The sequence below is a fragment of the Exiguobacterium sp. S22-S28 genome, from assembly GCF_043359615.1.
GTDB lineage: Bacteria > Bacillota > Bacilli > Exiguobacteriales > Exiguobacteriaceae > Exiguobacterium_A.
The window spans coordinates 1-57671 of the sequence record NZ_JBHFFC010000036.1 but is presented as its reverse complement, the minus strand read 5'-3'; the positions used below and the strand labels follow the sequence as shown (position 1 = coordinate 57671).

The 57671-nt window shown below is 46.0% G+C and carries 33 protein-coding genes, 1 pseudogene and 2 riboswitches (1 of these 36 running past the window's edge); of the genes and pseudogenes, 9 read left to right on the top strand and 25 right to left on the bottom strand.

The features are described from left to right. The 5 genes in view from pelG to ACHA8N_RS17195 are tightly spaced (each overlapping or abutting the next) and all read right to left on the bottom strand, a layout consistent with a single transcriptional unit that may run on beyond the window. Positions 1 to 70, bottom strand: partial view of an exopolysaccharide Pel transporter PelG gene (gene pelG / locus ACHA8N_RS17215; RefSeq protein ID WP_393966453.1) — the 5' portion only. The gene continues 1391 nt to the left of window position 1, outside the view; only the first 70 of its 1461 coding nucleotides appear in the window; its start codon is at positions 68 to 70; the stop codon falls past the left edge of the window. Further along, on the bottom strand, positions 51 to 1469 hold the full coding sequence (gene pelF / locus ACHA8N_RS17210) for a GT4 family glycosyltransferase PelF (protein ID WP_393966452.1): 1419 nt from the start codon (positions 1467 to 1469) through the stop codon (positions 51 to 53). The genes pelG and pelF overlap by 20 nt, the downstream gene beginning before the upstream one ends. After that, positions 1466 to 3304: a DUF2194 domain-containing protein gene (locus ACHA8N_RS17205; RefSeq protein WP_393966451.1), complete on the bottom strand. Its 1839-nt coding sequence runs from the start codon at positions 3302 to 3304 to the stop codon at positions 1466 to 1468. The genes pelF and ACHA8N_RS17205 overlap by 4 nt, the downstream gene beginning before the upstream one ends. Beyond that, entirely contained in the window at positions 3301 to 4212 is a 912-nt protein-coding gene (locus ACHA8N_RS17200; RefSeq protein ID WP_393966450.1) for a tetratricopeptide repeat protein, read from the bottom strand. Before ACHA8N_RS17200 ends, ACHA8N_RS17205 begins: the two co-directional genes overlap by 4 nt. Further along, positions 4212 to 5435 (bottom strand): hypothetical protein, encoded by a 1224-nt coding sequence (locus ACHA8N_RS17195; RefSeq protein WP_393966449.1) that lies wholly within the window; start codon positions 5433 to 5435, stop codon positions 4212 to 4214. The genes ACHA8N_RS17200 and ACHA8N_RS17195 overlap by 1 nt, the downstream gene beginning before the upstream one ends. Before the next feature lie 67 nt (positions 5436 to 5502). Further along, positions 5503 to 5587, top strand: a riboswitch (cyclic di-GMP riboswitch). Between the two features lie 106 nt (positions 5588 to 5693). Here ACHA8N_RS17195 and ACHA8N_RS17190 point away from each other — a divergent pair. Together ACHA8N_RS17190 and ACHA8N_RS17185 are read left to right on the top strand one after the other, a co-directional pair. Next, positions 5694 to 6485 (top strand): glycoside hydrolase family 191 protein, encoded by a 792-nt coding sequence (locus ACHA8N_RS17190; protein WP_393966448.1) that lies wholly within the window; start codon positions 5694 to 5696, stop codon positions 6483 to 6485. Between the two features lie 229 nt (positions 6486 to 6714). Then, positions 6715 to 7764, top strand: coding sequence for a GGDEF domain-containing protein (locus ACHA8N_RS17185; protein ID WP_393966447.1), 1050 nt, complete (start codon positions 6715 to 6717; stop codon positions 7762 to 7764). 134 nt (positions 7765 to 7898) lie between these two features. Here the strand turns inward: ACHA8N_RS17185 and ACHA8N_RS17180 are convergent, their stop codons facing one another. The 10 genes from ACHA8N_RS17180 to ACHA8N_RS17135 all read right to left on the bottom strand — a co-directional run bounded on the left by ACHA8N_RS17180 (position 7899) and on the right by ACHA8N_RS17135 (position 28291). Beyond that, the gene (locus tag ACHA8N_RS17180; protein ID WP_393966446.1) at positions 7899 to 9116 is read right to left on the bottom strand and encodes a J domain-containing protein; all 1218 of its coding nucleotides are present in this window, start codon (positions 9114 to 9116) and stop codon (positions 7899 to 7901) included. Positions 9117 to 9145: 29 nt separating this feature from the next. Then, positions 9146 to 10891 (bottom strand): zinc ribbon domain-containing protein, encoded by a 1746-nt coding sequence (locus tag ACHA8N_RS17175; RefSeq protein ID WP_393966445.1) that lies wholly within the window; start codon positions 10889 to 10891, stop codon positions 9146 to 9148. Further along, positions 10888 to 11310: a zinc ribbon domain-containing protein gene (locus ACHA8N_RS17170; protein ID WP_393966444.1), complete on the bottom strand. Its 423-nt coding sequence runs from the start codon at positions 11308 to 11310 to the stop codon at positions 10888 to 10890. The genes ACHA8N_RS17175 and ACHA8N_RS17170 overlap by 4 nt, the downstream gene beginning before the upstream one ends. A 16-nt stretch (positions 11311 to 11326) precedes the next feature. Continuing rightward, positions 11327 to 12697: a TcaA 3rd/4th domain-containing protein gene (locus ACHA8N_RS17165; protein ID WP_393966443.1), complete on the bottom strand. Its 1371-nt coding sequence runs from the start codon at positions 12695 to 12697 to the stop codon at positions 11327 to 11329. A 273-nt stretch (positions 12698 to 12970) separates the two neighbouring features. After that, positions 12971 to 14383, bottom strand: coding sequence for a hexose-6-phosphate:phosphate antiporter (gene uhpT / locus ACHA8N_RS17160; protein ID WP_393966442.1), 1413 nt, complete (start codon positions 14381 to 14383; stop codon positions 12971 to 12973). Positions 14384 to 14416: 33 nt separating this feature from the next. Then, positions 14417 to 15412, bottom strand: a complete 996-nt coding sequence (locus ACHA8N_RS17155; protein WP_393966441.1) for an ABC transporter substrate-binding protein — start codon at positions 15410 to 15412, stop codon at positions 14417 to 14419. Continuing rightward, positions 15412 to 16188, bottom strand: coding sequence for a DUF3919 family protein (locus ACHA8N_RS17150; RefSeq protein ID WP_393966440.1), 777 nt, complete (start codon positions 16186 to 16188; stop codon positions 15412 to 15414). Before ACHA8N_RS17150 ends, ACHA8N_RS17155 begins: the two co-directional genes overlap by 1 nt. A 91-nt stretch (positions 16189 to 16279) precedes the next feature. Next, positions 16280 to 17674, bottom strand: a complete 1395-nt coding sequence (locus ACHA8N_RS17145; RefSeq protein ID WP_393966439.1) for a sensor histidine kinase — start codon at positions 17672 to 17674, stop codon at positions 16280 to 16282. Further along, positions 17671 to 18342: a response regulator transcription factor gene (locus ACHA8N_RS17140; protein WP_393966438.1), complete on the bottom strand. Its 672-nt coding sequence runs from the start codon at positions 18340 to 18342 to the stop codon at positions 17671 to 17673. The genes ACHA8N_RS17145 and ACHA8N_RS17140 overlap by 4 nt, the downstream gene beginning before the upstream one ends. A 247-nt stretch (positions 18343 to 18589) precedes the next feature. Continuing rightward, a complete protein-coding gene (locus ACHA8N_RS17135; RefSeq protein WP_393966437.1) occupies positions 18590 to 28291 on the bottom strand; it encodes an SdrD B-like domain-containing protein in 9702 nt (3233 codons plus the stop codon). 546 nt (positions 28292 to 28837) lie between these two features. Between ACHA8N_RS17135 and ACHA8N_RS17130 the strand changes: the two genes are divergently transcribed. Together ACHA8N_RS17130 and ACHA8N_RS17125 are read left to right on the top strand one after the other, a co-directional pair. Continuing rightward, entirely contained in the window at positions 28838 to 29272 is a 435-nt protein-coding gene (locus ACHA8N_RS17130; protein ID WP_147510301.1) for a sigma factor, read from the top strand. Continuing rightward, positions 29269 to 30108, top strand: a complete 840-nt coding sequence (locus ACHA8N_RS17125) for a tyrosine-type recombinase/integrase (RefSeq protein ID WP_393966436.1) — start codon at positions 29269 to 29271, stop codon at positions 30106 to 30108. The genes ACHA8N_RS17130 and ACHA8N_RS17125 overlap by 4 nt, the downstream gene beginning before the upstream one ends. Here ACHA8N_RS17125 and ACHA8N_RS17120 read toward each other — a convergent pair. Further along, a complete protein-coding gene (locus ACHA8N_RS17120) occupies positions 30086 to 30904 on the bottom strand; it encodes a tyrosine-type recombinase/integrase (RefSeq protein WP_393966435.1) in 819 nt (272 codons plus the stop codon). The two genes, ACHA8N_RS17125 and ACHA8N_RS17120, sit on opposite strands and share 23 nt — an antisense overlap. A 77-nt stretch (positions 30905 to 30981) precedes the next feature. After that, positions 30982 to 31743: a tyrosine-protein phosphatase gene (locus ACHA8N_RS17115; protein WP_393966434.1), complete on the bottom strand. Its 762-nt coding sequence runs from the start codon at positions 31741 to 31743 to the stop codon at positions 30982 to 30984. 111 nt (positions 31744 to 31854) lie between these two features. On the opposite strand from ACHA8N_RS17115, the gene ACHA8N_RS17110 reads away from it, so the two are divergent. The 3 genes from ACHA8N_RS17110 (at position 31855) to ACHA8N_RS17100 (ending at position 37387) form a co-directional block, all read left to right on the top strand. Further along, positions 31855 to 32979: a hypothetical protein gene (locus tag ACHA8N_RS17110; RefSeq protein ID WP_393966433.1), complete on the top strand. Its 1125-nt coding sequence runs from the start codon at positions 31855 to 31857 to the stop codon at positions 32977 to 32979. 398 nt (positions 32980 to 33377) lie between these two features. Continuing rightward, positions 33378 to 36287: an immunoglobulin-like domain-containing protein gene (locus ACHA8N_RS17105; protein ID WP_393966432.1), complete on the top strand. Its 2910-nt coding sequence runs from the start codon at positions 33378 to 33380 to the stop codon at positions 36285 to 36287. Between the two features lie 215 nt (positions 36288 to 36502). Further along, positions 36503 to 37387, top strand: a complete 885-nt coding sequence (locus tag ACHA8N_RS17100; RefSeq protein WP_393966431.1) for a hypothetical protein — start codon at positions 36503 to 36505, stop codon at positions 37385 to 37387. A gap of 1239 nt (positions 37388 to 38626) precedes the next feature. Here ACHA8N_RS17100 and ACHA8N_RS17095 read toward each other — a convergent pair. The 8 genes from ACHA8N_RS17095 to ACHA8N_RS17060 all read right to left on the bottom strand — a co-directional run bounded on the left by ACHA8N_RS17095 (position 38627) and on the right by ACHA8N_RS17060 (position 56780). Next, positions 38627 to 43312 carry a right-handed parallel beta-helix repeat-containing protein gene (locus ACHA8N_RS17095; RefSeq protein WP_393966430.1) on the bottom strand — a complete coding sequence of 1562 codons (4686 nt, stop codon included), beginning with the start codon at positions 43310 to 43312 and terminating at the stop codon, positions 38627 to 38629. Between the two features lie 716 nt (positions 43313 to 44028). After that, on the bottom strand, positions 44029 to 49659 hold the full coding sequence (locus ACHA8N_RS17090) for a SpaA isopeptide-forming pilin-related protein (RefSeq protein ID WP_393966429.1): 5631 nt from the start codon (positions 49657 to 49659) through the stop codon (positions 44029 to 44031). 109 nt (positions 49660 to 49768) lie between these two features. Beyond that, the gene (locus ACHA8N_RS17085) at positions 49769 to 50539 is read right to left on the bottom strand and encodes a transglutaminase-like domain-containing protein (RefSeq protein ID WP_393966428.1); all 771 of its coding nucleotides are present in this window, start codon (positions 50537 to 50539) and stop codon (positions 49769 to 49771) included. Between the two features lie 12 nt (positions 50540 to 50551). Continuing rightward, a riboswitch (cyclic di-GMP riboswitch) is annotated at positions 50552 to 50628 on the bottom strand. 411 nt (positions 50629 to 51039) lie between these two features. Next, complete coding sequence (gene galU / locus ACHA8N_RS17080; RefSeq protein ID WP_393966427.1) at positions 51040 to 51906, bottom strand: UTP--glucose-1-phosphate uridylyltransferase GalU; 867 nt, start codon at positions 51904 to 51906, stop codon at positions 51040 to 51042. Between the two features lie 34 nt (positions 51907 to 51940). Then, complete coding sequence (locus ACHA8N_RS17075) at positions 51941 to 53437, bottom strand: glycosyltransferase (RefSeq protein ID WP_393966426.1); 1497 nt, start codon at positions 53435 to 53437, stop codon at positions 51941 to 51943. A gap of 315 nt (positions 53438 to 53752) precedes the next feature. After that, on the bottom strand, positions 53753 to 54835 hold the full coding sequence (locus ACHA8N_RS17070; protein ID WP_393966425.1) for an acyltransferase: 1083 nt from the start codon (positions 54833 to 54835) through the stop codon (positions 53753 to 53755). Between the two features lie 246 nt (positions 54836 to 55081). Next, a protein-coding gene (locus ACHA8N_RS17065) for an IS3 family transposase (protein ID WP_393966424.1) occupies positions 55082 to 56409 on the bottom strand; the annotation gives its coding sequence in 2 pieces (ribosomal slippage) (positions 55082 to 56040 and positions 56040 to 56409; 1329 coding nt in all). A gap of 188 nt (positions 56410 to 56597) precedes the next feature. Further along, the gene (locus ACHA8N_RS17060) at positions 56598 to 56780 is read right to left on the bottom strand and encodes a hypothetical protein (RefSeq protein WP_393966423.1); all 183 of its coding nucleotides are present in this window, start codon (positions 56778 to 56780) and stop codon (positions 56598 to 56600) included. 26 nt (positions 56781 to 56806) lie between these two features. Here ACHA8N_RS17060 and ACHA8N_RS17055 point away from each other — a divergent pair. Beyond that, positions 56807 to 56890 (top strand): annotated as a pseudogene (locus ACHA8N_RS17055) (transposase); the annotation flags it as partial. 553 nt (positions 56891 to 57443) lie between these two features. Further along, on the top strand, positions 57444 to 57671 hold a 228-nt coding region (locus ACHA8N_RS17050; protein WP_393966422.1), incomplete at its 3' end, for a DDE-type integrase/transposase/recombinase.

The following is a 57671-nucleotide window of genomic DNA, read 5'->3' as shown; positions in this document are numbered from 1 at the left end:
AGGCCTTCAAACGGGAGGAAAAATAATCTTCTTGAAATAACTTTTGTAGTTTAAATCCGATGCCCGCCATAAGTCAGACTCCTTTCTTCATACAACGCCCGATACTCCGAAATGAAGCGGTTTGTCTGGTAATAGGACAAGGCGCGCTGACGACCGTTGTCGCCGAGTTTTTTAGCTTCGTCCCGCTGGTTGTACATCCAGGCACACCGATCCGCAATCCGCCGTGGGTTGACGGGCGGCACGACGAATCCAGCCGGTCCGTACGGGTCATCTGCCCGACCATTGATCAGTTCGGAGCAGGCGCCGACGTCGGTTACAATCCATGGAACACCGGCCGCCATACCTTCCAGTACAGCAAGCGGCTGACCTTCTGAGATACTCGTCAACAGGCAGACGTCGAATCGTGGTAAATACGCACGGATATCGACTTTCCCGACGAGAAACACTTCTTTTTCCAATCCGAATTGCTGAATCAACGTCGTGCATTCTTCCGCATATTCTTCGTCCTCTTCGAGTGGTCCCATGATGGTGAGTTCAAATGGAATCCGCATCTCCTGCAGAATCTTAGCCGCATGGATCATCGTCTTGATGTCCTTGATCGGCACGACGCGGACGATGGCACCGATCCGGAGAACATCACCCGGTTCTGTTCTTTCTAACGCGCCCAGTCCCGTTGCATCGATCCCATTTGGAATGATTCGCAGCTTCTCAGGACGTGCCCCGAGCTCTTCCTGCAGTTCACTGTTTCGATCAAACAGCGTGATGACATCATGAGCTCCCCGGTACGCTTCGCGCGACAAATGGTGGAAAAAGCGGATCCAGTAAGAACGGTATTCGACTGGAATCCATGTCGCTTGCAACAGTTCTTCCTCGCGTTCCCGCGAATAGATCCCGTGTTCGGTCAATAAGAACGGAATGTCCTGACGTTGCCGCATCGCCGTCGCGACCAGTCCCGCATACCCCGTCGAGGCAGAATGGACCAGATCTACTTGTGGCATCTCGGCCTGCAGTAATTCAAGAACCGGCGAGTACATGCTGCGCCACATCCATAAATAGTCGATGAACGAACCGGTCTGTTGTTCTTCCCGGTAACTTTTTTTAACGAGTTCAAAAAAGAGCCGGCTCGAGAAAAAGTGTTCTGACGTCCCGACCGCCTGTTCAAAAATCGGAAAGACGGGTGTCTCGACTTCCTGGAACCGCATCCACTCCTGAATCAATGTTTCCTGCTCTTTGGATAACTCTTGTTTCGGTGCAGGTCGATCGTACTTTTGATTTAACGCCAAGTTCGTGACGCCCGTGACATTTGCCGGAAGCTTATATTTGTAGTCTTTTTCCGTCAGTGGTCCGGGTGTGATCGTGACGAGTTCAAATTGATGGTCTGACATTTGTTCAATCAGCATGTGAGCCCAGCTCGCTACGCCCCCGCTGACATACGGATAACTTCCTTCAAGGACTAAACCGATTTTCATAAGAGGGCCTCCTTGATCGGCAGACTGACACGTGCCTGCTTCAATTCGACTTCATACAACGTGCCGCTTTTTCCAAATGCCCGAACCGTTCCGTACGGGAAGTCACCGGTTTCGAGTTTTCCCTGTTGGACACGAACCAGCATTTTCGAAGGTGTCAGCATATTCTGACCGTTGATCTCAATCGTATCTTTCGTGTAGCTGACGTCAATCTCTGATTTCTGATACAGCACGTACTTTTGATACGCTTCGTATTGCGTCATGCTGTCGAGGAACGGATACGTTTGACGGACGGTCTTGAACATCGTTTCAAGTGATTTTTCCATCGTCGGCCAGCCTTTTCCTTTTGAACGGTTCTCGTCGAGCACATCATCCGGGTGGAGGAAGTGAGAGACGATGCCGAAGTTCGCGACAGCATCGGCAAGAACAAAGGCGTCTTCTTTTGATTCATTGTAGCCGCTTGAAATCCGCGGGAAGTTATAAAGATTTTGATGCGCCGGATCGGGTCCGAACTCCTGAATGTAACTTCCTTTTGAAGCATCACCCATGTAGAGGGAAGCGACGATCAAACCATCCGGGAACGATTCGTTTAAAATCGACAAGCCCGACTTGCTGATGATGTTCGAAGGCGGGACGTAACTGCGGATTTTCTCTTTCGGGAAGAAATAATCATGAGCCGCAATCGCACGTTTGATCGCACTCTTGACTTCTTTTTCGTCCTTCCACTTCATATAACCGAGATCCGGGCTCATCGTTTCGTCCGCCATGATCAGCGGCTGGTGATTAAATCCGTGGAGTCCGATTTCTCCGCCGGCTTTCAATAAGCCGCGTCCGAAATTCAGCATCGGGAACCGTAAGTTTTCAATCAGTTGTTCTGTCGAATCTTCTGTCGTGTCTTTATAACTGCCGATCAAAAATCCGGTGTAGATGACATCCTGTTCTTCTCCGACACGTTTCATATCCCGCCACCAGACGTCCTCGAAGAAATCTTTGATCGTCATGTCATAGTTTTTTTGAATGGCCGAACTCGAAGCTTCCGGAACCGGTGCCGGGAAGTCATCCAAGTGGGCGACTTTAACGCCGACCTGTTGGCTGACGAACGACGGGAACATGAGTGACAGCGATTGGAGCAGCATACCGCGGGAGCTTTCATCGAGTAAAGATGCCGTATTCCAAAACAGAACATTTCCTTTTCCGTACGGGGTGGTCCATAAAATCGGATGCTTTCCGGCTGTGATTTTGACATCGGCTGTCTTTTTCAACTGGACATCGATGATACTGTGAACAAACAGGTTCGACGATGTTGATAAGTCAATGTATCCCGGGAAAAGCTCTTCTTCGAACTTCAATCCTTTTACATTATCGATGAATGAGCCGAATTTCTCGACGCCAACCAAGTCCGCCCATTTTTGATCGGCGAAGCGACCGGCGATGTATAACTTACCGCCTTGATCGACAAAGTCACGAATTTTTTCATACGGCCAGTCCGCCGTATGTTCACCTGCCAGAATCAACACGGTGCGTTCCGACGGTTTGATGGTGGATAAGGCCTTTGTTGAGACATTCTCATAAGGAATCTTCGCATATTTCAAGGCATAGGAAACGTTTTGGATCGCACCTTTGGATAGCACGCTGTCATCTTGATGAATGTAGACGCGCATCTGCTCTCCCATCAGTTTTTCCCCGCTTCCCTGTTCGGTCTTAAATTCCTTGGTTGCCGTTTTTTCTGTCGGAATCAGACGATGTCCGTAATCCAGACGCAAAAACTGAACGACACCGATCGCAGCCAGTAAAATGGCAAACAGCACGATGAGGTATCCGTATATGTTTTTTTTCATTGTGCTCCCCCTTCCAGCCGTTCCAAAATAAATCGTTTTTCTTCCGGAATCTTTTCTTCCGGCACATGTGCCCGTAATTGATGCAGGATCGGTCGAATTTCACTCCAATCCCCTTGTGTGAAGTGGTACTCGATCAACGTCAAATAGCCGTCCGGTAACTCCGGATACTGTTCGATAAACGATGAAAAGTGCCGGACAGCGCGTGGCACGTCGCCTTCACGCAGTGCCAGCCTGCCGGATGTCTGCAAATATTCCGGGTCGGCTGAATACAGGACACTCATTTGTTCAAGTCCCCCCGCCAAGCGCAGGTTCAGCCGTTTTTTTCCTCCGTCATCCAGCAATCCGCTTTCTAAAAACGTCTCACATGCCGCGATGAACTGGTAATACGTTTCGACATGGAATGGATCCAGTTGTTCTTCCTTTTGCCGGACGGCTGCTTCGTACCGGTCAAATAAGGTATTTCGAACCGTCGCCGCATAGTGGACTGTTTCGGAATCGGTATGATCAAGCCCAACTTGAATGTACTTTCCGGCATCCGTCAAAGTCGTTGTCGTCAAGTGAACGATCGACTGTTTTCGTTTCGCCGCATCCATCTCCATTGCTTCTGCGATCGGAATCATCTCCATGCTTTCCGTAGCTTGTTGTTGAACGCCTTCTAAATTGATGACATTAAATTGTACATAATCATCATAATCAAGCAGTGTCTGGGACGATGCGTAACGTCGTGCAAGCAAAAGAGCGACGACACTGAATAGTTCACCAATCAATGGAAGAAAGACGCTGATTAGACAGATAAACGTCAATACACCTTTCTGTTCATCCGACAGACGAAGACGAAGCACACGGTAAATCAAATAGACGACAATCAGGTGAATGAGAAAAAATAAGGCGATGAGAACCGAGCTCATTACGAAATTCCTCCTTTACGAAGAAAGACGTCCCGGATCCGTTCTTTAAACCGTTGCGCGTATTCTTCCGGTGTTCCGGGTAATAAGAAGTGAAGCGTACGTGTTTCCTCATCAAATCCAATCAAATCGATTTCCCGCATCGATTGACGGAGGATCAATTCCATCTCGATCAGAGATAATGGGACATCAGCGACCGGCATCTGGATCATACTGTACGGCTGACCGTAATGTTGCAGACGATATTCCTGATATTGAATCTTCTCATTAAAGTGATGCAACTGATAGATATGCGTTCCTTCGATCAATTCATGACGTGTTTCGTTCCATTCCATCAACATCGCTTTTTCAATCCGTGAGCCGGTCCAGTCTAAAATCAATTGCATGACGTTCATCTCGTATGTCGTCAAACGGTTAAAGTCAATTTCCTGCACGACCAGCACTTCTTGGATTTTTCCATCGTATTGGATCGGAGCGATCAACAGCGGCACATCAAATTCATCTGCTGTCCGGATGGCAATGGCTTTTTGTTTGAACATGCGTTGATAGATGTTACTTTCCGGATCAATGAACAACGTCTGCGGCAATTTTTCCTTGTCGCCGAACCGGACGTGAAGACGTAATGTCCGGCGTGAAGCATCGACATGGTAGATCGCGAGATGCTTGGCTTTGAACGATTGCTCAAAGGTACTGACGAGTTTGTCCCGTACGATATCGGCGACGGACTGATCCAAGTCCGTACCGATTTTATAGATTTTCGTTAACGTATGGTTCGAATCCAGTAATTTTTTTTGCATCGTGTCCTGCGCAAGACGCAGAGCTTCGAGCGTCTCAAGCAAACGTGTATTTTCCTCCGTGACCTCTTCCTGACGGAGTCGAAGCGACAGATAACGTTCTTGGAACGAGGTGCTGAACATACCAGCTGTGACGGCAACGAGGAAGTGGAAGACGATCCACATCAACTCTTGTTGGTCGTACAGAAAAAGAAGAATATCGGATCCCTCGACAGCTAAAAATAATAGATGATAGCCGAGCGTGAAAAGGAAGCTGACAAAGGAACCGAGCAGTCCGTAGCGAAGAGAAAAGAGTAAAATATAAAAAATCAGCGGGTCAATTATCCATTTTGAGATAGAAAGACTAAACATATAGTCAAGTAGACCGATAATAAGAATACTAACGATCATTTCTATCCATTTTATCGAGTTTCGATGTTGGGTATAAATCATGTTTCATCACTCCTTTTAGATTAGGTAAAGCGGATTCGTGAATGCATCGGAAGTAACTACAACTAAATATCGAGAAGGGCAAACTTACTGAAAGGTAAGGGCGCAAAGACATGGGTCGTCGATCTTCGGATACCGATCGCCAGTCTGCAATGCCGCAGCCGCTCTCTGATAATTAATCAGGAGGCTATTAACATGGGTATTATCTCACTTAAACAGGTGACGTCTTTTTTGTGCATTCTTTTATTAGGAGTGTTATTGATGACACCACTTACTGGCAAAGCGCAACAGAACAATCCGCTCGACGCTGCAAAGACGTATAAAGTGTATTATGATGCACCGTCCGCAGCTAAAATCAAGAAAATGCAACAATACGATGTCATGATCATCGAGCCTGTTTTTTACACACCGGCACAAATCAAGGAAATCAAAAAGAACGGTACGAAGGTGTACGGCTACATCAACACGATGGAAGCAGACAACTGGAACGTCGACTTAATGAACAAACTGAAAGAATCAGACTTTTTCCATCGTGATGGTCAACGAATCCACTATGCAGAATGGGATTCGTATTTGACAGACATCACATCGGCACACTACCAAACGGTCTTGATGCAGGAAATCGAAAAGCAAATCGTCGTGAAGGGTTTGGATGGTGTTTTCCTTGATACAGTAGGAAACATTGATAACGAACACTCAGGGCAACCTCAGATTCTGGAACAACAGCAAGTCGGCATGACGAAATTCCTCAAATCCGTTAAAGTAAAACATCCTGCACTTTCATTGATTCAAAACTGGGGATTTGGAACGTTGAAATACCATACCTATCCATACGTGGATGGCATCATGTGGGAAAATTTCAACTACTCAAGCGTCGCCAATGATCAATGGTCAAAAGACCGGATGACTGACCTTCAAAAATTAAGTCAAACACAAGATATCAAGACATTGACGATTTCTTCGGTGCAAGGCGCTAAAAGTGCTGCATATGCACAAAAAAATGGGTTCCTTCATTTGAAATCAAACGCTGATCTTGATTACAATAAATTTTAACCTGCTTGTAACATAATTGCATATTTCCACATTAAATTCCATTATTTCTGAGTATGAAATGAATAAACTTTAAAAAGAGCACAGGTTTTCCTGAGAAGTTCAGGAGATCCTGTGCTTTTCTGATTTCCCATAAAACTAGTAGGTCAAATACCGATATACAATATTTGACACATTAACAATTTAACTATATATTTTAGGAAAGAATTTATATAGATTGGATGACAACATTATGTTCTATACATCATTTATGATTTTCTGCACCGTTTTCACATCCATCTACGTGCTCACGAAAATATATTACGGGAGCACCTGTCAGTCGAATACGTCGCGTGATGTCGGACTCGGGATTTTATTTGGCGGAATCAGTGTTCTTTTACTGGATTACGGAACGAGTGCACTTCAACCGCTTGCTTATATGCCATTTGTTTTACTCGTATTCGTTGGAGCACGTGTTCCGACCTATATCGCCGTCTCTTTTGTGTCGGCGTATTTAATTGCGGTCGCACATCCCCTGTCATTTCTTCCATTGATTGCTGTGCTTTTATATGATTTGTTTCAAGTACGGGGACGGATTCAGCACTCCCTCCTCGCCCATGTCCTGACGTTAAACGGGTTCGGTCTGCTGATCCTGCTGACGATGGCGCGGTACGTGGATGGAAGTATGCGGACGTCACTCACCGATTCACTTCAACAGATGCTCCTGCCGGTTCTATTCACGACGCTCTCTTTTCTCTACTTGATGAGCGAGCGGCAAGGTCGTCTCGTCCGACTGAACGCCTATCAGCACTTGGCAGAACGCGACACATTGACCGGTCTGCCGAATCGGTATGCTTGGGAACTTCAGGCGGAACGCATGGCGAAACAGGCGAGCGTCTATCATCTGCTGACACTGGACCTCGATCAGTTCAAACAAGTCAACGACCGGTACGGTCATTTAAACGGCGATGCCGTGCTCGAACAATTTTCGATGATTCTCGAACAGAATACCCGTCAGGCGGACATCGTCGCCCGGATGGGAGGCGAAGAGTTCTCCGTCCTTCTGACGGACCTGCCGACTGAACAGGTGTGGCAAATTGCCGAGCGGATTCGCTCTGAAGTGGAACAGCATACGTTCCGTCTGCTCGACGGCTCTTCGATCCATGTCACGACATCGATTGGTCTGTCGTCCGGAAAACAGGATATTCCTGTCCAACACTCGATGGAGTTGTCGGATAAAGCCTTGTATCAGGCAAAACGGTCCGGTCGCAATCTTGTCCGGATCGCAAGTCATCTGTTGTAACACGAAAAATGTCCTTTCACTTCTTTAGCCAGAGGTGAAAGGACATTTTTATTGTGCAATCGGATTATGTCTACTCGACCATCCGTTTTTGAATGACATTGACAAGTTACACTTCAAGTAAGACCGATTTCCTATCAATACGTAGTCGTATCTCCTTTAGTGAAGCGAGTCAGCTTTTTCGCGCCTGTAATGAACCATTGTTCCTGATCCAAATCGTATTTCAGATAGTACGTGAACGGAATATCTTCGCCCGGATCCTCTTCGACCAATGAGTCGTCCTCATCGCGATAATACGAGCCGTTATAATAAGACAGGGCTTCGACACTCGCCGTCAAATCCGTCGCCACTTCACTGACACGGAGGGAAGCCGGGGAATATTCAAGCGAGTCGAAATCGCCTTCCCAGTAAATCCCCTTTTTGTCGAGATTCGCGTAGTATGCTTTTTGTTTCGCTAGATAGTCAGCATTCGTGTACAGACTAAATGCGGAGACGTCTTTGTTCTCGTACGCTGTTTCCCACTGCATCGCATGTTGTTCAATCGTACGCAAGATATCGTCTTTGACCGACTCTTGAACTGTCATCCCGCGTCCTTCTGCTGAATCAGACACGACGGATCGTTCACTGACGAACCAGTCGCCTCCCGACTTGACGAGACTGAGCTTCCAGACGATCGTACTGCCGTCCGGACGCTCGTGAAGATACGGTTGGTACGAGCGGGACGAATACTCGACCGTCGCCGTCACCGTCGCCGTATCGCCTTTGATAGCGATATCACTTTCCGGAATGTCAGCCATCGTCAGTCCCCCGTCAAAAATGTATCCGCCTGTGTTCAGATCGTTTAAGCTCGACTGGAAGTTCTCGTTGTAACGATTGGTACTGACAGACAGACCTTTTACCGTTTTTTGAGTCAACGCATCTTCGAGTTCCCGGAAAAAGATTCCTGCGATGTCGCGTACGGCTTCGTAGTCGGCTTCTGAGACATCCACTTTTTTAGGAGCATCAGAAGAATCTGCCTTTTTCTTCGGTTCTTCCACTTTCGTCTCTTCCCCGATGACAAAGGACGTACTTTTTTTCGTCTCTTTTACGGCTTTTGTCGCCGGCTCATCTTGACTCCAGTAGTAATATCCGCCGCCTCCGGCTCCGAGAAGAACAAGCAACAAGACGAGTCCGACACCACGTTTATTCCGCTTTTGTTTTTGCTTTTTCTCATATTTGATGACGACATATGCCCGTTCAATCTCGGTCCGTTCTTCCGAATCTTCCGGATGTGCGGCGAGTTTGTCGGCATAGGCCTGTTCCAGTTCTTTTACGCTCGATGTTCGTGATATGCCTAACCGTTCATATGGATCCATTCCTGTACCTCCTGCGATTGTTTTTTCACTCACCGGTTCGTTCCTTTAAACGACCGGAAAAAGTATCCGGCAAGTGCACCTGCAAACGGGAAGACGAACAGCAGGAAGATGTTAAAGAACGTCAAAGCGGATACCGAAATCCCGATCATAACTTCCTCATCCCACGTCACGTTTAATGCCGTTTGTGTAAAGTAAGCAAACAACAGGCTGCAGGCAGCAAACGCTCCCGCATAGACAGTGGTTTCGCGAATCGTATGAATCCAGCGGAACGAAATGATTCCATGAAACAGGAACATGACGAGTAAGAAAACGATACCGAAAGGCGCGACACTCGTCTGCGTCATCTCTTCCAAATCATCATAAGAAGCAAGATCCGCGAGTTGCGCCATCCGGACGAAGACGCCGATGTCGAGCGTTTCATCGAATTGCTCGATTTTCGGACTAAGATTCGGCGCCCGTCCTTCTTCGATTTGATTCTCCATTACACCGCCAACTACATCCAGATTGGATGCTTCCATCGCACCGGCGATCGAGTCCTGCACATCGCTTAAACGGTCTTCTCCATACAAGGCGGTTCCGATTTTATATTGTTGTGTCAAAACGGTCATCGTCATGTCGACTTGTCCCGCCTGTGATAACGCATAAAATGGTGAGGCACCGCTCATCAGGAGAACACTCGCCGGGTTATCGAGGGATACACCGGCAAAGCGGCTTTGATTCGCTTCGTCCGATTGATTGATATATGCAATCTGCCCGACTGTACTGATTAACAGAGCGATCACGTAGACGCTGACCATCGCCAAGGCACCAATCCGTGCAACCCGTCCGTATCCTGCCGATCCTTTTTGGAACAGCCACAGGAATAACAATGTGCCGGCTCCTGAAAGAAGGAAGGTCTGTATCATGCCTTTAACTAAATGAAGGTCAAAGATTCCAAAATCCGTCGCAATGAGTCCGATGAACAGTGTCAGGACCGCGAGTGTCACAGCGAAGGCAAGCGCCCGTTCAATCCGTTCGTTCCACGACAAGGCTTTCCCGCCGGTCACGCCTCCACGCTCGAGCAACCAGGCACTGCCGATGAGTAACAACAGACCCGGCAGTGATAAAAAGCCGTGTCCTGAAGAAAGATGAAAGTCGAGATGTGTTGCTGCATTTTGAATTTCTCCAAAATACCTTGAGTCCCCGCCTGTAATTTCAGAAGCGAGCTTCGCTTTCAAATCATCGTTCGACGTCAGTCCGACACCCGACAGGACAAGGTAGGCGATGAAGAACAGTAAACCGAATGTACTGTAATCGGCTCCGATTTGACGCTGAGCTTCCTCAAGCGATTCAAAAAGTGGATTACCGTCCGCAAGACCAAGACCGACGAATAACAGGACGAATAACGCCGCTAAAAACATCAAAGCGGTCGTCACGCCGACCAGAAGGTTCGGATTTCGAAACGAAAGATCATGTCCCGATAACAATTGGCGTCCTGTTTGTTTCCAGGAACCCTGATTTCCCCAGTCCGGTGTTTTAAATTTCTTTCGGAGGTCGTCCATTCCGGGCAACCGGTCGGCAATCGAACCTTCTGACGTCGCCGCGACGAGGCGGGAATGTCCGCAGTTCGGACAATACGAGGCCTGTTTATTCAGCTGTTCACCGCAGCCGACACAAAAGGCTGCGGCTTGTTCAAAACGGACCGGTCGGACTTGCTGATCAAGCACCGTCCCGTCCACCGTACAATATTGTTCATGTGGTGCATGCTCACGTCCGCAGGTAGAACAATACTTCATAGACGCGACCTCATTTCAGAGCCGCAGCACGTACAAAACGCCTGTTCCGGCCGTTGCGGTGTATGACATGTCGCACAGGGCGTCTTCATTTCATCCGTTTCACGCGGTACGGACGTTCCGCATTTCCCGCAAAATTTCGCTCCCGGCTCGAGCGGTGTCCGGCAAGACGCACATTGTTTTTGTGCGGCTTCGACTTCCATCTCGTTGATGCGTGAGAGCGCGCCGTAGATCAGGATATCCTGCTCGAGTACCGATTCGATTTCCGGACGATGTCCTTCATTCCGCAGTTTCATATAATGCCGCTCTCCCATTTCATACAGGAGACGTCCCTTTTCCCGTCGTGCCTGTTCTGCTTGATCGAGTAGCTCGCGTGTGCTTAATCCTTGAAAACGTGTTTTGACCGTTTGCCATTCTGTCATCATATAACCCCCACTATCATTTAATGTTGACTGCCTGTTGAATCCGGAACGATTCACTCATTTCACTGTACGTAAAGAGATAACGGAAGACAGACTTCGATGTCGATGCCCCCGTGAACTCACTGCCGTCGGTCGCAAGTTCTCCGCGGATGTACGTCGTCGCTAAAATCTCGATCCCGGTCTCCCCTCCGTAGTCGACGAACGTCGCCGAAGTACGGTCGACCGATGTGTTCAAGACTTCGCCGTACCAGCTCTTGCCGCTCCGGCTCCAGGACTGATAGTTCTTCTCCTGTTTTGCCAGATACGCCGCGTCATCGACGAGTGTGAAGGACGAAGTATCCTGTGATTCCGCTGCCTCGACCCAGTCGGAAGCATGCTCATCAACGGCACTTTCGATTTGATCGATTGTCGCAGCCGACGGTTCAAACGTAAAGGCAGCTGTTTTCGTATCGGGTTTGACGAGAACTTCTTTTGAAGTCTCTTCGCCCCACGGGAACATGTTTGTTAACGAGAGGACCGTTCCTTTTTTCGGGACGGGACCGTACGTCTTCAAGTCGGATACCGTTTCTCCGGTCGATTCGCCGTCTGCGATCAATTCACCATCCGGGTATGTCTGATCCAATTTGACGGCTTTTCCTTTTAATTCGATTTCGAACGTCCGGTCATCAGCATCGAGAATCAACGGATTGATGGTGACTTCGTCCGCATCTTTTCCGTATTCCCCGTCATACTCGACTTTTGCGTCTGTCAATCCCGGATACATCCCGTCAATCAGGATCCCGTCATCCGATGCCTTGCTCGTCTCGGTTCCGATTGGATTCAACAACGTGACTTTTGTTCCTTCGAAGTTACTGACGACTTCTGTTTTGACGCCGGATAAACGAAGACGGTAGTCCTCGAAGATTCCGTATTGGCGTCCTGATTGGACGACTTGTGCGGGTACAAGGCTTTTGTTTTTCGATTGAATCGATGCACCGGCTAATAATAAATAATCCATGAGGGCTTCTTCTTGTTTCGGTGCCTCTTTCAATGCTTTCAAAAAACGTTCCGCCTGTTTCGAATCCACCAATTGGTCATTGAATTCGAGATGTCCGGCTAATTCCGTCGCGTCATTCGTCCGGATTGCTTCCCGGATGTCTTTCATCTTCGCTTCCAGCGTAAAGAACTGTGTAGCAAGACCGTAATAGGCACCTCCGGCTAATAACAGTACAATCAGTGCCAAAAGGAGTCCTTTTCTAGTTTTTGTTCCCTTTTCTTTCGTGACGACTCCGCGTAACGGTTCCCGTTCTACCGGCGGATCCGGTTGAAACGATGCGAGTGCGTTTCCACAACTCGGACAAAATTTTAATCCTTTACGGGCAGCATCAGCACAGTGTTCACATCCCATATGTCAGCCTCCTTCTCAAAGTAAAATCAGAATTTTTACAGTAAAAAATATCCATAGAAAATATTAGCACGATAATGTTTCTTTTACCATTTATATTTTGAACACTGAAAAATGGAGCTGACTCAAAAAGGAACCACTCTTCCTTTAACACGCTTTTTCCTGCAAAAGTCGTGTGAAACGAGTGGTTCCTCTTGAACGAAACGAGGGTGGCAGAAGTACAATCTGCCACCCTCGTCTTTGTAGAGATTGACTTTCGAGTCAGCCCCATGATTTTCAAGAACTTAATTTTTCCTTTGTCTGTTTTTCGAGCAACCCGAGCCGGCGAATCTTTTTCTCCTCGACGACTGCGACAATCGCAAGCGCGATGACACCGAAGATGAGAGCGGCGTTAAAGACGATGAACGTATCACTCCACCCGTGAAGGGTCAGAGAGCCGATCGTCAGCCCGTTTGTTTCAGGATCCGCGATTTTTGCGAGACCTACTTTTGCGATCGAGTCGCCAAACAGGTATCCGAATGTGCCGACCATCCCGTTTGTGACCGTCGTCGCCTGCTTCGGTGCAAAGCTGATGACGGATACACCAATCAGCAACTGTGGACCGTAAATCAATGCACCGAGTGCAAATAATGAAGCATAGATCATCGTTTCACTCGTACCATACCGGTATCCGAGAACGGCGACTGCCGTCAGAAGCAGACAAATCGTCGCGACGAGCACCCGGCGTCCTTTGAGTAAATCGGAAACATATCCCCAAATCATACTGCCGCAAAGTGCCCCGATTTCAAAGAAGAAGATCGTATTGACGGCACTTTCCGTACTGAAGTGAAGATGCTCCGTCACGTACAACGGTGCCCAGTTGTCGATTCCGATCCGGACGATGTAAACGAAGACGTTCGCGATGCACAATGTCCAAATCCACGGATTCGAAATGACATAGGTTCTGAAGACTTGCCACTTCGTCATTTTTTCAGCTGCCAGGTTTTCCGGTTCAATCGGTTCATCAAAAATTTCCTCACTTCGATTCCATCCGAGCTCTTCCGGATCATCCTTTCCGATGAAGAGTCCGACAATCCCGATGACCAATGCGATCACTGCCGGGAAAATGAACATCCCGACGACACTGCCGTTAAAGAAGACGTTCGCTCCCCAAAGCGCCAAGCCTCCGGCAATCGCACCGCCGATGTTATGCGAGACGTTCCAAAAACCAAGGTACCGTCCGCGTTTCTCAAACGGTGTCCAGCGTGCAATCGTCGAATAGGACGAAGGTCCCCCGACCGATTGGAAGAATCCGCTCATCCCCCATAAGACCATCAAGAGACCGACGGGACTTCCTCCGGCACTCATCAACATCCCCATGGCTGTCACGATCAAAGAAGATAAAATCAATAAGAACGAGATGACGCGTTTCGTGTTTTTCCCGTCGACGAAATAGCCGAGTAATGTCTTACCGATTCCGTACGTGATCGAAAACGCGAATCCGATATACCCGAGTTCCGTCGTCGTGAAGCCGAGTTCTTCTTTTAGAAGCGGTTGTGCCGCTTTAAAGTTATTGCGAATCAGATACATCGCCATGTAAGAAAAGAAGACGACTAAAAATGCTTTTAAAAATTGCTGTAACCATTGTTTGCGCTGGACCTCAATCGGTATTCCGGCATTTGGTAGTTTTTTGATGCTGAAGAACCCCATGTGTTTTCCCCCGTTTTGGTTCGATTCTTCGCATCATTTGTCATAGAGTCGGTTAAACCGCTGGAGATAGTCCTTATAATCAGAAACGATGTCTTGCCCGACACTTCGTTTGATCGGTTTGACTTGCGAGACGGCATAGGTCGGTGTTCCAAACGAGACTTTTCGCAAGATATCCTGTCCGTCACTCGATAAGACATACCGCATGAAGTCGTTCGACACGTTTTGTTGATTTCGATTTTTAAGCTTTGAAATCGCATTAATCGAATACGTATCGAGCGGAATGCTTTTAATCGGATAAGATTTTTCGCGGAGTGACTGCTGATCGCCGATGAAGTTGACCCCGAGCATCGCTTCGCCGCTCGCGACATACGAGACAGGCGCAAATCCGTTTGCCGTAAACAGACGGGTCTGACGAATCAGCCGCCGGAGCATATCGTCCCCCGATGCTCCGTACTTTTCGAAAACGGCCTGTAAAATCGTTGCTCCGGTCCCCGAATGGTTCGGATCAGGCAAAATCAGTTCATCGCGATATAAGTCATTCGTCAAATCAGCCAGTGTCACCGGATACGGCACCTGTTGACCGATGCGCTCTTTCCACAACACTGTGTTGACGACAATCGCGAGACGCTCGACCTCATAACCAATCCAGTAGCGGTCCGGATCCTGTAACCCGTCTTCTTGCGAAAGCTTGGCGGGAAACGGTGTCGATAAATGCCGTTTCTTTAATGTCTGATGGGCATCCCATGTTCCGCCGATGACGAGATCCGCCCGTGGATGATCGGCCTCTTCCGTCACACGCCGCACCAATTCTTCCGTTGACAGGCGGACGAATTCATACGTACATCCTTTCGTCTCACAATAGGACGATAACAGCGCACGACCGATATCTTCCTTTGCTGCGACGTAAGCCGTCAAATGCGGTGTCGTCTGCCGTGCCATCGTCCCCTGTTTCGTTTCTTGATTATTTCGGACAATTCCGATACTCATGATACAAATGATACTCAGCAAGAAGATCATCCGTTTGTTCATCAACGCTCTGCCTCCTTCGACTTTACAGAAAGCATGCCTTTGAGATAAAAGGTATTTCCGTTATCATCGTCCATGTACTGCACACTAAACAATGTGTCATGAATGGTCAGGTTCATCAATTGATCCCGTTTTCCCGATTCTTGTCCGAAACGGGCGATCTGGAGCACACGCCGCGTGTCGCTGTCATCGAGAATGCGTCCGACTTCCTCATAATCCGTCATCGGTTCCGCTTTTTCGATTTGGCGTTGCAACGTCCGTTGCTCCTCCCGCGTCAACTCACGCGAACGTCCCGCTTCAAACAGTGTCACTTTTTCAGCTTGACCGAGTTGCTTGGCCAACTGTCCCGGCGTATGATACGCATTCAAGAGACGGGCTTTTAACATCGCCGTCTGACTGACCGGTTGCGTCGCTACACAACGTCCGTTCAGTGTCATGTGTTCTCCGAGAGTAAAGGACCACGTCGTCCCGTTCAAGAACCGGAGTGTTCCCGTAAAAGTCGTTTGACCTGCCGGGCAATCCCGTTTTGCCGTCGTCTTCATTTGCTTCAAAAGACGGGTGATCCGTTCGACTTCACTTCCGTCCTCGATTCGTTGTTCGCCCCAGGAACGGTGTGTTACGACCAGTTCTGTCGGAATCGAACTGTCCGATTGATTCCGGATGTCTGTTTCGTCTTCGATGACATGGAGTCGACCGAAGACGGTCTGCTGAAGTAAAAGAAGACCGAGGGCAAATAAGATCCCCATCAACAGGAGGTACGTCAACGTTGAAGCTTTCATGGTTCATCTCCTTGCTTGATTATCAGATTACAGGGGAATTGTTTCGTAAATCCGACCCAAATGTTTCATAAATGTATCTTTTTGTAAGCGATTACAAAGAAGCGATCTGATTCGCTAAACGAAAACGAAGCTGAATCCGTGTCCCTGTCTCATCACTCTCGATTAGGAAATCACCGGCTTGCTCCCGCATCAGTTGACGGCACAGCAACAGACCAAATCCGTTCCCATTTGCGGTCTGTAACGTCTGTGCACCTGTCGTGAATTCTTCGAGAACGAGCGGATCAACACCGATGCCGTCATCTTCAATCCGTAAACACATCTGCTTTTCTTCACTGACGGCTGAAATCGTCAGCACCATGGCATCACTATATTTGACGGCATTCTCGAGAACATTCAACAGCACCTGTTTCGTTTGATTCGGTTGACCAAGGACGAAGACATGCGGGAGATCGGTCTGTACGGTAACCCCGTGCTGATCGAGACGAAGCTGCATGATGAACAGTGTGTCACGAACAAGTTCATCTAAAGAAAACATGGCAAATCCCGCTTGGACCTCCAGTCGTTTTTGTTTCGTCTGTTCTAAATTATTTGACACGAGACGCAACAGACGCCGGCTTTCGCGTTCAATGTAGTGATAACACCGTGCGGCTTCCTCGGCTTCGAGCTTCGGAATCAACTCGACGTACCCCATGATGGCTGCCATCGGTGTCCGCAACTCGTGTGTGATGTGATCGATAAACGTTTGTTGCTCCCCGCGTTCCTGCTCCAGCTGACGGATATTATGCTGGACGGCGTCGGCGAGTGCCGTGAAATCCCCTGCCAGCCTCGTTAATTCCTCATAGGGATAGTCCGGCAACCGATTGGCATACTGTCCTTGCGTCAACGCGTGGGACACTTTTCGTAAATCCTCAATCGGTTCGATGATGCTGCGCGACATACGTCGTGCCGTCATAACGGCAACGATCAGAAGAAGCACGAAAACCGTCGCGAACACATAGGTCAGTTGCCGGAGCAACTCGCTTTCCGCCTTGAGATCGACTAAAAAACGAATCGAGCCGATGACGGTCTCTCCTTCATACACCGGGCTCGAAAAAAACAGGACCGGTGACGCTGTTTCCTTTAAAAACAAGTAACTGCTTTTTCCTAGTACGGCCTGATCGATGTCACTCGCGAGAAGAGGCAACTGGTCGCGCTCCGAATCGGCCAACAACTCGGCCTGCGGTCCGAACAGCTGGATCCGGGCATCAAACCGGGTCGCTAAGTAGGAGGCGACGGGTACCGCCGTCTCGGCAAACGAATCACCCGGTTCGTTTGCTTGGTATGCCATCGTATAGAGTTGCGCTTCCCGACTCAATTTTTTCGTCGAATCGACGGCATTGGCGTATAAGCTGGATTGAACGAACCCATAGATAATCAAAAATAAGACGAGTAACGCCGGAACGAGCAGGAGGACAAAATTTTCGGTAATGACGGTCCGCAGCTTCATGCGTCAATCCACTTATAGCCTGCGCCGTACACTGTCTTCAGACGGTCGCCTTGCCGTCCTAATTTTTTCCGCAAACGCTGCACCATGATGTCGACGGCACGGGTTTGGCCTGAAAAATCAAACCCCCAGACTTGTTCGAGTAACTCCTCGCGCTCAAACACTCGGTTCGGATGTTCAAGGAATAATACGAGCAAGGCATATTCCCGGTGTGTCAACGGTAAAGGGATGCCTTCAAGGGAAATCGTCCGGGCGTTTGCATCAATCATCAAAAAAGGATCCTCGACGAGTACGGGTGCCGGTCTGCTCTGCACGACGCGTTTCAATAGATTTTTGACGCGCAGGACAAGTTCCGTTCCGTTAAACGGTTTCGTCATATAATCGTCTGCCCCGAGCTGCAAACCGATAATCTTATCGTTCATCTGATCGCGCGCGGTCAGCATCAAAATCGGTAACTCCGGATGCACGGCCCGCAGTTGCGGAATCAGGTCAAATCCCGTCGTATCCGGCAACATCAAATCGAGGATCACGAGGTCAAAAGGATGTTCCGTCTGTAACTGTAAGGCTTCCTTTCCATCCTGCGCCGTCTTCACGGTATACTGCTCGATTTCAAGTTGTAACCGGACGAGGTTGCGGATGCTTTCCTCATCATCGATAACTAAAATGTTCATGACATCCCCTTCTTTCTGCGTACTATATCGTTTCTTAGCTTAGCATGGGATCGCTTTCTTTTAAATTTGAACGTATGTGTCCTGTCTTCCATCGCTCAGTTGGAATTAACAAAGCAGGTGATTTCAAATCCTTTTTTGACAAAACAAACAGGAGACGGATGTAAAATCCGCCTCCCATTTGTTCAGATTAGAAAAATCATCTGTAATCGTTTTTAAATCGTACCTTCATCCATTTTTTTCGATTGAATCATTTTACTTCTTTCGCTTTTCGATTGCGATACATCAGCAATCCACCTAAAAGAATCAAAATAACTCCAATCCATTGCCATGGAAGTGGTGGAGCTTCACCTGACTGCGGTAATCCACCGTTGCCGTTTGTTTTATCCGACTGTCCTGAATTTCCATTGGTAGTATCAGGAGATGAAGGGGTGTTATCTGTTTTTGGATCATCTGGCGAAGTGTACCCTTCGTCGAGTTCATCTGTAATTGGTTTGCCTGTATTCGGATCGATCGGTGTATCCGTGTCCGGTTTGACTGGAATGACACCTCCATCGTCAGGATCAGGCGTTACAGGTGGATTCTCTTTGTCAGGATAGAGTCCTGCCCAGATGTCTAAATTGTCCTGATTTTCTCGGATCGTGATTGTTACGGTTGTTCCATCCGGTTTGGTATCTGACCCAACTTTCGGATCAACATTTGGCTTTGTAAAGACATAACCATCCGGCAATTCAAACTCGACTTGATAGTCACCCGGCTGTAACCCATCAAACAGGTAATTCCCTTTTGAATCCGTCAGAATGGTTTCGACCTTTACTCGTTTCCCGTTCAAGTAGCGATATAGGGTCACTTCGACATTCTTCATGACCGGTTCGCCTTCGTCATATAGACCATTTTTATTTAGGTCGAGCCAAACTCGTTTTCCGATACTGCCAAGGAATTTAGGTTTTAACTGAAGACCTGCATCGATTGATAGATCAGTCGAAACGGTATCTCCTTTTTTACCTAATGTTACTGTTTTCGAAAGTCCTTCTTGATTGATATTTGAATCTTTCGTTTCATCTTCTCCTGTGAATGGAGAGACGATGTCATACTTTTTCATATCATATTTCACTTGCACGATATATTTCCCTTCAGGTAAACCTGTGAAGAGATACTTACCAGATGCATCTGTTTTTGTTTCGAACAAGAGAATTTTTCCGGTCTCATCAAACAAGAAGACCGTTACTCCTGCAAGTGGTAGATCTGCTGGTGACTGGACAGCATTCTCATCCACGTCAACCCACACGCGATCACCAATACTACCGAATGATTTCCCGTTTCCAGTGCCATCAGGAACAAATCCGGCATCAATCGTCATGGGTTGGTCACCACTCATCAGCGTGATGTTCGGTGTCTCCCCTTTAGAGTTAACGTCTGAATCCGTCTCTTCCGGACCACGGTTAGGTTGCGTGAATTGGAAGCCGTCTTTTTCTTCGAAGACGAGTCGGTATTCACCTGGTACAAGTTGATCAAAACGATAGTTTCCATTCGCATCTGTCACAAGAGTCTTAATGAGATCGGTACCACGATAGAGAGAAACCTTAACGTTTGCAAGCCCTTGTTCCCCTTTATCTTGTATCCCATTTTTATTGAGATCAATAAATACGCGATCTCCAATCGATGCCAGTGCATAATATCCACCATCTGCATCTTCACGTATCTGTCCCACTTCAAGCGAAAGTTTCTCCATCAAACCAGACGAGTTAACGTTTGAATCCTTTGTCGTATCTCCTACTTGAAGAAGTGTTTGAACCAATCCTTTTGGTGTTTCTACCTTCACTTGATATTCCCCTGCCGGAAGATGCTCAAAGCGATAGTTACCGTTCATATCGGTTAGAACCGGTAACACCGTTGAACCGTCCGCCCGTTTCACTTCTTTTCCATTCTTGTCCAGAAGCTCGACTCGTACGTTTGAGATTCCTTTTTCACTGTCGTCTTGCTTACCATTTGCATTCGCATCCAGCCAGATCCGGTCTCCCAGTGCGCCAGCCAGATAACCGGCATCGATATTACGAACAGCAGCGCCGCTTGGAAGATAAATGAGTGTAGATTGTCCCTTTCCAAGATTACTCGAGGACGGTTCGAAATCAGAGTCTCGTTGATCATCATTCCCCCGGTCGCGATCTTCAGTTAAGCGATACGATGGATGATTGATTTCTACTCGATAACTCATACCAGGCATTAAACCGCTAAAGAGGTATGAACCATCTTTTCCTGTTTCCTGTGTTTGGATCGGTGTTGTCGACGTTCCAATAAAGAGTTGAACTACTGCATTCGGAAGAAGGAACTCGGACTGTTGTCGCACACCATCTCGGTTGAGATCTATCCATGCAAGTCCGCCGATGCTTGCTAGCGAATAGAATCCAATATCATGATTTGGTGAGTCCGTACCAGCACCAACTGCGAATGTCTCTGTCGTATAGGTTCCATTGACGAGCACCGCATCCGAATCCCGGGCATCTTCACCGATATTCGGTCGTGTCACGAGATATCCTTTCGTATCCGGGAAACGGACTTCATAGTTGCCTGTTGGTAACTCGGTAAAACGATATGTTCCATCAGATTCAGTTGTTTTCGATCCAACTTTTGTACCATCTCGATAAAGTTCGACCGTTACATTCGCAAGACGTGGATCTGAAACCTCGCGAACACCGTCTGCATTTTGGTCCACCGTCGCTATTCCTGAGACGGTCGAACCGATGAACGCAGCATCAATATTTTGTTTCGTTTCGGCAGATTGTAGTCTTACGTTCACTTGACTGGTAAACGTATTGGTTTGTGGAATAAAGTCTGCATTTCTGGTCGTATCGACAATAGTGACATCTTGATACGCTAAGAAGTCATCACGTGACGTCTTAAGCGTATAGTCACCCGGGAACAAGTCCATAAATGTATAACGGCCGTCTGCTCCTACTTTAACAGGCAGAACATCTTTTCCATTAACATCTTTCACTGCATTTCCGGCTGCATCAACCAGTACGACAGTCGTATCCTGAAGGAGACGTTCTCCACTTTGTCTTGTTCCGTCTTTCGGGAAACCGTCTAGCCAAATAACACCTGTGACAGAAGCAGGGCGGAACAATCCTGCATCTAGATGAAGATTTGTCGACTTCTCTAAATCATCCACCTGAAGGAGGACTGAATCTGTCACTCCGCCTGATACATTTGAGTCTAAATCATTGGCACCGATGAAACGTTTTGTTTCGAAATAGCCTGTTGTATCAACTGTGACACGGTACTCACCATTCGATAAATGTCGGAACACATACTTTCCGTTCGCATCGGTCTGTTGTTCTGAAACTTTTTTGAACACACCATTTTCCTTTTGTTCCAGCGTAACAAGTCGATTCGCAATACCAGGTTCATTAACATCTTGAACACCATCGTAATCCAGATCTTCAAAAACAAAGTCTCCGATTGTGCCGCTGAGTACGCCGGCATCAATCGTCAAGTCACTCGCATTTTCACCAAGTCTTACTGTGACTTGACCTACTAACGGATCAGAAGAAGGTACGACGTCTGAATCTTTCGTATCATCTTCTCCTGCATTTCGTGTTGTGAAGCGGTACTCACTCGGCAGCATAAATTCTAGCTTGTAGTCACCACCAGGTAAGTTCTCAAACAAATATTGACCGTTCTCATTTGTTTTCGTCGTAAGCGTCGAAACCACGGTTCCTGTATCCGCGATTTCTATCAGTTTGACGGTCACATTCGGTACACCTACTTCACCCGCGTCTTGGATGCCATTTCGGTTATCGTCAAAGAAGACAAGGTCTCCGATACCTTTTAATTCTTTCAAGAGACCTGCATCGATGTCGAGTCGATCCGTTTTAGAATCAAAATTGAATTCGAGCGTCTGTCCCGTCGAACGTCCGATATCAGAATCCAGAGCATCATCCGTTCCTTGATCACGTCGTGTAAAGAAATTGAATCCTTCCGGTTTGACGACTTCAATCACATAATTGCCTGTTCCGAGAGGACGTGTCCCGTTATTCATACGGTCAAAGAAATATTTCCCATCCATGTCTGTTTTTGTCTCTTGAACGACAAGTCCATTTTGCAGTAAACGAACAACGACATTCGGAATTGCCTTGTCTTTAATGGACTGTTGCCCGTCCGCATCGATATCCTCAAAGACAAAATCACCAATTTTACTTGAGAGGAATCCAGCGTCTAACTGCTTATCGACATTTAACTCGTTTGAGCGTATCGTAAATAAATTTGACTGTCCGTAATTCCCGACTGCTAAATCGAAATCAGAGTTTTTTGTCGCATCCCCTTGCTGGAACTGTGTTGGTTGATAGAGACCCGGTAAAAATTTCACATAATAATCGTCAGGTAATACGTCCTCGAAACGATAGATTCCAGCAGCATCTGTTGTCGTCGTTAAGAGTTTTGTTCCAGCCGCGTTGTAAAGTTCTACGATCATTCCTGAAAGAAGCGGCTCTGAACTATCACGAATCCCATCTCGATTTTGATCGAACCACGTCCGACCGATGAAAGAGGATAAGGTGACGAGACCAGCATCAATCGTCTGATTTTTGAATCCTTGTCCCGTATTCACATTGCCCTTTGTAAAGGAGACGTCGACTGATTTTGTTGTAGGATCAAAGTCAGAATCGGTCTGATCATCACCTATATTTTTTTTCGTTAAAATTTTTCCAGATGGAAGGGTCAAGACGACACGGTAATCACCGTATGGCAGGTAGCTTCCGTCTGCTGTTTGAGTAAAACGATATGCTCCATTTTGATCTGTTTTCGTTGTTGCAATTTGCGTACTGCCGGAGAAGAGTGTCAACGTAACATTTTCGATTGGTTCTTCTCCTGCGTCTTGGACACCATCCCCGTTACGGTCCTCGAAGACATAATCTCCGATTTCAATTCCATATAAACCTGCATCCAGCGTCAAATCATCGGTTTCCGGCTGAATAGTAAACGGAGCGGTTTGTCCCAAAGCATTGATATTTGAGTCTTTTTCGTCAGACGTCTCCCCGGTCTTGGTCGCAATGGCCTTGGCTGCGTCTAAGTCGAAGACGACTCGGTAGTTCGAACCAGGAATGACGTTCTTAAAGGTGTACTTCCCTGATGAATCCGTCACGACTGATGGATACTCCGAATTCGATTGGTACGTTCCGTTAATTTCTTGCTGGAGTGTCACTTTGATTCCAGCAATCCCTTTCTCTGATCCATCTTGAATACCATCTCGATTCGCATCGAACCAAACGTAATCTCCAATTGTCACACCTTTAAAGAGTCCAGCATCAATCGTTTCATCAATCGCTCCTGCTGCTAACGAAAACGGAGCAGTCGTGCCGACAGTCCCTACCTTAAAGTCAACGTTTGAGTCTTTTGTTTCATTTCCTCCAGCTGCCTTTTTCGTAAATCCAGCGTAGTCAGAGCCGCCAGAAAGCGTAAAGCGGATTGTGTAACTTCCACCCACTAACGGTTTAGCCGTAATCCCTGATCCTTCTTGACTAAATCGATATAAACCATTTTCGTCTGTCGTTTCGGTTGCGACAACTGTTCCGCCGCGTAACAACTCAACCTTGATGCCTGAAATGCCTACTTCTTCTCCACCATCTTGAATACCATTTCCGTTCTTATCATAGAAGACGAAGTCTCCCAACTCTCCGCCTAATACACCGAGGTCAAGGTCCGTCTTATCTTGATCGACGACTAAATCAAATAGTGCCGTATTACCGTCTGAATCCGAATCGGAGTCTCGTGTCTCGTCATTTCCCGCATCCTTCACTGTTGCGATGACTTTAGAGAATCCTAAATCGAAAACAACTCGGTAATCTTGCCCGGGTATGACATCTTTAAATGTATATTTTCCGGATGCATCAGTCGTTACCGTGCCTGTTCCCGGAACTGAAACATAACCTGCCCCATCTTTTTGTTGCAGGACGACTTTCATCCCTGCAAAAGGAGCTTCTCCAGCATCCTGAATACCATTTTTATTTGCATCGAACCATACATAGTCTCCAACGGACGCGCCTTTAAAAAGTCCAGCGTCAACCGTCAAATTCTCTTCCCCGGCATTCAACTTATAGTTTCCTGTCGTTGCAGTTGATGCTTTTGTAAAAGTGACATCGGAATCCGTCTCGTCACTCCCTTTATTTCCACGTGTGAATCCAAGATACGTATCGTCCTTCGTGAAACGAACCGTATAATTTCCGGCAATCAACGGTCTGGATTTTCCATTAACTTCTTCCGCCGTGAATCGGTATTTTCCATTTACATCTGTTGTTTGCTCCGCCACTTTATTACCATCACGTAACAACTCAACTTTGATGCCTGAAATGCCTACTTCTTCACCACCATCTTGAGTACCATTTCCGTTTTTATCATAGAAGACGAAGTCTCCGAGATTGACACCAATCAAACCCGCATCGACCTCATCTTGGTCTTTGCCGTTGATGATGATACCCGATACAAGACCTGCCTCGGATGCGTCTGAATCAGTGTCTACAGCTAACGGACTATCTTTAGACTGAGTCGTAAACTTCAGTCCGTCCGGTTGTTCGAATTCGATATCATACGTTCCGTTCGGTAAATTTCCGAATCGATATGTCCCTCCGTTATTCGTCAATGTGTTCGCAATGGTTGCACCGTCTTTCTTCAAAATAACCTTGACGCCGTCTATCCCCGGCTCTCCTGCATTTTTCATGCCATCTCGGTTCTGATCAAAGAAGACCGTATCTCCAAGCGAGTACTTTCCTACTTCATTTCCCTGTACTTTCAATGCTACTTTCAAAGGCGTGTTCCAAGCAGCTGCTTTCTCACGACCTGAAGCAAGTACGACCGCTTCGTTTACGTGGAATGCATTGTAAGCGTACTGCCCAACTGTTGCTTCTTTGTCCGCAACACCATTAAAAGCAACCTGAATTTTCTCGCCTGGTTCAAGCATGACTGGTGTCGTGAAGACAATCCGGAAAGCGACGACGTCTGTAAATGGTGTCGGTTTTGTTGTCGTCCAGTCTCCACTTCCATCCGCTTTTGGCGCAGTCGTCGTATATTCAATCGAGAAAGGGGATGTAATCTCTTTCCCGTTCAATTGTGGTGTACCGATATCAAGCAAAGTAAAATCAAATTCTGAATTACGTTCTGCACCACTGATAATATCTTTATCACCGATTGTCGGTAACGTGTCCATGAGGACGGAAATCTTTTCACGGACTGTCCCGTTGTTCTCCATCAATAACGTATATGCAGCTTTACCACCTGCCGTCGTCGTTCCAGAATCTGCAGCAGCACCTTCTTTACCGTCGCCTTTGATGAAATTAGAATCCAATTCACCTTTGACGGATTTCGCCGTCTCAAATAATTGATACTCATCTAAAAGGTAGTAGCTGTTTTCTGCCTGAACGAACTCCTCAGCTCCACCTGCACTGTAATCTTTACCTTTTTCCAAACCTAACGATCCTTTTTCTCCTTTATAGATAGGTGATTCATTGGTCGTGAAAAGAGCTTGGTTCGTGATTTTCCCGCCACGAGCCAGAGCCACATCGTATTTGACGTTACCGATGATTCGCTCACCCGGAAGAAGCGTCTCTGAAAATGTATAACGGACGGAACGAAGAGTTCCATCATAAGCAATGGTCGGAGTCGCTGAAACTGTTTGTCCGCCAACACGTTCAATCTTAAATGTTGGTGAATAGGCGGCATTATAAAGCAACTGCGCGGGTAGAACATCGATGATGATCGGTTTTTTCATCTCATCGCCTCGCTCGATTCCCGACCCTTTAACCGATTCATTTGTCGCCGTTAAGATATACGAAGCAGAACTGTTCGTGTATTTTCCTGTCGGGAGTGACGCCTTGACGATTTTTTCGCCGTCAGGATTTTCTTTCTTTTCAATACTGACAATCGGAACATTCGTTTTAAATGAAATACTGTCTCGGATCAAACGATCGTCTGACTTTCCATCCTTATCGAAATCCGTTGTATCGGTGATGTTTCTTGCATTCCCACAGTTACTTGCTGAAAATTCTTGTTCTGATGCTGCAAGCGTTCCGGCATACGCGAAGTTCGCTTGTTGGACTTGTGCTTCATCATCCACAGTCGCCTTGAGTGTAATGATGATTTCTTCGTCTTTTTTCAGTGGATTTTCAGACACATCAAAGACGAGTGACTTCGTTCCTGTCGGTTCAATTGGACTTGCCGACTGACCCGGGAATATGACTCGTGCACTTCCGGCAACATATGACATATTATTTGGTAAACCATCGATGATGACAGGTTCTGCGAAATTTGATTCAACCTCTGTCACATTTTTCAAAGAAAGTTTGAATTCGAGTTCATCTCCTTTTTGAATGTTTGACTCTGTAGAGATCAATTCTTTTTTCAGACAAAGTAATGTTTTTGTTCCGCCAACATTGATGTTGCCATCAAAAATAATGGTAAAACCGTCTTCGTCAGGCACTCCTCCGCCTGTCACGACTTTCGTATCCTTCCCTAGTTTGTACGAGAGATACGCTTTGTTTGTCACGCTTTTTTCTGTTGTGTCTGCTTTTAGATTCATCCGGATTTTTGGGAAAGTGGTCGCTTTAAATCCGGGAGATACTTGTCCGTAGACATACTGGATTGTCTTGATATTCGAACGATCCGCCTCTGGAATCTGAAGCGTAGTCGATGTTTCGGATGAAAGATTATCCGCTAATGTTTTTGTTTCTCCATCTTTTAACGTATAGATGATTTTGTATGGATGGTTGGGTACATCCAAATTCGTATAAGCACCTGTCACGACTGCTGCAGGAGTCATGTCTGACGGGACTTCATCCGTTAATGTAAAATCGATTAATTTCGCTTTTCGTGAAGGTCCTTCGATTGCAATCGGACTAAATTCCCACGTCACATTTCCCCCAGGCTGCACTTCTGCAGTATCTGCTGGTGAAACGTCCGTTTGAGCAATTTTTTTAACTTCCAATAAGGACACTTCTCCGCCATTTTTGACGGTATCTTTTGCATTGGCGGTCGATAGTTTTGTTGCGTCGTCATACAGATTGGCAATGTTCGTCACTTCTGCATTTTCAAACTGCGCAAGTGGATAATTCAAAACGATCGTACGTTTTGAAGAAGTTATGTCTTTTTCTCTCCCTTCCACTATTTTGGGCAACGTCCACTTGATTTTTCCATCTTTATACTCAAAGTCTGCGGCAGTTGTATTTTGGTTATTGATGATTTCCGTATTTCCGATTTTTTTGACGATTGCACCACTTGGGATGAGATCTTCTAAAATCGGTTTTTCGAGTGCACTGCTTCCTTTAGAACGAACGACGGATAGTTGATACGTCACGTCCTCATCGCCAGCAACTGTAGTTCCGCCTGCTGGGTCAATTCTTGATTTAAGGACATTCCACTCCGAAGGATCAATGAATTTTGTTTGGGTCATACGCACATCGATTTTCTCTGAAATATCTGTTGGTGCACCATTTTTTGTATCTGCAATATTCATCGAAACTTGATTTTTTGCGATTGTCTGATCAATACTTGTTTCTTTAAACTTGGCATAGACCTTTAAATCAAACGTCTTTCCGGCTAAATCCTTTTGGTCGATTAAATCAAATTGAATATTATTTCCAGAGATTGTGGCTGATCCAACACTCGTTTTCGTTCCTTTCACGTCAACCTTTGGGATGAACGTATCCGTAATGTCAAGATTCGCATCCACTACATCTTGAATTTGAACGAAGCCGCTGTTTGCAGTTTGAGCAGCGACCGTCACTTTCAAGGTATAGATGACCGTGTCGTCGGGTCCTGCTTCATTCAGTGAAACTTCATGTTTGACTGAAACACCTTCACCTGCGGCAAATACTCTCACTTCTAATAACACATTAAGTAAAAAAGAACTGATTAACGTAAATAAGAGTAACACCGAAACAAAACGCTTGTTCAAATCGAACGCCATTTGAATCCTCCTTTGGAATAAAAGTAGACAAAAAGAAAAATATTACATTTACTAATTATAGAATATTTGTCTACAAAACGAAATGTTTTAAATGTCAGTATTTTATATATTTATTTAATTCTAGTTCTATACTATTTTTCCCGCCCTCTTTTTGAAAGATTCCCCCCTCAAAAAAAAGACAGCTTTTTCAAAAAACTGTTTTAACGCCTAGCTATGTTGTTTTCATTATTTAGAGGCGAAGCAATCATTTTTTTACTAAAATTACCTTGCATGATGCATTAACAATTTCGTCAATTCCTACATTTTGTTCCGAACATTCGCTAGGATAAGTAGAGTTATCCTCTGTCTTCAAATCGTCTTTTTTGAATCATGCCAACGGTTTTCTTAACTTTTAAATGACCATTCCCCGCTCTTTTAATGATTTCATAGGCGACAGGTTCTGAAAAACCGCCAGTTTTCGTCACTGCCTTCAGGATAACTCTACTTATACTGAAACTACCGCGGAATACATCAGATATGCATATCTACAGAATGGAACTCTCTCCCATGAATGAAGCCCTCAACCAATGGATGCCCCTCGTCAACTCGCTGCTCTCCCGTCTCTCGATCCATCCGAATGAACAGGATGAATGCCGTCAGGCGGCGTTACTCCGGCTTTGGAAATCAATCGAAGAAGGAAAGGTCATGACCGTCACGTTTGCCCGGATTCGTGCGAAAGGAGCGATGCTTGATTACTTGGCGACGCGCAACCGGACCCTAGCCGGTGAAGTCGCTGTCGAGACACTGCCGGAATTACCGCGTCAGCAGACCTTCTCCTTCCCGTATCTCCTCGCCCAGCTCAAAGAAGAACTCTCCGCCAAAGAGTTCGCCATGATTGAAGCCCTGCTCCACGGAACGGAAGATACGCTCGGTTATTCCGCCGCCCGCTTGCGCTCCCTAAAGTCAGAACTCAAACGGAAAGTGCAGGCGATCCTCCTATGATGACGTTTTATCTCGAACGTCTTCTCGCGATCATCGAACAGTCCCCGAGTTACAGCCCATTGACAAAAAAGGCCTATCGCGCCGATGTCCGTCATTTCTGCCGGTACGCTTCCGCGATCGACCTCCCGTCCATTTATAGGTATCTCCACCTGTTAAAGCAGACCTATGCCCCGACGACGATCGCCCGGCGAATCCATGCGCTGGCCACGTTGTGCGATGCACTCGTCGCAGAACGCGCGCTCCCGAAAAATCCGTTTCTCCAGATCAAAAAGCCGGCACGCCCTCTCCCGAAACACCGTTCCCCCTTTAACTATACGGAAGCCCGTCGTGTCATCGAGACACTGCAGGACGAAACACTCTACACCTTCTATTTTCTGCTCCTCCATACCGGTCTTCGTTTTAACGAAGCCCGCCAGCTCTACAGGAACGACCTTGATTTGACGGAACGGCAACTGTTTGTCCGGCACGGCAAGGGACAAAAAACACGGTATGTGCCGTTACACGATGAACTGATTCGTGTCCTGACGCGTCACCTTGAAGACGGGACTCCAAGCGACTACCTGTTCGTCAACGATAACGGTCGTCTGCTTGATCCGAACCGGACCCGCCGACAACTCCGGCTCGCAAGCGAATCACTGATTGGTCGCGTGATTCGTCCGCACGATCTGCGGGTGACGTTCGCGACGACGTTGTACCGGGAACATCAGGCGGATCTCTTGACCGTCATGCGTCTGCTTGGTCACAGTGACGCGAAGACGACACAGCACTACATCCTCCCCTCAACAGAAGTCGCCCGGTCGTCGATCAACCGGCTCACGCTGACAACGCATCAATGATTTGCCGGAGTTCCGTCTCTTGACTGAGGATATACCCTTCCGTCGTACTGGAATGGCTGTGCCCGAGTACCCGCTGAATCTCGAGTAACTTACGACCTGCCGTCTGATAGAGGTACGTCGCGAACGAAAAACGTAAGTCATGCGGATGCAACGGTCGTCCGCCCGTCACGAGAGACTGCTTGCGTAATGTATCCCGCGCCTGCTGTTCGTTGATGGCTCGACCGCGGACGGACCGGAAAACAAGACCGGTCGTCCGTCCCGCTAAAAATGCTTGCAGTTTGATCATTAGTCCGGCACCGAGCTGAACCGTCCGTAACCGGCGTCCTTTTCCGTGGCGGACGAGTAATGTCGCGGCACCCAACTGAAGATCTTCGATCGACAACAAACGGGCCTCCATGAAGCGGAGGCCCGTTTGACTGATTAATTCAAAAAACAGACGATAGGTCGGATGCGCGATGCGACGAATCGTCTGAATGGTGTCTTCGAGCGGATGATGGATGCGTTGTGGTACGTGCTGATGCACGATCGCCCGCACGGTTTTCATCGGATTTTTCTGCAATCGTCCCGCCCGGACGAGTTCATTTCCGAGCGCCGTCAACGCATGATACCTTCGCATCGCCGTCGCCGGCTGGCAGCGGCTGATCAAGTCGTCAAAATAGGCTTGAAGCGGCTTCGTCGACCACTCGACGGAACCGGTCTTCATCTGCCGTAAATCACTGCGGTACGCTTTGATCGTGCGGGGGCTGTACGTCGTATGCGTCAGTAAATACTGTTCCAAATAGTCGTAGTGGGTCATGCGAAACGCCTCCTCTAGATGATGTACTAGAGAAATTCCCCGCTTCGATTCGTTTGAACCCCGACACCTCGTTTGTCTTACGCCCACTGCCCTTTCCAGTTTTTCTTCAACGGTCGCAACGGAATGATCGCGAGCGGGCGGTTGAGCAGGACACATTCGGCATTGTGATACAGATCGGTCACACGTGATTCATCCAGCTCATGCAGGAGTTGTTGCTGGCAGTTTTTCCAGCGGAACGGTCGCCGTGTCGCATGATGGGCATCGGAAGCGACGAGCTGGGCGTATCCGTTTTTCAGCAGCGCGAGCGCAAATTGCCGGACGTCTTTTCCGTGATCACCGGTAATGCCCGCACAGGAGACTTGGGCAAATGCCCCGGCTTTAATCCAGTCCGCCAAGCGATCCGGCTGTTCCCGCAACGTTTTTTTCTGCTCGACATTGGACAAAATCGGACGGTAGCCTTCGCGGATCATCGCCTCGATCCAGTCCGACAACTCGAGTGAGTCATCGTCCGGCACGTCAATCAGCACGTATTGTGAATTCGCGAGCGTCTGAAACCCACCGTTGTCGATGTCGAGCACCATGTCTTCATCAAACAGAATCTCGTGACCGGTATAAACGGTCAACGGAATGTCCCGTTGCTGAAGCAGTACGTTGAATTCCGCCACGATCAAACCGACTTGAGCCGGTGTCGTATGAAAATCCGGCGGAGACAGATGCGGCGTCGCGATCAGATGCCGTATTCCTTCCGCCGTCGCTTGCCGTGCCAGCAGCAAGGATTGTTCGACGCTTGCCGGACCGTCATCGACGAGCGGCAACAGGTGACAATGCAGGTCAACCATAAGAGCATTCCTCTCTTTCATGTATGTATGTTTTTGACAAAGATTGAAGCATTCCCTCACTTTTTTGATTATAATGTAAGACGACACGGACCAGACAGGAGGGATTGCGCCATGCACCGTTCATTAAAAGCACTCCAATTTTATACGTCGCACTCGGAAGAACAGATCAGCCGATTGCACGAAAGAATCCGGTCCAGCCTTTCGACCACTGAATCCTTAACGGAAACGATGATCCGTCTGACGGGTTCTCCGCCGATTGTCTCGTTTAAACAGGATCATGTGACGACGGATGACTGGACGGCTTTTCTTGCCGGAACGCATCACGAGAGTCTGGCTGACTTTTATGGCATGCTCGTCGCCCGACCGATTCTTGAAGAAACCGGCACGGAAGAGGAAGAAGAGATTCCAGTCCTCGCCTACTCCAGACGAGCCGACGCATCCAAACGCCGGAACCATTCCGAGACGCGTTCACCTGCATCCCGTCTCGTCATTCCGTGGCGGTGGCTCGCGTTGCTGATGTCTTGTTTCCTGCTCGGAGCAGGTGCCACGTATCTCTACTTCCACTATATCGCACCGGATACGTCCTTGAAAACAGAGGCGACGCTCGAAACCCCTGACGCGCTGGAACAAAAGGACATGTCCGGCACGGAGGATGCGGAAGAATCCGGCGTCTTATACATCAAGCCGCGCAGCAGCACGATCTACAAGGATCGTGCCTTGACCACTCCGCTGTATGAAACGGATTTTGGCGACGGTTATCTGATTCTGCAAGCAAAAAAGGACGTCACCCGGATTGCCGTGACGGAAGAACTCGCCGGATATGTTTCGACAAAAGAGACGATCCAGCGATTAAAAACCGATCCGGTCGCGGATGAAGCACTGCTCGCGTGGATCAAAGATACGTTAAACGTCTCCTTCACGGATGATGTGACCGCGCTCTTTGGAGTAAAGGAAGCTGAACTACTGCGTCTTTACGGAGCACCTGCCCGGACAGCATCCGATCCGGTCAACACGTACCTGTTTTATGAGACCCACTATTTCACTGTCCGACAAGAACAAGTCGTCGCCATCGATTGGCTGTCGACCGACGTCTCCAACGACGCACTCCGTAAACTCGCTCCGCTTCAATACGAGTCTGCTTCGTCCGGTCTCGTCACGAGTAACTCGTACCGGATTCAACGCTTCGAGACCTCAACCGGCCGCAGTCAGATCCGGCTCGCCGAGCAGCTCTTTTAGAAGTTAACCACATCCTTTTCCTTTACATCATCGGTTGTATCCGATGCAAGGGAAAAGGATGTTTTTGTACATACCTCCTCCTTTTAAACCGGGCTGAATTTCCTAAAAACCAGTATGTCATCCACTTGAAACATAGGACAAAAACACTATCCTTTGAAACTTTATAAATATAAAAAATACAATGAGCAGTATTTGAATTTCATCTTTAAAATCGTGTCTTATCAATGGTTGATCCCCTCTGCCCTTTTGAAGATATAAACCATATACTTATTTGTATAATTATGTTAAAAATATTACATATTTTACGATTAAAAAGGGTAAAATTTACTTATACACCTGAGATGCACGTTCATCCATGCACACTGCAGTCTATTTGTTTAGAGGAGGTTGTTGTATTGATGAAAAAAGGATTTGCCCTCTTAATCAGTCTCTTTCTCGTTCTGTCCTATGCCTTGACTCCGCTTGGTGCTTCCGCATCTTCCTGGAAAAGCGTCAAGACAGTCCATCCGCCGAAATCCGTCATTCACTACGGTGGTGTGAAGTATGCGAATAAGAAACTGATGTATCCGAAAACCGTCACTGTCAAACTGTCGAACGGTCAATCTGCACACCGTTCCGTCAAATGGAGTAAAGTCAGCTTCGACAAAAAGAAGCTCGGCTACAAACAAAAAATTACCGGTGATGTCTCCGGCACATCGAAACACGCCTATTGGTACGTCACCGTCAAGAACTATCCCGTCAAGTTCACGGCCCCTAAACTGATGACGGTCGGTAAGAACCAATCCGTCAGTTTACCGAAGCAACTTTCCGTCACGCTAGCAGATGGAAAACGCACCGCTTATCCACTCAAATGGAGTAAGGTTTCGACGGCTTCCCTCGGTCAAAAGAAACTCACGTACTCGGCTTCCGCGACAAACGTCGTCTTGTCCGGATCAGCGAAGCTGACTGTATCGGATGTCGTCCAGTCCGGTCAAAAATATGCCATCATTGCAGACGGCAAAAAAATTCAAGCGACCGGGAAAATCCTCTATCCGGCAAAAGGAATGAACCATTATCTCGTCATCGTCAATAAAAGTACCGGTAAATCCATGAAGGTGCATTTCAAGCTCGACAAAAACGGATCGTATTCCGTCATAAGCGGTGAACTCGCTCCCGGCTCGTACTCGGTTTATATCCTGTCCGGTTCGAAAAAATCAAAAGCCGTCACCATTACGATCAAAAAACCGGTGACCGAGCCGACGGATGAACAAAAACGTCAGCTGCTTAAAGAACTGTTGCTCGTCATCCAAGTCTCAAATCCTCTTTTAAGTGACATTAACCTTCCGAAAGTCGACGGCGTATCGTTTGAGATTGATTCGAACAACGCGGCTGTCTCAAGTAAAGGAATGGTCACACGCGGCATGAACGATCAAGTCGTCTCGTTCACGATCAACGCGATGCTCGACGGCGTCAAAGAAGGACGCTCGTTCAGCAACATCCTCGTCCCGCGTCAATCGTTATCAGACGAAGCCTTGATTGACTTCACGCTGCAAAATTTCAACATCACGAGTCCGCTGACAATGGATATCATCCTGCCGACTGCGGATGGCATCAGCTTCTCACTCGTCTCATCCAATGAAGCGGTCGTCTCGAGTAAAGGGATCGTCAAACGGGGACTCGAAGACCAGCGCGTCGACTTGACGCTTCGGGCCGTAAAAGGAAACATCGTCAAAACGAAAAGTTTCCCGGACATCCTCGTCCCGAAAGTGGCAAATGCAAACGAGCTGATCCTGCAGGATTACCTCGATAAACTTGATATCAAAAGTCCGGTCCTAAAAAATATCGTCCTGCCTCCACTCAGCGGGGCAACCGTTTCCCTCACATCGCTTAAACCAAGCATCATCTCGGAAACAGGACTCGTCACACGCGGATTGACGGATCAAACCGTCTCACTCGTCGTCACGGTCTCGAAAGACGGTATCTCGAAATCACGTGATTTCTGGAATCTCGTCGTTCCGAAACGTGATGACGCGACTGACATGCTGCTTCAAGACTACCTCGATGGTCTCAGCATCGGCAATCCGTTGACGAAAGACCTTGCTTTGACGCCTCCGGACGGCGCGACACTCTCAATCTCGTCGTCTGACAGCGCAGTCGTCTCAAGCGCCGGGAAAGTCACGCGTGGACTCACCGATAAAACGGTCTCGATCACGATTTCTGTCTCAAAAGACGGTGTCACGAAATCGAGAGTCTTCTCGAACATCAAAATTCCTAAGCTCGACAATGCGACCGACATGCTGCTTCAAGACTATCTCGATGGTCTCAGCATAGACAATCCGTTGACGAAAGATCTTGCTTTGACGCCACCGGATGGCGCAACACTCTCGATCTCGGCGTCTGACAGCGCAGTCGTCTCAAGCGCCGGGAAAGTCACGCGTGGACTCACCGATAAAACGGTCTCGATCACAATTTCTGTCTCAAAAGACGGTGTCACGAAATCGAGAGTCTTCTCGAATATTAAGATTCCACTTAGCGAATCGGCCGAACTTGATGCGGCACTAAACGCAATCAACCTCGGTTCTCTGTTGAACTTAACCGGAAATATCACCTTGCCAATAATCTCGAATGGGATTTCGGTTCAATGGAGTTCCAATAAACCGGATGTCATCTCGAACACCGGTGTTGTCAAAGGATCACTCGCTTTACAAACGTTTATCTTGACTGCCACAGTCAGTAAAAATGGAATGACGAAAACGAAAGACTTCAACGGTTCTGTTTCTGCTGATTTAGGTCTGCCATTTAAAGAAGACCTCACGAAAATCAAGTCTACCGTCGGAACGCTTCATCTCATTTCTGACTTGAATTTACCGTCGACACTGAATGGTTCAGCTATTACCTGGACGTCGGGTAATACGTCTCTGCTCGGAAATAACGGTAAAATTCTGTCGCGCAACCAATCCACACCTTTTACTTTAACGGCGCAAACCGCAGGTACGACTGAGACATTAAACGTGTCCATTCAAAATCCTTCCGGTGATTTGTTGAGCAACTTGCTTGATTTACTCGGGAATGTATTAAATCCGGTAGTCACCAGCCTAACGGGTGGTCAAACGTCTGCTACGCTTCCAAAAGAGTATGGGGGACTGCTCTTCCTTGGTAAAAAAGACATCACGAATTGGACGTCTTCCCATCCGGATCTCGTTACGATTCAAGGGTATAATGTCACCGTACAACCGGATGAACGTGAACATTTGGTCGTGCTCTACGCCAAATATGAAGACATTACAAATCCTGTTCCGGTCCTTGTCAAAATCCCTGCTAAAAAATAAGAACAACTCCAAATCAAAAAATGAAGCCAGTCGAGTCTCTAGCTGATCATATGCTGGAGACTCGGCTTTTTTAACTTCTTTCCCTTCTCTTTTTTTAAACCGAACTGCATGAGCGTTATCGATCAATTTTCAAAAAGCCATTCCCTTGAATTCAAATAATTGGAAATAACTGTGAGGTTGGATTGATATACTACAGAAAAAAGGAGGAATCATCGATGAAAAAGAGTATCACGTGGACAGCTCTGCTCACACTCGGTCTCAGTACAACGGTTTATTTGTCGCCCGTTCAGGCAGCTCCTGAATTTTCTGTTGAGTCAAAGAATATTCATACGCGAACGGAAGTCTTGAAAGGAAAAGCACCTGCCGGATCGATTATCGTCTTACAGGCGGATGACACAGAGGAAGAAGACATTCAGGAAGTGGCACATACGAAAGCAAAAGCGGACGGCACGTACGCACTTGAAGTGCCGGAAGAAGCCTTCATTGGGGAAGATTACTATGACTTCCACGAGACGGATAATGAGGATGACTATGATGAAGATTACGAGGAAGAACAGTCGATTCCGAACTACTTCCTTGAAGTCGTCAGTGTCGATGATTATACCGGAGACGACGATGGCATGGATGATGACTGGGGTGCCTACAACGCTCATGCCAGCTCGTACGGCGATGATGATGGGGACGATGGCGGCGATGAGAGAGATGAACCGGGTGAGGATGAAGATGAGCCCGGCGAGGACGATGGTGATAGCGACGACGGGTCAACAGATCCTGTCTCCTATGACATTGATCCAATCGATCTGACAGTCCGGACTTTTGTTCCGAAATCGGCTGTCGTCGATACGAAGACGATGACACGCGCTACACGCACGGTCACAGGAAAAGTGGAAAATAAAGATGTGACGGTCGAGGCCTATGTCTATCATAAATCGAGCAAGGAATGGAAACAGCTCGGAAAAGCCAAACCACGCAGCAACGGCTCGTACAAAATGACCATCAACAAGAAACTGTACAAAAAAGACGCCAGTATCGCGTTTTATGTTGTAGGCAATCGCGATGCCGACGGCTATAGTAAACCTGTTAAGCGAAAATACAAATAATCCATACATTGACGATGGTTCGACACATTCATGTGGAGCCGTCGTCTTTTTGATCGCCTCTCTATCTAGAATCAAGTAGATTTGAATACGTCTTTTGTTCGAATAAGCGCCAACTGTTCAACTTCACCAAAAAATCATTTCCATAATAAGTTAATTTTCGGCTTATTCATTTTTTTGAAATCGATTACAATAAATGTATGACTTTACCTTAAGCGTTCAAGTCACGACCAATCAACACATCTTAAAAAAAGGAGGAAAAACAAATGAGACGCTTTTTACCATCCCTCGCCGTCATCATCTTCAGCATCCTTGTCTTCATTCTCCCCCATTATTGATCGTCAGTCGAAACCTACATATGAACTACTTCAAGAATCAACCCTTATAGACAAAAAAGAGTCCATCGGATGGCTGATGGACTTTTTATTATATTCAAACGGGATAACTTACGTAGATTTTTCGCCAATTTCTTTCCTAACGTAAGGTAATAGCAGCCATTTTGATACATCATGCATCCAAATAAGATAGGGAAGTACTTCAAACCGATATCGATTAACACACGCTTCTTTCTTCTACATCTCAACAAGCGTACTGATAAATTCCATATACGAACGTCAAATCACAAAACGACTATCGACGCATGACCGTATCGGAAAAGACGGCACTTTTTTGAATGCAGGATGATCTTTTTTCGAATAGCGAGCAAGGGATTTCATATGCATCGGGAATGTCAGGAAATACGTTCGATTCAAAGGTACACTCACTTCTAGAACGAAGAACAATGCTAACAACGACTAAACGGCTTGACCCCGTTATACTACAGAGCTCAAGCCGTTTAACAGTTTTTTATTATTTGTCCGGTCTACTTGACAGGGGAGCAGTTCAATTCGTATGGTCTGTTTCTCGTTTATTAAATTCAGTCAAACATACTCACATTTTTAAACGATTTCGGGTGAAATCATTTAGAAAGTAGGAGATGAATCATCTGCGAACAAGATGTCCAATTCTTTGAAAACTGAAAACGTTGGGTTGTGACAGAAATAACTTCTAGCACGTAAAATCTTCAACGTTCACCTTGCAGATGACCGGAGTAGCGAAAACCAAGGTAGAGTAGGCATCTGCCTAGAAGAACGGATAAGATCAACTTTTTGACCGTCGGGACGACAGGGTTAACCTGAAGCGTTTGTCGAATAACCTCAGAATTCCTTCACCTCTAAGAATAGCTGGGCGTGATTCACCTTGTCACTCCATTCGATTCGTCCAGTAGCTGAATGGTTTATCTCCATTTACTATTTGACCGTACTTAAATCCATCTGCAATAACGACAACATTCTCGTTTGTCTCAGCAAAATCTTCCGAGACGATTTGACCTTCTTCCTTTAGCTCACCTGATCGGAACGTCAAGTGTGCCGGATCATCGGAATCCGAACCGCTTCCAAGAGCTACGTTGATGCCGTACCACTTGTTACCAGACGTGTTCACTTCGTCCGCTTGTACTGTCGAGCGGTTGACGATGATGCCCGCTTCTAGATTATTACGACTCGTCACGTTTTTCAGCACGACGTTACCCGAACGATAGATATTGATACCGCTACCGTACGAATTTTCTACCGTCAAATCGTGTAGTGTAACTAAACCTTCTACCTGTTCGATTGTCAGAAGATGCTTCGCCACCCCCTGTGTATCCGAAAAATTCTTCGCTGGGAGAAGCCGGGCATCGTTTTCCCCCTTTAATTCGATGCCTTTCTTAATTAGAATTTGCTTTGTTAGTATTTGTTCTCCATTGACAAGAACCACTTCGTCCGCTGCAGCTGCATCGATAGCCTGTTGCAAGGACGGATACCGGACGATACCTGTTTTGTGTTCGACATATGTTCCAGGTAGGCGCGATGCAGTGATTTTCGTCCAGTAAATTATATCCGTCGTCGCAATTCGATTTTCAATGTATTGTGCCGTTTTATCCGTAACTTCGACAGCCGCAACATCTTTTGGACTAGCAAAGATTGCATACGCTTCTTCAAGGTTTCCTTTCAACAACTCGAATCGTGAGAGCTCCTTGACACCACTCCCTGGTGCGACACCAACACCGTACCACCCATTACCGGATGTATCAAATCCATCTCCTCTTACAGTCGATCCATTGACAATCAAACCAGCACCTACGTTATCTCGGCTTGTTACATCTTTTAACGAAACATTAGATGAACGGTAAACATTTAGTCCATTTCGCATCGAATGACTGATGTCTAAGCTTTGAAGGATGACTTTCTCGTCTTTCGCATCAATTGTAATCAAATTCTGATCGTTTTTGTCGTCTCCCTGCTTGAAGTTTCTCCCCGGAACGATTGACGCACGTCCTGCTGCCGCCTTCAGTACAAGCCCGTGGCTGATTACGATTTGTTCCGTCGCTTCCTGTTTTCCAGCAATCCAAATCGTATCACCTGAATCTGTCGCTTCGACTGCAGCATTGATTGTCGAAAAGCGTTCCAACATTTCGGGATCTGTGCCGTTTTTTTGAAGATAAACGCCATCTTTTAATGAATTAACATAAGAAAATTTAGTACCATCATGAACTTGTCGGAAACGATGGGTCTCTGGATCAAACTCAATTTCAACTTGACCGGCACGAAGCCCTCCATCCGAGTGAATAGCATATTCCTCACGAAGACTTCCATCCTGTAGAACAAACTTCGCAAGGGTTGTCACGCCGGTTCCTTGGTCAACATTGACCCCATACCATCCATTTCCTGACGTATACAATCGATTTGCCGTAACGGTCGATCCGTTGACAATCAGTCCTGCCGCCGTATTATCCTTCAACGTAACATCCTTTAACGACACCTTCGACGATCGATAGACTTGAAGACCCGATCGAAGTGCTTTCGATATTTCTAGATCTTCAATCTCGACCATTCCGTTAACGTTCTCTATCGAAACAAGATTCTTCGAAGGATTATAATCCTTCCCGTTACCATCTTTCGTTACTTTGAAGTTTGCTGCCGGCACAAACTTGCCGTTTCGCTCACCTTTGATTCGGAGCGGATGATCGATGATCAATTGCTCCTTGAGGGCGATTATTCCATTGATAAGAAGCGTATCATTTTCTTTCGCTGCAGCGACGGCTGCCTGCGGGGTTTCATATTGTTTCGTTCCGCCCTCTCCAATTACATAGACACCACCTAAGCGTTCATTATGTGTCGTCCAATACTTTTTCGTCGTCTTTTCGATTACATGTTCTTTGTAATATGATGGCAGTGTCACATGGACTGACGAATTTGCGACATCTGATACGACTTCATATTCTTCTTCAAGTGTTCCTGAAAGAAGAGTGAAGCGTGATGGTTCCGTAACATTCTTTCCAGAATCAACATTGACGCCATACCAAACATTATTAGAAGTATGAAGGCCCTTTGCCGAGACGGTCGATCCGTTGACAATCAGTCCTGCCGCCGCATTGTGAAAACTTTTGATGTCTTTTAGTATCACATCTGTTGAACGATACGCTTGAATCCCTGTTGCATGTGAGTGTTGAACAGTGATTCCGTTTAACTTCACAGGTTCTTTAACATCATTGATCGAAACAAGATTATCCGTCGGGCGATTTCCTGTTTTAACAAACTTCTCACTCGGTGTAATCACCGCACCTGAACCGTCAATCGTGATGCCTTTCGTGATTATTAACTGTTCGTTCAGTGCGTAGACACCGTCTTCAAGGTTCAAATGAGTGCCGCTCGGCAAATGTGCGAGAATTGGTGTCAATTCTTTTGCACTTGCTGAAGACAGCAAGACATTAACATTTTGAGCTTCAATGTTTGCTCCACTCATATTTTTTATTGGATAATAATCACGCTCTTGTTCAGTCGAACTCCCTGCATAATTAAGTTCGATGTTTGTTAAATGCAACTTCAAGTTCGAGCTTGCGCCACCTGTCGTAATCCGTCCTTTGTTTATCTTTGTATTTTCGATGATTGCTGTCGTCTTTTTTTCACCAGTATTAAAATAAACACTACCTGCGAATGCTGCATTGAATGCATCCATATCGCCAACTTTTGTATTAGGTGTGATTGTTGCATTCTTGAGGGTAAAACCACCACCAATGACTTCGATGATTTTGTTGACGTCGACTTTCGGCATGAGCGTCAGACCATCCAGTGTAACATCATCAGCCATGACCGTGATTAAATTTTGTGTCGACCAATTTCCGTTTTTGCTGTAGGTATCTCCGTAGAATGTCGTCCCTTCTTCCCCGATGATTCGTAAACCACTTTGGATAATCGGGAAGTAATATCCCGTCTGTCCCCCATAAGAAATCGTTGTGTTCGGACGAAGCCCATAATGTCCACTTTGAATGAGCCACAGTTCATCCTCCAATGTCTGTCCGGATTTCTCCGTACTTGATTTTTGCGTTTCAATTGCTTGCGCCAACTCAGTATCTGAACCGATGACACGATCAGCATGATAAAGCCCCATCATATCCTCGCCTAACTTATGGACTGTATGGCGCGCAACATCGAGTTCATGTGCCCAAGTTAATGTTTTCGAAAAAATAAGTCCTACTTCTCTCTCAGATATCTTCCATGTGACATCTTTTGTATCGATTATCCCATCACCAGTAATGTGTAATGCCTGATTCTCGGATCGGACTGTACCTGCCAGTGTCAACTTGACTCCCTTGTCGACGCGGAAAGACTTGCCTGATTGAAGGTTCTTTCCGTCAATTGTTGCATCTTGGGTAATCTTGAATTCACGGTTACTCTCACCCGCGAGGTAAGCATCAAGACGTTGCCCAAAGCTTTGCTCCACTGTCCCTCCTCCCCCTTCACTTGGTGGTGTGACTGGTGGCGTGACTGGTGGGTCTACAGGCGGTTTTGCAGGTGAGATGATTTTCGATTCGTCGACCTTGATTTCATCGACGGCTGTTGCACCCATGTCGATTTTCCCTGTGTTATTGGTCGTTTCTTCAATCTTCGTAATGTGGCCTAAATCAATCTTTATATCTGATGAAGAATCTAACATGACGTGTTCGACTTCCGCTGTTCCTTTAACAGTGACGTCCGCACCTCCGGTTTGAATCATCAAAGCTGTCGTTGGTGTGTTCAAAATGATTTCTTTTGCATTCCCGGCGAGGACAAGATTTTTTATGAGGTTCCCGCCTCCTATTTGAAGAGATGCTAATGCCATCAACTCATTAATTACTGCCGTCTTTCCAAGCTGAACACTTGTCTGTCCAGTCGTCGTTAATTTGAGAACTGAAGCATCCAGTTGAATCATCCCACCGCTTATATCAAGGACATCAATCGGATTTATCGATACAACATGTGCAGATTTCGACAACTGTACATGATTGGTATCCGTTCCTTTTCCAAAAGTGAGATTTGTATTATTTCCTGTAACTGTCACGCGATTAACGTGACCTGCTACATCCACTCGGAGATTGGCATTTGTCGTCGATGTCGATAGTTGATTGACGGTCGCTTTTCCTGATATGTTTAAATTTTTTGATTGAGAAATCAATGTATCTACGGTTCCATTAACGTCAACCTGATTTGTGCCGCTTTCGATAACAACACGTGACAGCTTAATGCCCCGATCAATTTTTAAAGAAGCATTCGCCGACAAATCAACAGATTTAATATTTGTTTTTGCAGCGAATGTGGCGATAACGCCTGTTTGTTTTAATTGAAGCATAGGTGCTGCTGTTTTCTCCATGATCAGAACAGGTTTTGGAATAGCAGCAAATGCTGAGGCTTTTGTACTTGTTGACTCGTAACGAATTTTTTCCTTGATTTGTACGTTCGATAAATGGACAAGTGTTTTCGCCCGCGAGGATATCGTGAGATCATCACTCTTGAAATCACGAATTGTTATGTAGTCAGCATTGACGCGAATTCGTTTGACGAGACTACCGCTTTCACCGTCAAAAATCATGTTTTTTTCATGTTTTAAAGCTGATTTTGACTTTTTTCCACTAGTATTCAATTCAAGCAATACTAGACTATTGATTTTTCCGTTCACATCATAACTAAAGGAAAGTCGACTGTTCTTAAGAACAGATTTATTTTTCTGAAAAAGTGCAGCCTGCTCTTTTGATAGGTGGAATATTTTTTTTCCGACCTTAATTGATGTTGCAGTTTTTTGCGTGAAGTGACTCAAAGGAATAACTTTAGTTTTCACCTGACTGGATCTTTCGACCTGAGCATTCTGAACTACACTCGAAGCTGCGTCTACTGACAATACATTGATTGGTACTGAAGAAAAAAGTGTTGCAGAGAGTGCAATGCGGCTCATCGTGCGTTGAAAAGACGTGGACATGATTTTCCCTCCTGCTTAGGTACTAATACCTAAAAATAATGATTCATAAAAAAATCATAATTGATTAGAAGGAGAAAATATACCCTTTTAATGTTTTATAATGGAAAAATATGTATCAATAAAATAAATATTATTTGGTGTGGAAAGAAACTGAAATTCATAATCCCCTTTTATCAAAATTAAACGAGAATCCTCCTATTTCTGAGCATCCAGTGAAGAAGTCTCAGAGAAAGTAAGAGATGAATGCATTTAACGGAAAATCTATAACACACAAAAAACGCCACTCCTTCATCACATCAGTTAAATGCGCAAGAAAGAATGGCGTAATTCAGTTAGATCGTTTTCCGTCTACCTAAGAAAAGTAGAAGTATTCCACACGCAGCAAGAAGAATACCAAGGAGTGAACTATTAAATGATTCAGTTTCTCCTGTCTGAGGAAGACCACCGTTTTGGGACGCTTTTGTTCCGTCATCATTCGGTGTATCCGTCCCATCACTTGGCTGACTTGGTGTTTTAGGATCATGAGACTCCTTTGGACCTTGAGGATCTTGTGGGTCTTTTGGATTTCCAGAACCACCTGGCGTATCATTGTCTTCAAATTCGTAGTCTGGATCAATGGTATTCATAACAGTTATGCGAATAACTGCTTCTCCATTCTTTTCAAGACGAATCACACGTGGCGTTTGAGACAATAAATAACCTGTTGGCGCTTTAGTCTCAACGAGTGTGTACTCGCCAGAAGATAAATCAGGAACACGGGCTTCCCCACTTTCATCCGTCTTCAAGCGAGCGATACGCTTTCCGTCTGCATCAGTTAAAACGAATTCAGCATCTTTTAGTGCTTCGCCTGAATCCTCATCTACTTTTTGCACAATAAGTGTCTTGAGACGTTCATTCAGGACGACAAGTTCTTCTATTTTAGATTGATTTTTCTTGATTGTCACGACGTGTGGCTTCCGATCAAGTTCATATCCTTGCGGTGCCTGAGTTTCGATGAATGTGTATTCCCCCGGTACAAGGCCGGTTACAGCAACTTCACCGGATGCATCCGTAACGAGATTCTCACGCATGACTTTTCCATTTGCGTCGAGGAGTCGGAACGTCGCATCTGCGAGCAGTTTGCCGTCTGCTCCATCTTTCTTCACGAGACGAATGGACTTGAACGTATCGTTCGTCATTGTGAGTTGAATGACTTCATTCGTTCCAGTCGGCAATGTAAATGTCCGTGGTGTCGCATCAAGAATATAGCCGTTCACTGCTTTCGTCTCGATAAAGGCATAATCTCCAGGCAAGAGACCATTTACATAAATCTCACCGTTCGTATCAGTCATCAGTTTTTCTTTGACAACTTCGCCGGCTGCTGTTCGAAGCATGAACTCTGTTCCGGCAAGTGGTTTACTTGTCGTCGCATCCGTCTTCACGAGCCGAACGGATTTTTTTTGTTCGTTCGTAACCGTCAAGGTCGTTGCAACGCTTTGACGGCTTGAAACGGTGAAGGTATGACGTTTTGAATCCAGTAAATAGCCACTCGGTGCTTTTGTCTCGACGAAAGCATATTCACCTGGGACAAGACCACTTACATAAATTTCACCGTTTACATCTGTCACGAGCCCTGTTCGCAGAATGGTTCCACTTGCGTTAACGAGTGAGAACTCCGCACCGATCAATCGCATCGATGAAAGATTATCCACTTTCATCAGCCGGACCGATTTGAACGTATCATTCGTCGCTCGGACGATGGCAGTATCATTATTTCCTCGGACGAGTGTGAATGGATAAGGTGTTCCATCCGTCATGTATCCTCCGGGTGCATTCGTCTCAATGAAACGATAGTTCCCCGGTAAAAGATTCGACACAAATAATTCACCGTTTACATCCGTTTTTAAATTCGTTTGTAGAATATTTCCTGTTCCGTCGAGAAGTGAGAAAACGGCATCCGCAAGCGGACGACCTGTCATCGCATCCGTTTTAATAAGACGAACGGATTTTTTTCGTTCATTTTCGACCGTAATCAGACTTGTCGTTCGCTGTCCGGTCGTAACCGTAACGTCTCGCCGTGTCGTATCCAGAAGATAGCCGTCCGGAGCTTTCGTCTCGACGAAATGATACGTCCCTGGATTAAGCTTCGTCACGAGTAACGTACCATCCGTTCCAGTAACGAGCCCCCGGCGAATTTCGTTGTTCGCAGAGTCATACAGACTGAACTCGGCATCTTTCAACGGCAGCTTCGTCTGATTGTCCACCTTCGTCAGACGGACTTCCTTTTGTTTCTCGTTCATAATCTTGACTTCTTGGATGACTGGACTGGCAAGCGTGATAGAGAAAGGTTTACCTCCACCGAGCAGAATATATCCGTCCGAGGCTTGCGTCTCGACCAATCGATAATCTCCAAGGTCCAAGTTTTCAATCAAAAGAATGCCGTTTGCATCCGTTTTTAGGTTTTCACGTAATGTTTGATTATTCGCGTCGACGAGCTTGAATGTTGTATTGGCAAGCGGCGCCTGCGTGATATCATCGACTTTCGTAATGCGGACAGACTTGAAAGTCTGGTTTGTGACCGTTACGATCTTGGCAGTCGGTTGATCTTTGACAATCGTGAAATCGTGCTTCTTCGAATCCAGTAAGTGACCAATTGGTGCTTTCGTCTCGACAAAGTAATAGGTTCCTGGCTCAAGATCTTTTACGGTCAGCGAACCGTTTGCGTCCGTTACGAGATTCGTACGTAACACCATCCCATTCGCATCACAGAGATTGAATTCAGCACCTGCCAGTGTTGCGTCATTCTGTTCTGACTTCTTGATCAATGTGACATCTTGACGTATTTTATTGTTTTTGATGCTTTCGCTCGACTTCAGCTTCGAAATCGTGATGTTCTGATCCGCCTGAGCGATGAGATATCCGACAGGGGGACTTGTCTCACGTAATACGTAGTCTCCATAAAGAAGGCGGCTGAAAGTCAAGATTCCTTCCGCATCTGTCGTTCCACTCCGGACGGTGCGGTTACTTTCTTTATCAATCAACTCAAACTTCGCACCGGCAAGTGTCAACGCACCGCTCTCGTCTGTCTTTTTAATTGTTAACGTGCCGGTTTCTCCCGATGCGGTTCCCATACCACTCGTCCGCTTGACAGTGATTGTCGATTTTTTTGTCGTCACGCCTTCCGACAAAGACTCTGCCTTGAACATCACATCGTTCGTAATCGAAGCACCGACTGCAGCTACGATAAAGGAATCATATTCTAAGATATATGGACGATCAATCTCATTCTTGAACGCCAGCGTGAACTTGCCCATTACTTCATCTTCCGTCAGCGTATAGGCATCTTTCGATAACAGATCGCCTCTTAAAACCGTTCCGTTTGCCGCAACATTCGTCTCGTAAACTTTTACGGAATCAAGCAGGACATCCTGATTATTTGAAGGAAAGTCTGTCACAGAAACATTTCGGAGTGTTGATTGTCCATAGTTCAGTTTCACTGTCCATGTAATCAATTTTCCATTTTGCAGTCCTGACTTATCCGTATATTCGCCACCATGTTGGACAGAGACACTTGCCTTTAAATCTCCAAGGGGTGCCTCATCGTCCGTGACGAGTGCCTCGTTTTTATATGTCTTCTGAATGAACGTGTTATCAATCGATGTTTTATAGGTGATGACATATGCATGCGTTGTCGCCTTTTTAAATGTCAGGACGAACTTTCCGTTTTGGAAATCAACCGCATAATCAGAAGGCGGAACAGCTGCTGATGCTGTGTATTCATCCCCACCCTTACCACGTATCAATTCGAAAACTTCAAAAGAAGATTCCACCATGGACTGCTCATCTTGCCATGTATCCGTTACCGTCAAGGCGTTCGTAGGATATTCATGGTAGTTGACTCCGATCGTCCACGTAATTTCTTTTGTGATTGCGTTATAGGATCCACCTTTAAAGCCGTTATTTTGAGAATAACTCGAGAGTGTAACACGGTCTGTCGTGATAGCTTGACGATCCGTATCCGTCGTATCTTTCCAGACAACCGATGCCTCGTTCTCTAAATACTCTTTCGCTTGATCCTTGCGTTCACGGTAATCAAACTTCGTCTGATAGGTAATCATGTGCGTATCTTTCACCGTCTTGTTAAACGTCAGGATAAATCCGTCCGCTGACGATGTTAACGTATAATCACTTTCTGCCATACCAGACACTTTCAAAGAGCCCGCAATAAACGTCAATCCTTTGTTCGTAAAGATATCCGTCAATACGACGTTCTTCATTTCTTTCTCATCTCGGTTCAGCTCGATTTTCCAATCAATCGTTTCGTCTGCATAGTTCGGTGCATCATGCGTTTTCCGGACTACCGACTGACCGACTGCTTGTGTCGCTTTATCTGTCCGATTATCAACAGAAATCATATTATCGACTTTTCCTGATCCTAAAAGTCGCTCGCTGGCTTGCGTCTTATAAACCAACTGGTAGGCCGTTTTATTTTTAGGGAGCGTCAACGTAAATCCGTTCGTTTCTGCACCTGCTCTTGGATTAGGTGTGACTGCGATTTCTGTCCGCTTTCTCTCTTTTCCGTCTGCGTCCAGTTCAATCTCATAGAGCTTCAGGTCCTGAAGCTCATGCGTATCGGTAAAATCATCTGTGACGAGAAGCGAATTCAATTCACGCTGGCGATAGTTGATATCGGCCGTCCATGTGATGGTCTGTGTCGCATCATCATAGTCAGAGGCCTTCTTCGCTAGCTCAACTCCACGACCGATCGCGACAGTCGCGCTTGCCGGCGCTTTTGGAAATCCGCTTCCGGTGAGGTCGGTTTTATTTTCAAATGATGGCACTTCCTCGTTCTCAATCGTTGTCTTGAAACTGACAAGGTACGCATTCGTCATCGTACCAAAATCCACACGGAGTCCATTCGCCGTATCCAACAAATACTTTCCAGTTACATTTTCTTCCCGATCCACCGTGCCGTCCATTTTCAAGACGAGGCGTTCAATCTTAAAACTGTCTGGAATAAGCTTCAATCCGGCTGGCAAGACATCGGTCCAAACCGCATCCTTGATTTCCTTTAATCCTTTGTTTAACTCAATGCTCCAAGTGATGGATTCGGCATTGTACGACCGGTTCGGTACACCCTTCTTGGTGATATCTTTTCCGGGATTTTGCAGGGCGACACGGATTTCCTTCGATTCCTTCCCGACAATCGGTGTGACGGCAATCGTCTTCTCTTCAGAAATCGCGACCGTCTCCTTTATTTGTGTCAGGACTTTAAGGGTTCCATTGATTTTTGAAAATTTATTGACGTTCTCATTGAACGTAACCGTTGCGTTTCCTGCCAAATCGACGTTAAACGTTCCGAGCGAGGTTCCTTCAAATTTCAAAGGCTGATCTTTGATGACATCATACACTTTCAATTCTTCCGGAATTTGGAATGAGAACGTTGAGCCATCTGTATATTTATGTCCGTCTGGAATAGACCATTGATAGGTGATTTCGACATCTGTATTTGTCGTAGCCTCATTGACCTCATCTTTCCCATTAAACGTCTTAATTTCAGAGGAATCCAGAATATTTTCCGTAATGACCATGATTTTATCATCAGTCACAGCGTTTGAAGGGGCGAGCATCTTCATTGAAGGTGAATCATTTTGTTCTCCCTCTTTTGAAATCGGCTCCTCTTCGATTGTTTCTTCTGTCGTTGTTTCTTCTGTCGTGACCGGTTCCTCTTGAGTCGTTTCTTCTGTATTTTCTTCTTGGTTCGCTTCAGGTGAAGTAATTTCAGAAGGCGAAGTTTCAAGTGCAGGTTCCGGGGTCTCCGGTTGGGTAACGGAATTCTCTCCCGTCTCGCCGGTTGTAGTCTGTTCAGCTGTCTCTTCTGACGTGACAGACAATGTACCATCTGTCGCGTAAGCCAGTCCTGTCGTCGCAAAAGGCTGTAGGACGAGTAACATCGCTAAAATCATAGATAGCCATATTCTCATGCAAGTTTCCTCCTAACTCATTGTCCGTAGACCACACAAGTTAACGAACGGGAGGTATCTCAGCATCAGAAAAATATCAGTGTATCGGAGTTACTCGTTTTTATTGAAATCAGTAATCAAGTGTCATCTGATAATCGGATCTTTTTTGGAATTGCGTTGTTGTACGCTCTGTCACATCTCGCGTCACATCGATAATTCGCCATTGTCGATCAATATAGACTTCGTTCCATGCATGATACCCTTTAATCCCTTTCGCCGTCCCCATCGCAAGACGGGTCGGAATACCTTGACTTCGGAGAAGTCCCGCTGTCAAAGAAGCAAAGTCATAGCAGATACCACGTTTTGTTCGTAAAGTATCCGAATTATTTGGCAGATAACGAGCCGGTAGGGTGACAAGTTTTTTAGCATCGTATTTTAAAAGTTGACGGACATGGCGACTCGTCGCAAGTGTTTGTTGAGAAATTGAATAGGATGGACGCGATAGTGACGTCGCTAAACGCGAGACCTGATCGTTGATGATAATATTTTGAATGTCATGGAGGTAAGGGAAAGTTTCCTTCTTTAATTGTACACTGAAGACTTCGCTTGTTATCCGCTTGTATCGTTTCCCATCAGCAGACTGAAATGTCGATAGCGTATAATTCCCGTCCCCAAAGAGGAGATTAAAATGATTACTGCCTTTCATTAAATCGTAATGTCTGACCTGAAGCTTGCTTTTGATTTCAAGCTTAAGATGCCCCGTCTCTTTTTTTGGAACAAAAACCTCTACTTTACCAGTAGTTGTCTCTACTTCAATTTGAGAAGATGCCATCGTCGTCGTTTCACATACAATTAGTTGAAGACACAATAAAAATAAAATACCGAAAAAGATTTTTTTCATGAGATACTCTCCTTTGGGAACTGGCTGCCATTTTACAGGCCCTTTAGTTTTGCGTCACTAGCTTTCGCTGAGCTTTGCCATTATCAGTGAGGTCGTACAGGGTAAAAATAACATATTTTACGAAATATTTTCATGCTTCGTTTTAAAATTAGGTGAATGTCATTTTTACTGTCCGGTTCATCTCGATTAGAAACCTAGAACCGTTCACTTCCTTCTATATAAGTAGGATGGTCAGACCATATTAATCAGAATATTCATCATGAAGCAGGTTGACTCACTGCATCCATAAGCCTCAACATGAAGAATCCCTTCAAGCCAGGTGTGTTGTTTTAAAAGTTGACTTGACGATGCCCTATCAAAAATAATCAAGTATACTAGTCATTTTTCAACGAACACAGATTCTCTAACGATCAAACGGCTTGAGTTCACTGAAATTCAGAACTCAAGCCGTTTTTTTATATCTGTCTATTTTCTGATTTTGTAAAAGAAAGATGTTCGCTTCAGATATCCAACGTCTTAATAAACGCTCTCAGTTCGTCACGCATCTCTTCGTCCTTGAGGGCATACTCGATCGTCGTCTTGACAAAGCCTAGCTTCTCTCCGACGTCATAGCGGCTTCCTTCGAAGTCATACGCATAGACTTGGCTGTCGGCATTCAAGCGTTCGATCGCATCCGTCAATTGGATTTCGCCGCCTGCGCCTTCTTCCTGATCCGCCAAGTAGTCAAAGATGTCCGGTGTCAGGACGTAACGACCCATGATCGCGAGATTCGACGGGGCTGTTCCCGGTGCCGGTTTCTCGACGAACTGGTTGACTTCATAAATCCGACCGTCTTTTTTGTTCGGATCAATGATGCCGTATCTGTGTGTGTCTTGCGGACGGACTTCCTGCACGCCGATGACGGATTTTTCCGTTTGTTCGTACACATCCATCAATTGTTTGATCGCCGGTGTATCCGACTCGACGATGTCGTCACCGAGCAAGACTGCGAACGGTTCATTACCGATGAATTGTTTAGCCGTCAAGATCGCGTGTCCGAGACCTTTTTGCTCTTTTTGACGGACATAGAAGATGTTCGCGAGGTTCGTCGAGAACTGGACCTTCTCCAGTAAATCGAGTTTACCCGATTCTTCGAGCGTGATTTCAAGCTCTTTTTGGTTATCGAAGTGATCCTCGATCGCCCGTTTGTGTTTCCCGGTCACGATGATGATGTCTTCGATACCGGCCTTCGCCGCTTCCTCGACGATGTACTGAATCGTCGGTTTATCTAAGATTGGCAACATCTCTTTTGGCATCGCTTTTGTTGCCGGTAAAAAACGTGTTCCGAGTCCTGCTGCCGGAATGATTGCTTTTGTGATTTTTTTCATGTTTCCCCATCCTCTTTTACGTTACGTGATTGATTTAGCCTTGCAGTTCTTCAAGCAGACGACCGTAGTTGCGGACGGCTGTCTCAAGATAGAGTGTTTCTTTTGTCTGGACGTCCGGCAGCGGCTGCTCGACAAGTTGGACCATTGCCTGTGCAAATGCGTCTATGTCGTTCGCCGGTACGAGGTAGCCGTTCTCGCCGTGACGGATGATCTCGCGCGGACCGTACTTGACGTCATATGAGATGACGGGACAGCCGACGTTGATACTCTCCATGACCGTCAGGCCGAACCCTTCAAATTCACTCGTCAACAGCGACGCTTTTGATTCGCGGAAGACTTCCGCCGGATTCGCCGTAAAGCTGTGAATCTCGACATCATCCTGTAAACCGAGCTCCTCGATCAGTTCTTCCATCATCGCCAGTTGACCCTGCTCGTCCATTCCGTACAGGACAAGCTTCGTCGTGTGACCGGACTCTTTGAAAATGGCATAACTCTTGATCAGATGATCCATCTGTTTTTGCAGACCAAAGCGACCGATGAAACAGAACTGGTCCTTGACGTGATCGCGGTGATGATCCTGCTCCGGCACGATAAAGTGCGGGACGATCGCGATTTTTTCCTGCGGAATGTTAAAGCGTTCGAGAATATCCTGTTTTTGATGGTTGGTCAGGACGACGTAACGGGTCACTTTATCCGACTCCGATAAGGCGATTTTGTACGATCCCTTAATTTCGTATCCATCTAAGTGTGAGTTGTGGACGACGATGACGCGTTTGACGTCGGCCTTGACGTTGAGGATCGGACGATCGAGCAACCGGGCGTCAACGAACAAAATGTCGCCGTCTTTAAACAAGGCGTTGAAATAGTACTCGAACAAGTCTTTTTCTTTTTTGAAGGCCTGATACATCCGGCCCTCCCGGAACAGCTGGATTAACGTCAGTTTCCCGCGCGGCTCATCACTGTAAAACTTCTTGCAGTAGATGTTGCCTTCCGTATCGTACAGTTCCTCCATGAGTTTTCCGTAATGGAATGGAGAATACGTCATCTTCCGGTGTAACTGTCCATAGATGTTATACTCCCAACGCTCGACTTTTTTCCGGGACGCCTTCGTCATGAAATCTTCGAATTCGATGACTTGTGTGTCCGGATAAAATCGGCGGTACAGGACATACTCGTCTTGGTCGTCATAGTAGCGGACGGCATGACTGTTTTCTTTTTCCACACTTTTCAGACCCTCAATCTCTTTGCTCGTCTCTTGTGTGATTTCTTTGTGTCTGAAGCGGGTCGTCGGAATCTTCAGCAACTGGTAACCCGACAACCAGTCGTAAATGTTCTCGAATTTTAAGTGGGCTCCGGCTTTTCCTTCGGCGCGAAAGTATTCGTATACTTCCGGATAGTTCGCATTGTAGTTCGTCGTGACGACCGTCGAATAGGCCCCCAGTTCGTTCTCCATTAACGCGATCCGGCTCAGCAGGGACTTTGTTCTCCCGCCGTGCTTCGGTGGTAAGGTGGATGTTACGGTATACAGCATGGTTTGTTTACTCTCCTTTGACTCTCTGCGGCACTTTACGGCTCTCTATGGATTCCTTTTAGTTGGAACCTTCTTTTTAATGAAATAATCAATACAATACAGTTTCTATTTATCCCCTTTTTTTCGAATAAAGTCAATGTATTTGTATATTATCCAAAAAATGGAATTTGTTTTTTAAAACTCTATTATTCTTATATACCCTTAGCTCATCTGTAAAAAACTTGGAAAACCCTACCTGCTTAAAGATCACAAGAAACGTTCTTTGCCGAATAGTAAAAACTCCCCGACCGACCGCCGGGGAGTCCTCGTCTTGCCTTATTCGGGGAATGCGTTTGATTCTCGTAACGCCGGGGCGACGATACGTTTCTTCCGCCGTCGTGGCACGGGAATCAAGTAGCTGCCGAACGGCAACAGACTGATAAGATACGACAGCAGCACGGACAGCAACAACGTCAGGCTTAACGTGATCACGAACATATTCGTCGATGTCAAGACCGGACTCCACTCCATTCTGCCGATCGTCCGGATGACGAGCGGATGAACCAAATAGATACCCATCGAGTAGTTGCCGATTGTCGTCAGGATCGTTTTTGAAGCGACATCCATCTTCACGAAATGATACAGATAGTTCAAGCTGATCAGGAAAAACGGAATGTAAATCAGATTGGCTGCATTCGTTGACGTATACAGCTGATCTAAATTGATGCTGACGAACAAATCAACGGCGAGGACGATGATGAACAGCTGGAGAATCCGTTTATGCTTCAGCAACAACGTTTGGATTTCCTGATAATACGCGGCATAGACGATCCCCAGCATAAAGTAGGCAATCCAGTTGAAGAGAAACGACTTATTGTTGATCAACGTATTGAAGAATTCATTGTCGATCGATACACCGTCTGACTTCATCCAAGCGTAATTGACCAGTAGCGACATCAAAAACAGTCCAATCAGGACCGGTCCTTTTTTTAAGCGGCTTAATAACGGAAACAGGATGTAAAACTGGAGGACCGTCAGAATGAAGTACAGATGAAAATTCGCGGTGCCGTGTAAAAAATAGGACGAGACCGGTAAGCCCGGAATCAAACTGTCTTCGACGAACGATCGGTACAACAGATAGACGCCACTCCAAAAGAGATACGGGATGAAAATTTTCGTGAAACGGGATTTGACGAAATACGATAAATCAAATCCGCGTCGCAAAACGGACGACATTAATAGAAACGCACTGATGACCGCAAAAATCGGTGTACCGAGCCGGGCCAACTGATCGATGTAACCGATATGGACGTTACTGAACACGCCGCCCGGACTGTACAAGCCGGCGATCAGATGAACGGTGACAACTAAAATCGCCGCAATCGAACGGATGACGGGTATTTCTTCATAATATTTCAAAATGCCACTCCCCAATAGTTATTCTTCAAGAATCCATCTAGAAGTATAAAACTAAATTCCACATTAGGAGTGTTATTTTTGATAATTTTAACCTAATCGTAATTATTTATATTTTATTAAATGGATTTCAATAAAATTTCGAATCTGTTTTTTCCTACATCAACGACATCATAAAAAGCCGCCATTTCCCGAGTACTGAACTGAGCCCTAGAGTTTGGACAGTTTAATAAAAGCACCCTTAACGTTTTAAGATGCTATGAGATGGCTTCGGTATTGTACCGGAGTCATCTTTTGTAGTTTCCATTGTCTTCGTTCGCTATTGTAATAATCAATGTAAGCATCGACCATGGCACAGACCTCATCGAGGTCAGATGCTAATTTATAATCGACATAATCTTTCAAGTGCCCAAAGAACGATTCCATCGGGGCATTATCCAGGCAGTTTCCTCTACGAGACATGGATTGAAGCATTCCCATCTCACGGATGCGTGTTTGATAAGCAGGATGCGTATAATGGAATCCTTGATCGGAATGTATCATGGCTTCCGGGTGTATATTCCCTTGAAGTCGTTCTGCGAGTTTATTCGTTGTATGAAGGACGAGTTCCATATGGAGGCTTGTAGATACATGATGTGCCATAATTTCACGTGTAGCGATATCCTTCACACAAGAGAGATAAACTGTTTGGCCAGATCCAATACGGAGATAAGTGATGTCTGTGACGAATACCTTACCAGGTTCCTCCTGATCGAACCGACGGTTCAAGTGGTTTGGTACAGTCTTATGTTCATATGTCGCTTTAGCGATTTTACGGTAAGCGTTCTGCCTACGGATTTTCGTCACGATTCCAAACTTCCTCATGATACGCAAAATACGTTTGTGATTCATCGGTCCCCCAATAAGATCAAGCATCTCCATGTAAAGACCACGATAGCCGATTTTTCCCTTATGACGATCATAAACACGTTTCAGAAGTAGGTAGTCCGTATAGTCGCGTTCTTCCCGAAGGGAAACACTATCCGTACGTGCGAGCCAGGCGTAATAACCACTGCGGCTCACTTCAGCGAGCATACATAGATCCGTCACGAACCGAACCGACGATTGTTTCCGTAAGACAATATTGATTGCCTGATAGCGCTCAGATGCCGTTAGTTTCGGTACTTCGCCTCTCTTTCGAGAGCTTCGAGCTTTTTTAGTAATTCGTTCTCCGCTGTGAGGTACTTGATTCGTGCTTCAGCTTTCGCAAGGCGTCGTTCGACGGAATCATCTTTTTTCGGTCGACCTCCAAGATTTGATTTTCCACGTCTCTCATTCAAGAGTCCTTCTTCTCCATAAATGCGATATGTCTTCCGCCACCGTTTCAACGCTTCGTTCGTCGTTTGCTTACCGATTATGTCCAGGTCAAAGCCGCTTTCCTCAAAGATTTGTATCGGTCGCTTACCAGCTAAATTCTCGCGTACAGCGTGAATCTTAAATTCCCCTTTGTATTGAATCGTACGATCTGATACCGAGGCTACGTGAAGATTCGCTTCAAGTTGTCTGATTTGATCTGGATTGAAGGTGCGTCTGTTCATGAATAGTTCTCCCGTCTAAATTGAATAGGTACAGTATATCGATATCTTTAAACACAAAAAACCCCGAATGGGGTCTTTTATCAAGTGTCCACCATTCAGGGTTCAGTTCATACTCTCGAAAAATAGTGGCTTTTGCATATTCTTACTTCACAACTTTGACCGTCGCCTTGGCAGAACGGTTTTTCGCATCACCCTGCGTCCGGTATGTTTTTTTCTTGTACATATTTTGCTTCCGTTTTGCCGGTCACGCTCGTCGCTTTTGACGTTACCCGTGAAATCGTCGACGTTTTCGGTGCGATGTCATCTTTGATTTTCAGAAAAACTGCCGATTTTTGACCGAACGGATCTTTGGAATAGACCGTAATTGTCATTCCGATCCGGAGTGCACGCGAGGCTCTCGAACGCGAAAATGGAAGGAACGAACAATAAGATTAAGCTCATCAAACGTCATGGTTATAGCTACCGAAATCTTAATCGTTAAAATAGTTATGGTGATGAGCCAACAGGCTCCTAAGGACACCTATTAAAATTTTTAAAAAAATTTGGAAATTCATAATTATTACGCTTCCTTGATCGTAATTAAACTTCTCTTCAATCTCTTCTACTATAAGTTCTAATTCAGTAAAGTCAGAAATTTTATAGCTCAAGTTTTTTGTATATGCTTCCTGAAACAAACTCGTTGTCTCTTTTAGCAAAGAATGAAAAGAAGTATGGATAATTATTCACAATAAACCTTCCTTTTTTGTTATATATTCACTTTAAAATTGCACCATTATATGAAAATAATTCAAGATGCGATTATAAAGTTTTATCGATTATGAAATCTTCAGAATTTACTTGGCTATCCTCAACCGAATACCCCTTCTAGCCCTGTTCTTGAAGCATACACACCGACGTACCAAAAATACGTTTTGACTTTCGCTGCAAAATAAAAAAGCGACCTTAAAATGGGCTAACCTAAAATTTTGAGACAATATAAAACACCTTCGGAGTGGTACACTTTTAAAAAGTACTAACATCGGAGGTGTTTTTGCATGGGCAAAAACGTATATTCAAGTGAAGTGAAATGGGCGGTAGTCAAAGAAAAACTGAGTGGTGAGCTAACGACGAAATATCTTTCAACTATCATGGACCTATTCAATAACGAAATCATTGCCTATACGTTATACGAGCATCAACAAACGCCTCTTGTGATCGATACGTTGAAGATAGCGCTTGAGAATCGAAACTACCCCGAAGGGGTCATCCTTCATTCGGACCAA

Bases quoted from the DNA above. Each gene is read 5' to 3' on its own strand.
- pelF (WP_393966452.1), bottom strand. From the start codon at position 1,469: ATGAAAATCGGTTTAGTCCTTGAAGGAAGTTATCCGTATGTCAGCGGG.
- ACHA8N_RS17205 (WP_393966451.1), bottom strand. From the start codon at position 3,304: ATGAAAAAAAACATATACGGATACCTCATCGTGCTGTTTGCCATTTTA.
- ACHA8N_RS17200 (WP_393966450.1), bottom strand. From the start codon at position 4,212: ATGAGCTCGGTTCTCATCGCCTTATTTTTTCTCATTCACCTGATTGTC.
- ACHA8N_RS17195 (WP_393966449.1), bottom strand. From the start codon at position 5,435: ATGATTTATACCCAACATCGAAACTCGATAAAATGGATAGAAATGATC.
- ACHA8N_RS17190 (WP_393966448.1), top strand. From the start codon at position 5,694: ATGACACCACTTACTGGCAAAGCGCAACAGAACAATCCGCTCGACGCT.
- ACHA8N_RS17185 (WP_393966447.1), top strand. From the start codon at position 6,715: ATGTTCTATACATCATTTATGATTTTCTGCACCGTTTTCACATCCATC.
- ACHA8N_RS17180 (WP_393966446.1), bottom strand. From the start codon at position 9,116: ATGGATCCATATGAACGGTTAGGCATATCACGAACATCGAGCGTAAAA.
- ACHA8N_RS17175 (WP_393966445.1), bottom strand. From the start codon at position 10,891: ATGAAGTATTGTTCTACCTGCGGACGTGAGCATGCACCACATGAACAA.
- ACHA8N_RS17170 (WP_393966444.1), bottom strand. From the start codon at position 11,310: ATGACAGAATGGCAAACGGTCAAAACACGTTTTCAAGGATTAAGCACA.
- ACHA8N_RS17165 (WP_393966443.1), bottom strand. From the start codon at position 12,697: ATGGGATGTGAACACTGTGCTGATGCTGCCCGTAAAGGATTAAAATTT.
- uhpT (WP_393966442.1), bottom strand. From the start codon at position 14,383: ATGGGGTTCTTCAGCATCAAAAAACTACCAAATGCCGGAATACCGATT.
- ACHA8N_RS17155 (WP_393966441.1), bottom strand. From the start codon at position 15,412: ATGAACAAACGGATGATCTTCTTGCTGAGTATCATTTGTATCATGAGT.
- ACHA8N_RS17150 (WP_393966440.1), bottom strand. From the start codon at position 16,188: ATGAAAGCTTCAACGTTGACGTACCTCCTGTTGATGGGGATCTTATTT.
- ACHA8N_RS17145 (WP_393966439.1), bottom strand. From the start codon at position 17,674: ATGAAGCTGCGGACCGTCATTACCGAAAATTTTGTCCTCCTGCTCGTT.
- ACHA8N_RS17140 (WP_393966438.1), bottom strand. From the start codon at position 18,342: ATGAACATTTTAGTTATCGATGATGAGGAAAGCATCCGCAACCTCGTC.
- ACHA8N_RS17135 (WP_393966437.1), bottom strand. From the start codon at position 28,291: ATGGCGTTCGATTTGAACAAGCGTTTTGTTTCGGTGTTACTCTTATTT.
- ACHA8N_RS17130 (WP_147510301.1), top strand. From the start codon at position 28,838: ATGAATGAAGCCCTCAACCAATGGATGCCCCTCGTCAACTCGCTGCTC.
- ACHA8N_RS17125 (WP_393966436.1), top strand. From the start codon at position 29,269: ATGATGACGTTTTATCTCGAACGTCTTCTCGCGATCATCGAACAGTCC.
- ACHA8N_RS17120 (WP_393966435.1), bottom strand. From the start codon at position 30,904: ATGACCCACTACGACTATTTGGAACAGTATTTACTGACGCATACGACG.
- ACHA8N_RS17115 (WP_393966434.1), bottom strand. From the start codon at position 31,743: ATGGTTGACCTGCATTGTCACCTGTTGCCGCTCGTCGATGACGGTCCG.
- ACHA8N_RS17110 (WP_393966433.1), top strand. From the start codon at position 31,855: ATGCACCGTTCATTAAAAGCACTCCAATTTTATACGTCGCACTCGGAA.
- ACHA8N_RS17105 (WP_393966432.1), top strand. From the start codon at position 33,378: ATGAAAAAAGGATTTGCCCTCTTAATCAGTCTCTTTCTCGTTCTGTCC.
- ACHA8N_RS17100 (WP_393966431.1), top strand. From the start codon at position 36,503: ATGAAAAAGAGTATCACGTGGACAGCTCTGCTCACACTCGGTCTCAGT.
- ACHA8N_RS17095 (WP_393966430.1), bottom strand. From the start codon at position 43,312: ATGATTTTTGACGGTGAAAGCGGTAGTCTCGTCAAACGAATTCGCGTC.
- ACHA8N_RS17090 (WP_393966429.1), bottom strand. From the start codon at position 49,659: ATGAGAATATGGCTATCTATGATTTTAGCGATGTTACTCGTCCTACAG.
- ACHA8N_RS17085 (WP_393966428.1), bottom strand. From the start codon at position 50,539: ATGAAAAAAATCTTTTTCGGTATTTTATTTTTATTGTGTCTTCAACTA.
- galU (WP_393966427.1), bottom strand. From the start codon at position 51,906: ATGAAAAAAATCACAAAAGCAATCATTCCGGCAGCAGGACTCGGAACA.
- ACHA8N_RS17075 (WP_393966426.1), bottom strand. From the start codon at position 53,437: ATGCTGTATACCGTAACATCCACCTTACCACCGAAGCACGGCGGGAGA.
- ACHA8N_RS17060 (WP_393966423.1), bottom strand. From the start codon at position 56,780: ATGACAATTACGGTCTATTCCAAAGATCCGTTCGGTCAAAAATCGGCA.